The sequence below is a fragment of the Enterococcus sp. AZ128 genome, from assembly GCF_051714485.1.
Lineage (GTDB): Bacteria > Bacillota > Bacilli > Lactobacillales > Enterococcaceae > Enterococcus_A.
The window spans coordinates 919,608-975,797 of record NZ_JBIORZ010000002.1; the positions used below are offsets into that span (position 1 = coordinate 919,608).

The window sequence follows — 56,190 nt, forward strand, 5'->3', positions numbered from 1 at the left end:
AATTTGTCATTCGTCCAAATCATCAGTCATTCGCTTTACACAAAAACTAGGATTTACTGGTTTCAGCGAACTGCGTAATTTTTTGAAATGGCAAAACGACCCCAGCGATGCGGTAAAGGAAACAACCTTCAAGAAAAGAATTTTTTCTGACGCGGAACGAACAATAAACTATCTCGAAAATAATAATTGGGAAACTATTTATAATGCGCTTGAAAATAGCCGAAATGTCTATTTGCTGGGGACAGGTGTCACGCAGCAAAACCAAGCAGCAGAATTGCAACGACTGTTGCTGCTAATCGGAAAACCTGCGCAAATGATCCCGGCTTCTTCCCAATCCAATGAATTTAAACGAATCATGGAAAATATCACCGAAGATGATTTGATTTTTGTCTTGTCATTGTCTGGTGAAAATCAACATCTTTTTAACGTACTGAATGTCCTTTCTACCTATCGTTCCACCATCGTCTCAATCACAAACATGCAAAATAATCTGTTGTCTGGCAGATCGGATTACTCGCTCTATGCATCAAGCAGTCGCAGTCCTAACCCGACGGATTGGTGGCTGCAAACTTCGTCCTCTTTCTTCTTATTAATTGAAGCATTTGCCTTTGGATATGTCGATTATTGTCGGAGGAAGTAGTGAATCCATGTACGGAGATGACTAAATAAAGACAAAGCACTTAGCAGTCCCTAGATAAATCTGGGCTAGTCTAAGTGCTTATTTATTAGGTAATTGAGTCTAAGTAATTTAGTACTAGAGAACGGATTCTACCCACGTCAATGATAGTGGCATCCATGTTGCAACCGCTGGATTGATCTCTCCAACACGTTCTGTTGCTGAAATTGCTCGAGCGGTCGCCAGACCATGAACACCTGCTGGATAAACATGAACTTCGAAGGGAATCTGATGTCTATCTAATGTCTGTGCATAGTTTAAGGTGTTGGAAACAGGGACCAAGTGATCATTTGCTGTATGGAACAAAAATGTTGGAGGGGTTAACACTCCGACACCTAGGTTTGCATCTTGAAAGCTTGTCTCGGTAGGAATCCATTGTTGAAGTTCCGGTGGGTAAGTAGTTTGTAATGAAGCGAGTTCAAGCAAGGGGTAGCCTAGAATAGTCCCATTAATCTTCAATTTATTTGAATCAAGATCGTAATGTTTTAAAAAAACTTGATCGTTGATAGCTGAATTCATCATAGCGGCTACAGAACCGCCAGCTGAAAAGCCCGCAGTAATTATTTTTTCGGGGTTGATATCATATTTTTGAAAATTATTGCGAAAATGTTCGATTGCGCTAAACCCGCACAATGCAGCGTTCGGAAATAACGGTACTTGTTTTGTCAGTAAATTATAGTGTACAAGCGCGACATTAAAGCCTTCGCTCAAGTAGTATAAAGCGATGGGCTCTTGTTCTCTTTCGGAAAGGGACGTAAATCCTCCTCCTGCAAAAATCAACATGAGGGGATGTTGTTTTGCTTGATCTATAACGGTTCTTTGGTAAAACGTTGCTTCAAAAACCAAGCCATTTTTATTTTCCAAGGGTATCGTTAGTATGTTCATTATTAATTTCTCCAATCTTTTTAAATTTTAGAGCGAACGAATAGAAATCGCCATGTTTTTGTTGATTCACCCAAATGCCAAGATGCATCAATTCGGCACCAGAAGCGCTAATCTCTCCGCTTTCATTTTGATAGATTGTGTTTGGATCTAATCCGCGCAATTTTAATGGTTTGAAAGCAGGTTCTGGTTGCTGTAATGTTTGGAAATAATAGACGAGGCATTCTGTTTGATCCTTGGAAATGAATGACCAAGCGGCATCATTATTTTCAAAAGGGGAAAGGAGACGGATGAAATCCCCGAATTGAATCAACGTGCGATTTTCTTTGTAAAATCTTATTTTTTCTTTTAACATATTTAGGTCATGAATACTGAGTTTTGCTAGGTCTAGTTCTAGGCCTAATAATCCAGAGCTTGCGACATGACTTCTTGTCTCAATTGAGGTGTTTCTTCGAGTTTGATGACTTGGGACATCCGCGATATGTGCCCCCATGGTCGAAATCGGGTAGACAGTGCTTGTTCCATATTGGATTTTGATACGAGAGACAGGGTCTGTGTTATCGCTTGTCCAAACCTGAGGCATATAATACAACATTCCTGCATCAAAACGCCCGCCGCCGCCTGCACAGGATTCGAAGAGAATATTTGGGAATTCTTGTGTGAGCTTTTCAAGCAAAGCGTATAGACCTAGGATATATCGATGGGCAACTTCCCCTTGTTTAGAGGAGGTTAATCGTTGCGAGAAGATGTCTGTCATGTTCCGATTCATATCCCATTTTACATAATCTATTTCAATAGAAGAAAAAAGTTTCTTTAATTGATGGTATAAGTTGTCTTGAACCTCCTGTCGCGATAGATCCAAAACAAATTGATCTCTGCCAGGAGCAGCGGGCCTTTCCGGAACCTTTAAGATCCAATCAGGATGTTCTTGGAAAAGAATGCTATCTTCAGAAACCATTTCCGGCTCTACCCAGATTCCAAATTTGAGTCCTTTATCATGGACTTCCTGACTAAAATGGTTCAATCCGCCAGCGATTTTATTCGGGTATTCAAACCAATCACCGAGGGAAGAACGGTCATCATCGCGATGCCCGAACCAGCCATCATCTAGCACAAACATTTCAACACCGATCTCTTTTGCTCGATCCAGAATCCTAGCAAGTCGAGCGTGATCAAAATCAAAAAATGTCGCCTCCCAATTATTAATGAGCACTGGGCGTTCTTGCTTTTTATAGTTGCTGCGAACTAAATGATTCTCGATGATTTCGTAGAAAGTAGAAGAAAGCTCATGTAAACCGTGATTGCTGTAAGTTAGTAATACTTCTGGAGCTTGAAAGGAATTTCCAGGAGTCAATTCCCAACAAAAGTTCAACGAACTTATCCCGATTTGTGTTCGAATTTGGTCAAATGAATCTTTTTCAATAATGCTTTCATGGTTTCCAGAGTAAATCAATAAGAATCCAAAAGCATCACCAGTTGATTCTGTAGTGTGTGGGCGGGTCAATGCAAAAAATGGGTTTTGATGGTGACTTGATGCCCCTCGATTACTAGTGAGTTTGACTGATCCAGAAGGGATTTTTGTCGTTTCCATCATTCGTTCTCTGGAATAACCGCCTGGAAGATGTAATAGTTCAAAATCTTCTTTAGCAAAGTCTAACGAAACACTACTTACTTTTTCTAATTGAATCGTTTTTATTGAGTGATTATGGACTTGGACAGAACGAGCAATTCCGGATAGGTTTTGAAAAATCGTATAGTTTAATTGTACTTGAATATTGCTGAATGAATCTTTGAGAAAGATGATCAAGGTTTCAGAACTTTCACCAAAGGTTTGAGGAAGACCAGTTAAATCAGGTTTTCCATTCATTATTTTGTGATAATCGTAACGCAATGATAAGGCATAGGAACCGTCTTCATTACGAACTTGGATCGCCGGTGTACGAAAATCTCCAGAGCCAAAGGTCGGATATTCTTGAGGTAGGGTGTCTAGTGAAAATAATCTATTTTGAGCATCTGGCAAATTTGGGGAGAAGGAACGGTCCATTCGCGGATACTTTCTCAAATTTGAATAACTTGGTAAGGCAGGGCCGTAGTAGAGATGACTTAAAATATTGTCTTCTTCGACTTGCATAAGATAACTAACTTTGTTGTTGGATAGATGAAACACGTGTTTTTCTTGATCAAATGAAATCATGTTATTTCCTCACATTCTAACGAAAAAGCGGCTAATCGAAATCAGCCGCGTTATTCTATTTTATTAAGGTTTTTTGGGCTTAGCCATCGCTTGTTCTTCGGTCATATCATCATTGTATCCCCAGAAATAGGCAACAAGAAAACCGACAACGGTTGTTACGATGCTTGCCGCTAAGAAAATCCAAAAATTTTGATCAATTCCTTTATCGGGATTAATGAAAGAAGCAAAACCGATCCATGATCCGGCCCAGCCCCACATCTTCCCATGGAATAGCCCTGTAATGAGGCCACCAAAAGCAGATCCAATCAAGCCCGAAATAAACACTTTACGATATTTCAAGTTTATCCCATAAATAGCTGGTTCGGTTACCCCTGCAAAGGCAGAAATCGTTGCACCGATACCTAGTTCACGCAGAGAAGTTTTCTTGGTTTTCAAAGCGACTGCTAATACAGCAGCTCCTTGACCAATCATGGTTGTTGAGACGATTGCATTCCATAATGAATAGTGCAAAGTAGCAAAGTCGTTTAATGCAATTGGTGCTAAACCCCAGTGCAATCCGAAAATAACGAGCAGCTGGTAAATACCGCCAATGATAAAGCCAGAGATTGGTCCAGAAACTTCCAATAACCATTGGATACCGTGGGCTAAAACATTTGACACACCTAGAATGATTGGTCCAGTTACATAAAGGGTGATGCCGCTAATAACAAAGATTGTAATCAATGGAACGAAAATCAGTCGTAAGTAGTTTGGCAAAATGCGTTTCAAAAATTTTTCTAATTTTGCTGCTAAAAAGACCGCTAAGATCATTGGGAAAATCGAATACGTATAGCTTAATAAAGGAACATCCAAACCACCAATAGAAAGCAAAGAAGGGGTCTGACCAACAGCTTTTCCAGCAACTAGATTTAGTAGATTAGGGTGGACTAACACACCGCCGATGGTTGCGCCGATAATAATATCTGAACCAAGTTTACGGGCAGCGGTGACGCCAACCATGATTGGTAGAAAGACAAAAATCGCGTCGCCCATCGCATTGATTACAGTAAAAGTGATTGAATCTGAAGAGATTAATGGTAAAATATTAACACCCGGTACTTGCATTGTTAGTAATGCAAGCAAGCCTTTTGTGATACCGGCAGCTGCCAAAGCGCCTACAATTGGGCTCATGGAACCGGTAATAAAACCAATTAAATCATTAAAGCTATTTTTGACGGTAGTGAATAATGATTGGTGATCCTGTGGAATATCTGCAGTAGTTGCTGCAACAACTGCTGCAGTTGCTTCAGGATCAGCTTTATCTGATCCCAATTGTTTGATGGCTTCATCGTAGACATCTTCGACAGCTGAACCGATAACAACTTGATATTGACCTTGAGCCTTGCGGACATCAATAACACCGTCAAGGTTTTTTATTTTGTCTGTTTTTGCGATGTCTTCATCCTTCAGATAGAAACGAAGGCGGGTGATGCAATGTATTAGACTGCTGACGTTTTCATCGCCTCCAACACCATCAATAATTTCTTTTGCTAAAGCGGAATAATCTACTTTTTCAGCCATGTCAAACATGCTCCTTTTTCATTTGTAATGTTGTAATAATGTCACCAGCTTTTTTGAACCCAGTTTTCAATACGAAATCCATTTCGTTGGCAGGATTGTCTGTGAAAACAACGATTACATCGGTCGCTAATCCATGCTCATTTACCATAGATAAATCCATCGTTCCCAATAGTTGCCCACCCTCTAAAATATCACCAACGTGAATATGAAGATCAAAAGGCTTGCCATTCAACTCGACCGTGTCTACGCCCATATGAATAAGAACTTCATAGCCATTTTTCATCCTTAATCCAATAGCGTGTTTGGTGTTGGAAATGATAATGACTTCTCCAGCAACAGGACTTCTAACAGTATTTTTTGTAGGAAGTACAGCAAAGCCGTCCCCCATCGTTTTATTTGCGAAAACGCTATCAGAAGTTTCCTCGATTGGAATAACCTCACCATCAGCGGGTGCGTAGACATTTAGGTCATGGATCAGCACCGGTTTTTTCTTTCCAAAAATGTGGAACATTTCTATTCCTTCTCTCTACTTATTTATAAAATCGTTGTAACGAAAATTTTGAGCAGTGTATTTTGTTGCGGACACCATCAATAAATCAGAATTGTTTAGATAGGTTTTCTCTTTGATCACTCCTAATGGGTCCCCAGCTTGTATTTCTAAATATTGAGCATCTATAAAATCAGCCGATTCAATAATGATCTCACGTTTTATAAATCCTAAGGGCTGATCAAGTTTTGTTTCAAGAAAGCCATCTAGGTTGCCTGTAATATCTTCTTCTTTCAAATCGGGAACTAAATCAGAAACAATATACGTGTATTTAAGAAAATCCGGTGTTCGATTAATAAAAGACAACTGTCCTATTTTGGTGAAAGACAATAAATTCAATATTTCATTTGGATCATGGATAAATTGTTTTACAGAGAGTTGGACATGTGAAAATTCCACCACTTTATATTGTCTCTGGGGAAGTGCTGCAGCTTTTTTTAAGTCTAAAGCGTTCACTTCAGTTGAGATTGGTTGACCAAGAACTAGTGATCCTTTTCCGCGGATTTTCTGGATCATTCCTTCTTGGGTCAATAAATTTAAGGCTTTCCGAATGGTTTCCCGCGAAACTTTGTAGTACTCACTCAACTGAGGTTCGCTCGGAAGAAAGCTGCCAACTTCAAAATTTCCTGAAATGATCTCTCCCGCAAGATCATCATAGATTACGCGAAATTTTCGAGAAATCATAGATATTATCCTCCTTTCTGACAGAAAACGTTTTCGCTTCATGAAGAAAATTTAGCACATGTCTATACAAGTGTCAATTCGAAATTATAGTGCTTTGCTTTAAGGAGTATTTCTTGCTATTCAATTTAGAATAAATTTTTATTTTTAAAATAACTCTTTAAATAAATTTGAAAAACTCAATTGTTATCGAAATATATTAATAAGGAGACGGAATAGAGATCTATAAAATAATCCTTTTCTTGATGAATGAGAGAAAAAATATTGGTCGGATATTTTATTTTGTCAAATAAATGAAAATAAAAATATAATATTGGATATTTCACGATTGTTTAAAAAATGCATCGTGTCTCCATAGCTGTACTAGAGTGCTGATCGTAAAATTTAGATTGTAAAACCTGAATCATCATTAGGGATGTTAATGGATAAAAAAGACTTTATCCATTGTTGAAAAGCCAGTATAATAAAAGGAAAGGGAGGCGTTTTCAATGAAAAAAATTTCTTTAGTTGTCGGGCTCTTTTTCAGTTGTCTTTTACTATTCGGTTTTTCTCTCGAAGCTTCCGCAAGTGTAGGAATTTATCGTTTGTACAATCCAAACTCAGGTGAACATTTTTACACCGCTGAGTTGGAAGAATCTAGACATTTACGAAGAGTTGGCTGGAGGGAAGAACAAATAGGCTGGTTTGCGCCAAATCCACATACGGGTGCTCCTGTTTACCGTTTATACAATCCAAACGCTGGCGATCATCATTACACCATGAACAGCTATGAAGCTGCACATTTAGAAAAAGTGGGCTGGAGGGACGAGGGAACAGCGTTTGTATCTGCTTTTTCAAATCAGCCGAGAGTTCCTATCTATCGTCTGTACAATCCGAATGCCAAAGAAGGCGCTCATCACTATACACCGGATTCAAATGAACGTGATCACCTTGTTAGAGTTGGTTGGCGTTCAGAGGGGATTGGCTTCTACGCAGAGACTGCTGAGTAATAGTACTGAAATTTTTTCTGATAGTGAGAAACTTGTGTTTAATAATTCGAACATACAGAGCGAAATTCGTTCTGTATGTTTTTTTATAAGATAAGGCTTATTCAGTTTACTGACAATCGTTCGTGTTTAGTAAGATTATTGAAAGTAATATGGCGCCAACCCAGTTTGTTTTACTAGTTTGAAAGAAAAATAAATACAAGAGTTACGTCGAGTTATTAAGAAAAAGAAGTGAAACTTAATATTGTTGATAGATAAAACAGTGAATGTTCATGTTTTTTTGCTTTTTCCATTCATTCATGTTATGGTAACTAAGTAATACTTTGATATGTGACTAGGTGGTTATCTATGATTTTAAGATACTTTTTTATTACACATCATTTTTTATTACAAATAAACACAGTTGATGTGTAATTGGAGGTACTTTATATGAATAAAGGTACAGTAAAATGGTTTAATGCAGACAAAGGTTTCGGTTTTATCACTGGAGAAGATGGAAATGACGTTTTCGCTCATTTCTCAGCTATCCAAGGCGACGGATTCAAATCTTTGGACGAAGGTCAAGCAGTAACTTTCGATGTTGAAGAAGGCCAACGCGGCTTACAAGCTACAAACATTGTAAAAGACTAAAACTGTTGTATAGACGGATGACTAAGGAGATCGGAAACGGTCTTCTTTTTTTATAATATTTGAAGGAGGATATTCAATTGGCAAACACCTATGGATTTAAATCTCCAAAGCCCTCTTTTTTAGGAGAGCGCTTCTCGATAGGGCAAGAAGTATATTTCGAATATAAAGAAGAAACGCAGCTAGGAATAGTTAAGAGTAAATTGAACAATTCCGCGATCGTCAAAATTATTAAAAGTGAAACAGAAGATTTCATTGATTTTACGACGGTTATTAGTTATGGCGACCTAGTTGATCCCGATACCAGCTTTTAATAATACTTGATTATAAAAAAACGACCTTAGCGCTTTAAAATGGACCCTAGATAATAGACACCGATAAAAAAACCGTCGGTGAAACTATTATCTAGGGTATTTTTGTCGTACAATCAACTTAATCAAGCAGGTGATAAAAGATGAGCATAAACCATTTTTCGAAGGATCAGATGAAGGAATTTCAATACAATCCATATGTAGATAAAGTCTCGAGCAAAGCTGTGACTTATTCGGAGGAATTCAAAAACCTTTTTTTGGTGGAATACTCGAAAGGAAAATTACCAACCCAAATTTTTATTGAGGCTGGGTTTGATCCATCTGTTCTTGGCAGGGATCGTATTGCCAATTTTTCGAAGCGAATCCGCAAGATGGGGAATCGTCCAGAGGGGGTAACGGATCTTCGAGGTCAAAACTCTGGTCGTCCTCGTGAAAAAGACCGAACAAAAAACGAAGAAATTGCCTATCTCCGCCATCAAGTTGCTTTACAAAAGCAACAGATAGAAGCGTTAAAAAAAACGAATTCTATCAATCGCAAGGCGGCCAAAACTATAGCCAAGAGAAATTCCAACTAATTCAAACATTGATTTCACGTGACAATAATCTATTGAATATCTCGTGGGTATGCGAAATTGCGCAAGTTTCAAGATCGGGTTACTACGCATGGTTGAGTCGACAGGACAAGCGCGAGGAGCGAGAACTCAAAGATCGAGCTGAGTTTGAATGGATTCTTAAAGCATATAATAAGAGGGGCTATAAAAAGGGCTCCCGAGGAATCCATATGACATTGCTTCAGATGGGAATTCTGATGAACCGTAAGAAAGTTCAGCGGTTAATGCGAAAATTTAATTTGGTTTGCCCTATCCGCAAAGCGAATCCATATCTTAGAATGACTCAAGCGAAAAAGGAATCAGTCACGAAACCAAACATCGTGGATCGCAAATTCAAAGAGCTTGGACCACAGAGAATCTTATTAACTGACATCACCTACTTATTTTACGGTCGAGGCAAGAAAGCTTATTTATCAACGATAAAAGATGCTTATACAAATCAAATTCTTTCTTACGTATTGAGTGATTCTTTAGAGGTCGATTTTGTGTTGGAAACAATCCAACAGTTGTTTGAGAAGCATTCGATTCCCAAGAACAAAAATACCCTCATCCATTCAGATCAGGGTACCCACTACACGAGCATAAAATTTCAAACATTAATTGAAAATCATCAATTACGCCAGTCCATGTCTCGACGTGGGAACTGCTGGGATAACGCACCTCAAGAATCCTTCTTTGGACATATGAAGGACGAATTACCCATCCTAGGTGCCATTAATTCGTTTAGCGAGCTTTCCTCAGTCATCGATGACTATATGGACTACTATAACAATGAGCGCTACCAATGGGGACTAGTAAAGTTGTCACCTAATCAATATGCGGATTTTATCAAAACGGGAGAATATCCCCTGAAAAATCTGGTGAAGACGCCCAGTCTTTCTCAACTGGTTTGAGAGAATCGCCATAAGCTTGTTCAAAACGTTCGCGGTATCTCTCATCGAGCAACTCAAACTGTCCTGGTTTGAAAAGATCATCACTATCTGCATCCGGGTCGCACATCAGTTGGACATAGAATCCATCGAAATCATTCATACTATAATTGGATTAAGCAAACCTGCACTCTTAGTATTTGAGTGCGGGTTTGCTTAATCGCTCCTCCTATGACCTCATCATAGAAAGATTTTCAACACTTTTATACGGTTTTTTATTGATTGTCCTTGACTTGGGGTCCGCTTTACTTGTTCGCTAGGGTCGTTTTTATTCATCGAAAAATTCAAAAACACCGATGGTTCCATTTGCTCGAAAAAGAATACGATAATTTTTGTAAGAAAGTCCTTCCTCATACATACGAGCGTAAACCTTAACAGCATGCTCCAAAGACTCTTTGTTGATTCCTAAAAAATCAGCGCATTCCCAAACGGTAGAAAAGCGTTCTTTATGACAGTCGATAATATCTTGCGGGGTAACTATCAAAGTAGCACCGACGTCGCGGGCTTTCTGTTCTTGCTTACGCTGTTCGTTGGTGTCTTGCAGCGTGATATCTCCTGAGCTTGTTAAGTAATGGGCGATTTCCTCGGCAACTGTATCCGTCAATTCTTCAGAAGTTTGACGAGGATTCAAGTATACATGGTTATTGATATACAATCCTTTTTGTCCATCTGGCATAGAAGGATCAAAAATATAATTGATTCCTTGAAAATGAGCCATTAATTTCTCTGCTTTATCCATTCAATCAATCCTTTTTTGCGTGTTTCTGTTTAATAAAATCAATATAGTTTAGAATGTCTTCCATTTGTTCCTCGGTCACTTCTTCATCGATATGTGCTGCCACAGTCATTTGTTTGGTGGAAAAAGATTTTTTTGACTCTCGACCATGTAAATAATCCAAAGTGACATTGAAGAAATCAGCAATGCTATTTTGTGTTTCTATATCTGGTGTTCGTTTCCCTTGCTCATAGGAGGCGTAAGTAGTTTTAGCGATCCCGAGTTTTCTGGCCATGTCTAATTGTGTCAGGTGTGGAGTTCTTTTTCTTAACTCTTTTAGTTGTTGTGCAAACATAATAACACTCCCTTCTTTCCTATAGTAACACAAATCGTCTAACTTTTTCGATAAAAATCAGCCGTTTTGTGGACAAAACGATTTACAGAGTACGCGAAATGTATTACCATTGATTTATAAAAAAGATTATGAAGAGTTATTAAAGGAATTTAGTATTAAAAATAATACGGAATTTTTTGTTTCAAACAAGAGCTACTTAAAGGAGGAGAGCCTGTGGAAAAATGGAAGAAGGACTATTTGAAAGGAATTTTACAAGACTACCCTAAAATGGAAGATTACTACTTAGAAAGAAAAGAAAAATTACTGCTTCATAATAAATCAACTCAGCAACATATGCCTACAGATACCAAAAATAAAAAGTTATTGATTTCTATTTCTTTGGATCGGCAATTAATCAATTTGGAACGAAATCAAAAAATTATTTCAATGTGCTTGGACAACGCGACTTTCGAAACAAGAGAGATCATCGAATTACTTTACATGACGAATAAACAAAAGGTCAACCTTGACTTAGCTGCTGATCAAGTTTTTTTGAGTAAACGCCAAGTGATTCGTCTACGTGATGCTTTTTTTGAAGAATTGGCAGAACATCTAGGTATTTGATGTCTTTTTTTTGGCAACAAAACAAACATACGTTCGTATATAGTGTAGATAGATCAAACAGAAAGGAATGAAATGCATGAACAAACGAGCGTTTATTTTGAATTTGGGCGGGAAAACATAGAAGTATGTTTTGGAGGGAGGAAACAAGAACTTTAATAGTTTGGAAGAAGTTTTAAAAACGGTTTTTTCTATTTTTCAGATGGTTAATGGTTTGTTTTTCAGCGTGAAAGGAAAATTACGAAATCACTAATTGAATCAAATTGTTCTTCTGAATTACCTAGAAGACCAGTAAAAAAAATGAATAGATTCAGGAAAGCTGGTGAAGCATGGATAACTTTATTTCAACGTTTCTCAATAATCCTGAAAGCATCGGATTTCCAGTGCTTTTTGTATTTCTATTAGTGTGGGTGATGAAGCAGAACAATGCGCGAGAAGAACGCTATTTAAATACAATCGATGATTTGACAGAGTCACTCAAGAAAATAGAGAGAATTGAGACAGCGGTCAATCATATAAATGAAAGGATAGGAGAACATGGATGAGGTTTTGACGCATATTTTGGCAACTGGAGTAAGTTTTTCCCCAATCATGATGATTATCATAGAAGGGATCAAACAAACTCGATTAGTGGATACAAGATTCTTGCCTATCGTATCATTACTATTAGGAGCAATTTTTGGAATAGCAATGAGTTTTTTCTTTAATCAATCATTAGGAGAGTTAGCATTGGGCGGACTTGTTGCTGGCGGTATGGCATGTGGATTGTATGATGCCACTAATAAATATCGGTTGAGAAGTGAAATCTAAATAAATTAAATGACGTAAGAGAGGAGTTGAAGTATGAATGGGTGACATTAATAAGATGGTCCAATGGATGAAGGACCGAGAAGGAAAAGTGACGTACAGTCAAAGTAATCGATTAGGGCCAAATAGTTATGATTGTAGTTCCGCCGTTTATTCAGCATTGATTGCTGGCGGATTCATTCCATCAGGTAGTATGGGATGGACTGGCTCGTTACACGATGTAACACTACCATCAATTGCTACAAAAATTTCTCGTTCAGAGTGTAAAATAGGCGATATATTTTTATCGAAATATTGGGCAAATGATGGGCATACTGGGATTTTTATAGATAACAAAACAATTATTCATTGTTCGTATGGAAGAAATGGTATTTATGCGACTCCGGCAGATGGAGGCTATATGGGTTATGAACCTATTGAATACTATCGATTAAAAACTACAAGCAGCGAAACAGAAGAAAATACAGAAAACGAAGGAGAGAAAAAAATGTATATTTATTGGAAGCAACAAAAAATTAGTTCATCTACTTATGATGCATATTTATTAAATGGAAATAAAAGAATGTATATTAAAGATAATACACTGCTAAACGAATGTCGTGTATTAGTACGACTATACGGAGATGATACAAAAGAAGAACGATTTTACAATGATGCTTTTCGAGTTTTGGCCTTAGAGGCTACAACGGATCTTGTAGAATTTAAGTATTATGCAAATAAATAACAACGAAAACCCCAGGCGAAATTAATTCATCTGGGTTTTTTTCATTAAATTAACTTTTCTCCGCCTTCACTATCAGCATCATCGGACGACGCATTTCATCCTTCATACCTGGAAGGTCAATCATATTCTCTGGTGGCATTGGTTCGACGATCCGTTTGATCTGAAAGCCATTTATTAACAGATCATCTAGATAAGTAGTCAACGTGCGATGATATTTTGTGACATCGCTGCCGAGAAAGTGGGCAGTGCGTTTTCCTTCATAAAAATATTGGTCGACAGGGAAGTGAGCGATTTTTCCTTGTTCGTCATAGAACCAATCCTGCGAGCCTTCCGCAGTAAAAATTGGATGCTCCACTGAGAAGATTAGTTGGCCACCGGTAATTAACCATTCAGCGATATTTTTTGCTAATTTTTCAAAGTCTGCAATATAATGAATCGCTAAGGAACTGATCACGATGTCAAAACTATCCGGATCAAAGTTCACCTCATCAATACTATCACGCAGATAAGTAATGGTATCAAAGGTATTTTTTTGACGAGCAACCTCAAGCATTTTTTCAGATAGATCTACACCTAGGACTGATCTTGCACCGTGTTCAGCTGCATAAAGACAGTGCCAACCATACCCGCAGCCTAGATCGAGCACCCGTTTCCCCCTGAAATCTGGCAAAAGTCTTTCTAAAGTTTGCCATTCCCCGGCACCTTCTAAGCCTTGTTGGCTGCGATTCATCTGATTATATTTTTCAAAAAAGTTTTCGTTATCGTAAATAGTAGTCATTATTATTCCTCCATGTAATTTGTGTATTTATTAAACTACATGGAGCGTATCTCTTTTGTGAGCGATCATTTTAAAAATCCTCGCTTTCGTTAAATTTCGTTCATCCAATACGTACGGTCGATCGGTTCGACAAAAATTTCAAATTCAATGGACTCGTTTTCAATAATATGAGTAATCCCGTGTACCAGTAAAAACTTATCTGGCTGGCTCAATTGTAGGGTATCACCCACTTGTGGAATCAAAGAAAGGTCAATCGTACGTTCTTCCTTTCGGGTGAGGATATTTTTTAAGCTGGCTTTGTACATGTCTGTCCCTCCAATTGCACTACTGTGTAAACATGTCTAGTTTAACACACAAAAGAGGGAGAAAGAGGTACTTTTTTGTTTTGAGGAAGCCAGTTTTCTAAAAACAACGAAAGCTATTTATTTGTAGTACACGGATTATTCCTTTGTAAAAACTATCAGCCATCAGTCAATTTCAATCGTCTGCGAAAAGTTGGACGAACAAAAAAGACCGAGCCAAAAGGCAACGGTCTGCAAGTGAAAAACAAATTCTATAAAGGATGGGTAATACCCGCCTTTTACTATAAATGGAAAAGGCTTTCTTTGCAAATTTTTTGCTCAAAAAAAGCCGTCGCAGGGCAACGACGGCTGGAGTCCTGGGAAGGAACTCGGATAAACAAATGAACTACTGTAACCTTAACGGATTGACAAAAGAGATACAAGAAAAATGCTCAGGAAAAGCCAGAAAAATTTTAAAACGTGAACAGTGGACTATTTCTTTAGTAGATCATTTATATATTTGGCTAATAAATCCTGTATGCAGTAAATTACTCGAAAAAAATTTACGATTTGCTCGGTTTAACAATTAAATGAAAAGTTGATATCGTTTCACAGATCACTTATTTTCCTTTATAATTTAATTAAGGAGGCGGTTACAATGATTCGTAAATACAAAAATATTTTAGTAGCAATTGATGGGTCTGAGCATTCAGAGCATGCTTTTGAAGAAGCCGTTGAAGCAGCCAAGCGCCATGATGCCAAACTGAATGTTATTTCAATCATTAACGACAGTGAACTCTCCACCAGTGCTTTTTCTTTCAGCAAAATTTATGCGGCAGAAAAAGAGCAAGTTGAAAAAGAAATGTTGAAAAAAGTTCATGATGCGTCTCGAAAAGAATTAGAAAATATTGAGCCTTTTGTTGATTTAGGTAGTCCAAAAGAAAAAATCGTTGAGTTTGCTAAAGACAATGATATCGATATGATCTACCTAGGTGCTACAGGAAAAGGGGAGATCAGTTTATCACGAATCGGATCTACTGCGGCTTTTGTTGTCAATCATGCGCCATGCAGTGTAACGGTCATTCGCTAATTAAAATAGGAATAGGATGGGGATATTATGATCAGTAGATATAAGAATATCATGGTTGCTGTAGACGGATCCGATCAGTCAGAAGGCGCGTTTTTCGAAGCGATTGGAGCGGCTAGACGAAATGAAGCGAAATTATATGTCGTACAGGTGATCGATGATTCCAGTATTTTGATGAGCAGTGCCCAACCAATGGACGATATCTTAGCTGAAGAGTCGCAGCGAGCGAAACAATATTTAGAAAAACTGGCTGAACGTGGGCGTTACCAGAATATGGAACTCATTCAATTTATTGGGAATCCGAAAAAAGCTTTAACGGAAGAATTACCTAAACAATACGATATTGATTTGATTTATGTCGGGGCAACTGGAAAGGGACGTTTCCAACGTTTATTGGTAGGCTCCACGAGTGGTTATATTGTTAATCACGCGCCTTGTAATGTGATGGTTGTGCGATAAAAAGCGAGAGTTTGACGAGGAATTTAATCGTCAAACTCTTTTTTTCTGCAAAATTCAAGTTTTATCGGTTTTACTAAAGCACTGCGAAAGACAAAAAAAGGCACCTACCGTGGATTCACAGCAGGTGCTTTTAACGCAATATTGCGTCTTTCATTGAGGAGTCACTCCCATTTTCGTTTTAAGGATATTACTTCTAATGATCCCTATTTCGTTTTTTGCAATTCTTGTACCGCTTTTTCAATCGTTACGCCAGTTGCTACATGATTTTTATCATTTTTGTCGAAGACGATAAAAAGATTTAAATCAGTATTCAATGTGACACGGTATTGCATCTTTGTGTTATCGAATGTCATAATTATTCTCCTTTCTTATAGTGACGAAAGGCAACTATCACGATGATAACGAAATTCCAATCACTATTCTAGCATAAAAAACACACTATTACTAACAAAAAGTGTGTAAATTTCTCTGGGAATCTAAGAACTTATCTAAACCTTAACCATTGTTCTTTAAAGATATGGAAAACGTTAAAATAGCATAAAATTCCAATGTTTCGAGGGTTTTTCTTTGTTGTATTTATCAATAGACCGTATAATTTCCGATGGACTATTAATGTTAGGTGATGAAATGAAGAAAAAAAGAATTATTTTCTTGCTGATTATTTTTGCGTTAGCCAGCGGTGGTTTCTATTTTGCAAAAGGAAAAGATGAAATCACGGAATTAATTGAACAGCCGCAGCAAAAAGATAAAATCGTAATGGATGTTCCATTAGAGAGTCAATTCGATGGCGATGCGTTGGAAAATGGTTGTGAAGTGACTGCACTTTCGATGTTATTACAGTATTACGGTTATGATACGAATAAGAATGAACTGGCTGACGAATTAGACTATCAACCTTTGTATACAGAATCTGGAAATCATGGAAATCCCCATTTAGGTTTTGTTGGAGATATTACTGGCGGGGATGAAGCGATGGGCGTTGCTGTTGAACCGATCGCAAAGCTAGCAAATGAATATGTTGGTGATGATTATCGTGTCATTGCGAACGAAAAAACATCGTTTAATAAAATAATGAACATCGTTGCTAGTGGAAAACCCGTTTGGATCATTGCGACAGTTGACTTTCAAGTTCCGAAAGATTCTGACTGGCTGCTGTGGGAAACGGATCAAGGCAGTATGTATGTTACGCCGTTGATTCATTCTGCTGTCATTACGGGCTTTGATCGCGAGAAAAAGGTTGTTTATGTGAATGATCCCTATGGTTACAAAAATCGAGAAATTGATTGGTCAGATCTAAAAGAGATTTATCACGAATCAGATCAGCAGTCTTTATATCTAGAAAAAAATTAAGCTCTTTTGCCGCTTCGGTTTTCTCCGAGGTGTTTTTTTCTGTCTTGGAAAAAAGTATCACCCACTATAAAGCGTATTGCAACAAGTTTTTGAATTAAGGAAGGGCTTACAAAGGCCCTTTTACTTGCTATACTAAGATAAAAGGGGGACGGCTCAATGAAAGAACGCTATTATAATATTTTGGCAGCAGTAGATGGCTCTCCGCAGGCACATCAGGCTTTAATGGAAGCAGTTGAAGCCGCACAAAGGAACAATGCACGTTTATACATCGCACAAGTCATCAACAGCAGTGGGCTTTTAATTAATAGTGCAACACCTGTGTCCCAGATCATCGAGGAAGAAAAGCAGGCAGCGATCAAATTATTAGAAGAAGAGGTTGCAAGCATTAACTACTATAATAAACAGTTGGTGACTTGTGTAGGCAGTCCTAAAAAGGCCCTTTGTTTTGACTTGCCAGCAACATACAAAATTGATCTGATTTACATGGGAGCGACAGGAAAAGGTGCAGTTGAACGTATGCTAGTGGGATCTACTACTGATTATGTTGTTAACAATGCACCATGTAATGTAATGGTTGTTAAATAGAAGTAGAGAATTCGCCAGCAGAGAACTGCTGGTTTTTCCTTGACCTTCACGTTACGTAAAGGTGTAAGATGTTTTTTATCAGAGTGAGATCCTGAAAATAGACATATAAGATGTAAAAGATAGAAGGGATAAAAATGGTTTATACAATCAAGCAAGTGGCAGAACTTTCAGGGGTCAGCACTCGGACTCTGCGATTTTATGATGAACGCGCGTTATTGAAACCAGCCTTTTTAAGTGAATCGGGTTATCGGATGTACACTGAAAAAGAGATTGATCGACTGCAGCAAATCCTACTATACCGCTCGGTAGGGGTTCCCTTAAAAACCATTAGAGAATTAATCGATCGACCGGCGGAAAAAATTCAACAAACGCTGATGGATCAAAGAGTTGAAGTGGTAAGAAAACAGAAGGAGTTGGATCGTTTACTGAAAATTCTTGACGATACATTACTTTATTATAAAGGAGAAATAGAGATGACTAATAGAGAAAAATTTGAAGCTTTCAAACAGAAATCATTGCTTGAAAACGAAGAAAAATATGGTGAAGAAATCCGTGAAAAATATGGCAAAGAAGCTGTCGAAGATTCTAATCAAAAATGGATCGAAATGAGCGAGTTTGATTATCAAAAAATGGAAGAAGTTGAAACGACCTTATTCGGAAAACTGACTCAATATATGAAGGATGGAGACATTTCTAGGCCGTTAGCGGAGGAGATATTCGATCTACACAGGTTGTGGCTGCAATTCAGCTGGAAAAAATATACTAAAGAGGCGCATCGAGGGTTAAGCGAAATGTATTTAGCTGATGAGCGCTTTACCCAGTACTACAATGAGAAATGCGGCATCGGAGCTACAGAAGCGTTGTATCAAATCATTCAATATTATACAAAATGAAAAAAGGATTGAGTTTTTTCTCAGTCTTTTTTTGTTGCAATTATTCTCAAAGAACGCTGGGATTCTTCTACAAATTGCTCTTCTTTTAATAACAGCTCTTTACTTTGAGGAAAGGCAGAAAAACAGATCAAAAATTTCCATTGAATCAAAATTTCTGTAGCGTGTGCCTTCTTTATTTGTAAAAGTCGTTGATAATTCTCCAATGTGGCTAATGCTGGATCATAAAAAACCATGTAGCCGATCGCATCAATCAATTCACTGAGTTTTGAAATCGGTAGTTTTTCAGCAGAATCAAGCAAAGTAGGAAAAATCTCAGAATCCATTCGCCCTAATGAACGAGCAATTAAATCTCGCGGCAGAGGAAAGCCTTTCTTTTTGGAAGGGGAAACAGGAAATTGATGCTGATTTTTACCGATCACAGCGAGATAATCAATCATTTTCAGAGCAGTTGTTGGATTCCCGTTTTCCAGCTTATCGGTAATCGCCAATCGAGTATAAAGTGCAGGTTCCTTTTCCAAAGAGTTCAGAAGAATGTCTGTTACTTCACAATTAAGAGGCAAAAGTTTTGCGGCGATAGAGCGTTTACCAGCATTCTCATTAACGAGGAGGCTCAATAACTCATTGATAGTGGTATCTCTATACGCGATTAGGTCGCTATCTTCGATCCATCCTCGTTTTTTTCTTTGTACATATCTATCCATAAATTCTGCTCCTTTTTTTAAAGTATAACAGAAAGAATACTAAAAATACTTGTGTTTTATTTCACAAAATTATTGATTTATGATGCCCGCTATGCTATGATCAAAAAAAAGAAGAGGTGATGGGGATGAAAAAGGTAGTTGCGAACCCAATGGAGTTAAGAGATGCTATCCGTTGTGAGAAACAAAATATTTCAATCACAGGCGGTTTTGCTAAAATGATGCAGCCGATAGCGACAGAGCGAAAAGCAGATGTAGAAAAAATGGATCTGCCGACGTTTATGAAATTAGCGTTAGATCCTGCGACGATGGAAACATTAGCTACGGCATATCAAGTTGCTATGAAGAATGATGCCACTGGATTTGAATTAGAATATGTAAGAATCTAATTTTTTTAACTGTTTTTGTGAAAAATGTATCAAAGTAAAATGATGACTTCCTTGTAGTATTAAAACTGCAAGGATTTTTTCGGGAGAAATGAGTATTATACCTAAAAATAACAATTTTAGTAATTTAAGAACTCGGTAATTTTTAAAAACAGACATTTTTTCAAGTGGAAAATATTTAGTAACATTCAGAATAAATTTAAAAATGTTAAAAAAACAATTCGTAAAATCACCAAAATGGATTAAAAATCTGTTAAAATATGAATATGAGGAAGACCTCTCTCAATCTTTCTTAGCTAGTTTTATTTGACTAGCATCCCCTTTAAGCACCTTGGTGATCAAGGTGCTTTTTTTGTGGAGATATAGAGAGTCGAATGAAAGCGCTTGATATTAATGTGGAGGATGCTTTACAATTAAATAGAAGAAAGGGGGTCTTACTATGAAAGAGTCTTACAAGAGAATATTAGTCGCAGTAGATTCATCGGAGCAGGCACGACGAGCATTTCAAGAAGCTATTGAAGTCACACGAAGAAATGACGCACATTTGTATATTTTGATCGTATCAGACACCAATCATTTAGGGACCGAACCTTATGCAGTGGATCATATTGTCAAGGAAGCTCATAAAGCAGCAAGTGCTGTTGTGGAATCATTGGAGGAATCAATTCCTGACGATATTTTTTACTCGACAATCACTGATGATGGAAATCCGAAAACTAAAATTGTTGAATACGCCGAATTGGAAAAGATAGATTTGATTTTAATGGGCGCTACAGGAACTGGAACATTTTCACGTTTGCTATTGGGATCAACGACTGCCTATGTCGTAAATAATGCTCCTTGTAACGTGATGGTTGTACGTTAGACTAAAAAGCAAGCCAGCACATTTTTTGTGCTGGCTTTTAGCTTGCAGTTTGATAGGTTTGCTGAATGTCATTCATAAGTTTGGTTTTGCCTAATACAGCATATTTAGCGATAACTAACTGCCCTCGAGTATTTCGTTTGCCGAGAATAACAATCTTCATACCGTTCTCAACATCTGCTAGAAAATTCAGTGAATGCGCAGATATCAAGCAATTGGTATTTGCCAATTGAAAATAGACGAGCGGTTGTTGCGAAAACTGAATGATTTTTAGTTTTGTAACGGTTCCTTTAAGAGTTTCCATCGCCAGTCCTCCTTGTATGGATACCTTTAAAAACGAGTTCATTGTCTTTACGTTCAAATTGAAAATAAATATCCTTCTTGCGACCGGTCTTTTTGGCAGGGATAACGAAATAATCACGATTTTCAGCATCCATCTTTGCGGTAATTTGGTTTAAATACAATGCTAATGGCAATGGCTCCTTCACTAAGGAGTCATAAGTTCGATAAAACAGTTCAATTGAATCTGGACTAATCATAGACATGGTCATCACCTCAAATTCATTATACGAACATTTGTTCGTAAAGTAAAGTAGTAAGTTGAAAACTTTCTAAATAAAATACGCAAAAAGAGAAGAACGATCTATATAAAAAATAGTCTCGCTATAAAGCTGGTCAATGAGAGTGAATTCAGACAATAGTGTTTGCGATATATAGGAATATAGAACAAAATCATTGAAAATATCTCGAAGTGTCAGATGTTTTAGACGAAAAGAAACGGTGTAGTTTTACGCTACACCGTTCCTTTAAAACAATCACTTCAAAATAAAATAAATAATGAGCCAAAAAAGAAGGCAGAAAATAAAAATTAGTCGATAAATAATGTGTCTAGGTTGGCGGTAAAGCCAAGCATAAAATTTCTTCATAATAAAAAATCCTTTTTTCCAGTGTTTCTAACAGAAAATCTGTTACCAACAGGAATGCTACCCCATTATAGGAAAGAAGTAAAGGATAGGTGTGAAAATAAATACGTGGTATAAAGATAAGGTAATATCGATTATACATCTCAAAATCAGCGATATAAAGCCGTTATTGTTAGTGGGAATAACGCTTATAATTGAAATATGATGGATTGTTTTAAGTAAATAATAAAGAAATGTTACGATTTGTTTATAAATCAATGGTGATACACTGACAAAAAGTCTAGGTTTAAACTGTTAATTCAATAAGAATTTTTTTGTAAAAGAAAAAATTTGTGAAATAAATATCAAATTCAAAATAATAGTGGTATTATGATCCTCCAGAAAGGGGGCGTACCATGAAACTAAAGGAATTGGAATACTATATTCTGAATGAAATCGCAAATAAAAATTTTAGTAACCTGACCCATCATTTTTTTAAAACATCTAAAGGTGAATTTGAAAACAGTTTAGCTGTTCTAAAGAAAAATGGTTTTATTCAAGGAAATATATTTGATAGCAATGGGTCTATTAAAAATCAGTTTAAGTTCTTTTTCTTGTCTGAAAAAGGGGAGACTCTATTAAGCGACAATGCATTCTAGAAGTTTGTTCGGATCACTCATCAAGAGTGGTCCTTTTTAATTAGATGCAAAAAACACGCTTGCAAATTCCTGTAAGCGTGCGGGTAGTATTAAAAAAATCTGTTTAGTGTCTCCGTTTTGTTCTTTTTCTAAAATGATTGATAATAAAAGCACCTGCAACGACAATTGCACCGCTTAAAACAAACCATAGACTGTAATTGCTATTTTTTTTAGAAGAAGCGAGCTGATTATTCGTATCAGTACTAGATTTAATTTCAGCAGAGGCTTCATCAGTATTACTGCTAGTTTTCGTATTTTCTGTCGCAGCGGACTTGTTGGTAAAAGCCGTTGATAATTGGAAATGCTGATCAAAAGTTGTTCGATCGATCGAAGGATCACTCAGTTTATTGTTTTCGTCTAAAGCCATTTCAGTTGAATATGTTCCTGTAACGGTAAGAGTAGTTGAGCCATCTCCTTCTACAACTGTTTCTCCACCAGCTTTAATAGTGACAGTTTTTCCATCCTCATCTACAATCTTCCCACCAGATTCCAAATTTAGATTTGTCACTTGTGAATCATCAGTGACAGTCCACTTAGAAGTATTATCGACATTGACCGTGATCGGTGCATTACTAGCAGCTGTATTTACATCGTTTGTAGTGATTTCTGTATTACCGCTGAAGGTCGTTCCTTCAGTCAAGGATAAGTTAAGGCTGCTGATTGAGTCGACACTGATTTTTCCAGCTAACTTCTGCTTGATCCCAGTGAAATTGACAGTTCCGCCATTACTGCCAGCAGTCCCCCAATTATTGGAGTTATTTCCTTGAATCGTTAATAAAGCGGCTTTGTCGTTATCAAAGTCTAATTTGGTATCCTGTAAAATTACATTCGCTTCCGTGTTCGTTATATAAAACATGGTTCCTTCGGTCGCACTTTTTAAAGTCGAATTGACAGCTTCGAAGGTTGCTGTTTCACCAGTAGAAGCCTCTGCATCGCCTGAAGTAGACTGATAAATAATCACGCCGTTTGCGATAGGGTCACTGCCAGTTGTTCCTGTTAACTTGATGGTTAATTTAGAATTGTAAATTTGAATCGAATTAAAGCCTTCCATGCCGGCAATTTGACTGCCAGTAGAGGTTCCTTCAACATCATTCACCTCGATATCACCGGTGGAATAGAGCAGAGGAGAGCCTGAACCCTGTGTTGTAAATTGACTGTCTGTTACGGAAACATTTCCGCCGCCGCGATCCGTAGCTAAAGCAGCGCTATGATCGCCTTTTGTGCTAATCGTCGTTTTATTCGCAATAATTGTTCCGCCGTATGTTGCATCCATCCCGCGGGAATTGTCAGCCTCAGTCGTGATTGTATTATCATTAGCATAAATTGTTCCGTTATCCGTTGCAAACAATCCATTGCTACCTTTACCTGTAGCAGTCAATTTACTGTTTGAAAGGTAGGCGAAAGAGTTTTCGTTGACTGCTAATAAAACAGAATTTAAGCCATAAAAATTACTATTATCGTCATTGGCACTGTCACCAGATTTTTCTAACGTACTCTTTGTTAGATTCAGTTTACCCGCATTTTTTGCTAATGCTGTATTTTCATCGCTTCCTGTTGAAGTATGACTTTCAGAAGCGGAGCTGGCTTCTTGATTGTCAGCAACTAAGCTTCCTTTTAACTCGCCGCTATAGTCATAGGTCATTGTATCGGCACCGCCCATTCCGCCGCCATCTGGCGGAGCCGATGGCACACCGCCTTGATCAGTAGCCAATCCTGCAATTGGAAAAGTAGTAGTGCCTAGTAATAAAGTGCTCATAAGAATAATCGTTGTTACCCGTTTGATTTTCAATAGAATCCTCCTCTTTTTTGATGCCTTCTAGATATAGCGTAGAGGATAAACCTTAAATCAGCCTAAAAAGACGAATATTTTTTCTAAAAGCCAAAAAAAGGAAGCTTCTCAGCTTCCTTACTCCTGTTTCCTTAAAAAAAGTCTTATTATTTATGTGGATGACAGGAATCGAACCTGCACCTCTATCTTAAATGCGGACTACATCATTGAACGAGTAAAACACCAAGTTCATCCACGCCTACAAGTATAGCGAAGTCAAAATAAATTTGAAAGTTGTTCATGAGTAATTAAAAAAATATTATACTTTGATTTTTTTCTGCTGTTCTTCAGAGAATTCTCTAGCAATCATCCAGCCATAGCTTTCAGTAATAGCAGCAGCGGTGGAACCATTGACAATATTACCGGCTACGGGGAGCTTTCCAGCTAAGAAGCGAGCAGTCATTTGACCAGCTTTTTGAGCTAAAAATTGAGTTGCTAAGGCTTTTGCAGCGCCTGCTTCTAATTTAATATGAAAAACCTTACCCAAAGCGATCACCATTGCAGTTTGGATCGGTAATAAGACAGTAGCATCGGGAAAAGGCAATTGCGCCATCCCAGCACCAACGCCAGCAGCAGCAGTAGATGCGCTGTGAATAATGAGATGGGCTTTTCTTCGTTGAATTTTGTTCATCTTTGAGTCTCCTTATGTTTGTGTCTGTTTTCTTAAAGAAAAATCGTTTGAACTACGTATCATTCAGGTGATGAAAGTTTAGCATCTTGAAAAGAAAAGAACAATTTATCTACTCGTCTTTAAAGCAGATTTAATCATTTTAAAAATTAAAAAAACGAGGAGAAATGGATAGTTTTGTTTTTCGAAACATTGGCAAAATGATAAACTAGGACTGAAAGGGGCGGTAAAAATGGTTGATGAATATAAAAATATTTTAGTTGCTGTGGATGGTTCAAAGCAATCCAAAAAAGCGTTTGACGAGGCGATCAACATCGCGAAGAGAAATAAGGGCAAATTAACCTTGGCGACAGTGATTGATACGGCTAGTTTTACCGGAACCACTGGAGGAAATTCGATTCCATTGATGCAGGAAGTCCATGAAAAAGCTCAAAATATTATCACTGAATTGGAACATCATCGCGTAACAGAGGAACAAGAAGTCCATTTGACCTCTCAAATCATCGCAGGTAATCCAAAAAGAGAAATCGTTGAATTAGCTGAGAAGTTGGAAACAGATTTGATCGTGATGGGGGCGACAGGTTTAGGCGCCTTGTCGTTGCTACTCGTTGGTTCAACAACTGCTTATGTAGTGAATCAAGCCCCATGCAATGTTATGGTCGTAAAATAAACCAAAAAAATCGTCTGACAAAAAGTCAGACGATTTTTTCATCTAGAGTCATAATTAGTTCTTGGCCATCATCATAGACATACATCGCTTTTGGAAAATCGATTTCTTCATAAGCATCCACGTAAGGTGCGGTGATGCCATCAGAAAAATAGGGATCACTTTGAGAATATACAACACTCAATGTACGAGCAATTTTATTTTTAAAAAAGTGAAATCGTTGTGGTGAAGTTAGCGGTAGCCCTTTTAATGGACGCATGAAAATCATATGCCAGATTTCCTGCTGCATGTGTTCAGGGATGACGTCAAAAGAGACATCACTTCGTCGCGGTTTTGTTGGTTCAAACATTTTTCTCAACCCTCTCTTTGCTTTATCATAGCAGGTTTTTTTAAGAAAAAAAGTAAAAGCAATCAATTTCTAAAAATTTAGTTCGTGTAAACAGTTTTTTTAGGTTAAAAATGATAAAGTGGAGTAGAAAAGATTGGAATAATTAGTACTTGAAATTAATTTTGAATGGATTTGAATGAAGGTGGAAAAGATGCGTTACGGAATATTTTTCAATCCTAATGCTGGGGATGGAGACGCGGAAAAATTAGCAAAAAGAATGAGAGAAAAATTTGAACAAGCTGGTCATTCAGCTGACTATTTAACAGCGCCAGATCCAGAAAAAGCAATAAAGACAGTAAAGGAAGCTGTTGATGAATTTGATGGGATCGTAGCAATCGGCGGAGATGGCTCATTAAATATTGTTGGTACGGCATTTGTTCAAGCAGGAAAAGCATTGCCGTTAGGAATCATTCCTGGCGGGACGATCAATAATTTTGCGAAACGCTGGCATTTACCGATGGATGAGGAAGAAGCAATGGATGTGATTATCGCTGGTAATCAGCGCAAAGTGGGCATCGCTGCTTGTCAAGATCGGCAGAAAGCGATTATCAGCTCCTTTACATTTGGCTCATTTGCGGACATTTCCAATGAAGTTCGGCAGAGTGAAAAGCAAAAATTCGGCTTGATTGTTTATCCGATGAAAGCTGTCAAACAAATTGGAAAAGATACGTCTTATCCAGTAGAAATCAAAGCTGACAATTTCCATGAGAAGCTGAAGGTCTGGTTTTCGTTAGCTACGACAACTCACTCTATCGGTGGGGTGGAGTATGTAGATTCAGATTATGACAAACTTCACGTTAGTATTCTGCATAATATGCGCTTTCGAAAATTATTACAGATGCTTCGCTTTATCTTCACCGGACGTCTAAAAGATTCCGATGCACTTACTTATTTAGAGACAGACAAATTGGAATTGAAACCATTGACTGACAAAACAATTTATTCTCGGATCGACGGTGATAAAGGACCTGCCTTACCGTTAACAGTGGAATTTTTGGCCGATTTTGTGCCGATTTATGTACCTGAAAAACAAGAGAATTAGAAAAGGGAGGTTTTAGGATTGGATAAGAACATGGAAACATTGTTAGCTAGCGCGGATACATTTACTTTGGTCACGATCGATAATCGCGGGTTTCCTCATGTCATTGCGGTTTCACCGCCGCTTGAGCGAAATGGCTTTTACTATTTCAAATTTTATATCAATGGTGATGGACGAACGGCAGAAAATATTCGACAAAACCGTTCGGGGAGTCTATTTTGTTTTGACAAAGAAAAACATGAAAGCATTGCTTTAAAGGGGTATTTTTTCGCGGAAGAGTTAGTTGAGTACAAGAAATTGGCCGCTCAGTTGAATGAATTCCAAAGAGAGCTGAATTATGAGCATCCCATGATTGCTGTTTTTGAGACGTTGAGTGTCAAGCATTATGAAAACATGCATGGTGAATTTTTGGATGTTCCCGAAAATTAAAAAGTTTCATCCCTTTATTATATTGAAGGGATGAAACTTTTTATATTTATTCAACTTCAGTAGAGACAGTTCCTGAAGCTTTGTCTTTTTTGATAATTGCAGTAAGAACCAATGAGAAGATGATACAACCGATACCCATTGCGATCGCGTACATAAACATCATATTGAAACCGGCTTTACCAGGGTTTGCATCTAACCATCCGCCGATCATAGTGTACATAAATACGTCTGGCAGGTAGCCTAGACAAGAAACGATTCCAGATACACGCCCCGTCATTTCAACTGGGAATCCAGCATCATCAATGATTGCGAAGTATTGACTACGGACTACGTAAATAAGGAATAGTCCAAAGATGAAGTTGGCGATTACAGTGACTAATAATCCCGCACTAGCTGGCAATACCAAGAACCCAGCAAAACAAACTGTCAACAGTCCTGCACCACCGATGATAACCCGGATACGAGAGCCCAGTTTATCCGCGATGATCCCACCGATGATCCCGCCGGCTGCTTGAACTAAATAACGCACACCACCAAGTGTTGTTCCACCTGCAACTGATAATCCGTAAACATTTATTGCGTAAGTATTGATATAGCCTAGAATTCCATAAATACTATAAGCAAAGAATACAATGGCTACAAGTACCCATGTACGGGGCAATTTCAAAGTTTTGAACATACCGATCGCAACTTTAGAGATCGGTTCAGTGTGTGATTCTGCTGCGGTGTCTTCAATGACAAACCAATTTAAAATACCAATAATAATAACAGCAATTGCACATACACGAATCGCCCAAGCGGTACCTAATACTTCGTTTGAAAAACGGCTGTAAACAGCTGTCATTCCAAATACAAGTAATGCATTCAACAGTCCACGCAAACCTTCTTGCCAACCAAACAAACGCCCTTGCTCTGAACTGTCACCCAACATCCGAGTTGCTTTGATCGCCGCGGACCAATAGGTAATGATAGTTGAGATTCCCATTAAAACGAAAATCAACCGACTGATTTGAAAACCAGGGAAGGTAGAGAACCAAAAGCCTAAGATACCGGTAATCAAGAATGAAAAGGTCAGCAACTTCCGAGCTGAGAATTTATCTGCTACGATCCCACCGACAAAATAAGAAAATGTCGCCATCGTAGCGTAACCGGAAGAAAGCATTCCCATCTGCGCATTTGTCAGATCCATTGCTTTTTGGATCGGTACATAAAACGTCTCCCGAATGTAAGGAAGCTGAAAGATAATTCCAGCGCCGGCTGAAAGTAGTAACAACGTTCCCCATTTTTTAACTGCTTGCTTGTTCATATAACGCCCTCCTGATTGTGAATTCTTTTACAAAAAAACAAAAAAGAAGCAACGCTTAAGTAAGCGTTACTTCTCTCTGGTCTCTAGTAACACCCAAAGTATAGAATCTTATGAAAGCGATGTCAACCTCTTTTTATACTCAAAATTTTTAGAGAAATCTTTTTCAACGAAATTTTCACGTTTAAAAGGCATGGAAAACCTTGATATTACAACAGATTTCCGCAAGTCTTTTTTCTCTGAACAATTGACGAAAAAGCTGTAATCCATTAAACTGAGGAAACACAAGTGTTTCTAATTGCGCTTGATTGAGAAATCAAAAGGATATTCCAAGAAAAAGAATTCGAGGGATCATGTTTTCTCATGTAAGTGTTTGTGAGGTATGCTAGAATGAAAGCGTATTAAATTACTTAGTAGGGATAAGGATAAAAATGAAAAGAAAAATTATTCAAATGATGGAGGACAATCCGCTGATTGCAGCCATCAATAGCAAGCGCAGTTTTGAGAAGGCCTTGACCTGCGAAAGTGATATCATCTTCGTTTTGTATGGAGATGTTTGCAGTATTGTGGATATCGTTGATCGTTTAAAAGAAGCTGGCAAGATTGTGATGGTGGATGTGGACTTGATCGATGGTCTGGCCACAAAGGAGACGGCGGTCGATTATTTGAAGCGAGCCACTAAAGCGGATGGCATTATCAGTTCGAAATCAATCTTGCTGCGGGCGGCGAATGCTAGAGGATTATTTACCGTTCATCGTTTCTTTTTGATCGATTCAAAGTCGTATCATAATTTGCCAAAACAATTAGGAACCTCGAAAGCGGATGTCGTAGAAGTTTTACCTGGAGCGATGCCAAAGGTTCTATCTTGGGTACAGGATGTGGTGGATGTTCCGATTATCGCCAGTGGCTTGGTTTGTGACAAGGAATTGGTAATGACGGCATTGCAGGCAGGAGCAGTAGCCATTTCAACAACAAACATGGATGTTTGGGAAATATAAAAAGTAAAAACGGTAGTTGTTGCTAAGAGGACAGAGAAAAGCGGACACCAGCTTATTTGGTGTTCGCTTTTTTGTTTTGAATTTATCTATTTTTGGTCGAACACATCAATCTTTAAACGGATAGAATGAAAGCTGAACGATTTCGTGAGGCTCTATCACACAAACGGGGGGAAGATAAATGGAAATCACGGAATTCAGTATGGAATTTTTTTCACTGGATGGAAAAGTCGCTATCGTAACTGGAGGAAATACAGGTATTGGGCGAGCGTTTTCGCTGGCATTGGCGAAGAGCGGAGCAAATATTCTTGTGCCCAGCTTAATCGATGATGATGGAACAACGCAGAAAATTATTGAAGAGACGGGCTCTTGTTATGTTTTTATGGAAGTTGATCTGACGGAGGATGGTGTTCCGCAACAGGTTGTCGAGCATTGCGTTGAAGTCTTTGGTACGGTGGATGTGCTGGTGAATTGTGCCGGGATGCATCTCTCAGCAGATGTGCTGCAGTTTGATCGTTCAAAATGGGACCCGATGATCCAACTTAATTTATCGGCGGCCTTTGAAATGTCTCACGAGGCGGCGAAAGTGATGATTCCGCAAAAGAGCGGAAAGATTATCAATATCTGCTCATTGTTTTCATTTTTGGGTGGCCAACAGTCCCCGGCAAATGCGGCAGCAAAACATGGGCTGGTTGGTTTGACTAAAGCGTATTGTGATGAATTGGCCGCATACAATATCCAAGTGAACGGAATAGCTCCAGGCTATTTAGCGACCGATATGACTAAAAGAGATCGGGAAAATCCAGAGATCAATCAAAAAGTTTTAGCACATGTGCCTGCCAATTATTGGGGAGAAGTAGCAGATTTGATGGGGGCATTGGTTTATTTAGCAAGTCCGGCTTCAAATTTTGTTAATGGACATATTTTACCAATCGATGGCGGCTATTTAGTAAGATAATCGCTAATTATTGTTCGTCGTGACAGCGGAAATGAGTCACGGCAATTACATAAAAATGGAGGGATCATTGCTATGATCGAGTTTGAACAGGTAGAAAAAAGGTATGGAGAAAAAGCGATCGCCGTCCATCCCTTTGATTTGACGATTGAAGACAATCAATTTATTTGTGTTATCGGGACTAGCGGGAGCGGGAAAACGACTCTAGTACGAATGATTAATCGAATGATCGAACCGTCAAAGGGCAGTATTAAAATCAATGGACAAGATGTTACCAAATTGAACGAGGATGAGTTGCGGAGACAAATCGGCTACGTGATTCAAAACATTGGTTTGTTTCCTCATATGACCATCCGAGAAAATATCATGATCGTGCCTAAATTGTTAAAGTGGAGCAACGAAAAGAAATCTGGGATCGCAGAACGATTGATCCAACGAGTCGATTTGCCTTTAGACTATTTAGAACGGAAATCGAAAAATCTTTCTGGTGGTCAGCAACAGCGAATCGGTGTCATTCGGGCATTGGCGGCCAGTCAAGATATTATTTTGATGGATGAACCTTTTGGCGCTTTAGACCCAATCACGCGGGACGCGTTGCAAGAAATGATCAAAGGTTTGCAGCGGGAGATGAAGAAAACGATTGTTTTTGTTACTCATGACATGGATGAGGCAATCAAGCTGGCAGATAAAATCATTATTATGGATCATGGTGAGATCGTTCAATACGATACGGTAGAAACGATCTTGGAACATCCAGCGAATGATTTTGTTGAAGAACTGATTGGAAAACGCAAACGTAATGTCTATTACAACAATGAAATGACTGTGGCTGATTTGATGGTGGAGCGGGTCGAATCGATCTCGCTGAGCAAATCGATCACTGATGCGATTCGTCAAATGTCAGAGAAAAAAGTTGATACCTTGTTGGTGGTGGATGACGAGAACTGCTTGAAGGGTTTTGTTGATATTAACTTTGTTGAACGTAACATTTCTAAGCTTAAACCAAAATCGTCTATTTTTGATGTGATGGGAACCGACACAGCAAGTGTAAATCAAAATGATCGGGTGGCGGACGTGATCGAACCGCTGATTAATCATGTCTTCAAATATTTGCCAGTGGTGGATGATGAGAATCATCTGGTAGGCATCGTGACTCGTTCAGCGTTAGTGTCGCTTGTCCAGGAACAATTGCAGTAGGAGGTGCTAGCATGAATTTTTGGTCCGAATATGGTAGTGAGATTTTATTGAAATTCTGGGAACATTTTTATTTATCCTTTTTGGCGATTTTTCTTGGTATCCTCATAGCGGTTCCTTTAGGGGCGCTTTTGACGCGGGTAGAAAAAGGCTCTGAGACAGTAATCAAAGTCGTAGGGTTTTTTCAAACGATCCCTTCATTAGCGTTGCTGTCGATCATGATTCCTTTCTTTGGAATCGGGAAAATTCCAGCAGTGATCGCGCTTTTTTTGTATTCGCTATTGCCGATATTACGAAATACTTATGTTGGTATCAAATCAGTTGACGCCACGTATTTAGATGCCGCCAAGGGGATGGGGATGTCACAAATGCAACGATTATTACAGATCGAATTGCCGTTAGCGATGGGAGTCATTATGGCAGGTATTCGTGTATCGACTGTTTATGTCATTTCGTGGACGACTTTAGCTTCGTATATCGGTGCAGGTGGTTTAGGCGATTTTATTTTTAACGGATTGAATTTATATCGTCTGGATCTTGTGATGATGGGGACGATCCCAATCACTTTGTTAGCTTTGCTATCAGATGCATTGCTTAAACGTTCGGAATTAAAATTAACGATGGATAGAGGGTGAGTCGATGAAAAAGCGAATTTTTCTATTAGCGGCGATGATCCTGCTATTTGGAAGTTTTATCGTACGGAATTTTTCCGCCAAGGATGATACGATCACGGTGGCTGGCGGAGTGACCTCGGAATCACAGATTCTAGGGAATATCGTCGTTGAGCTACTCCAGCACGCCACGGATAAAAACATTGTCTATCTTAATAATTTGGGGTCAGCTAATTTGATGCATGAAGCAATGGTGCGAGGAGATTTAGACATTGCGCCAACACGTTATACGGGAACCGACTTGATCGGTACTTTAGGATTGCCGACGGAAAAAGATCCCGCTAAAGCATTAAAGATTGTCCAGCAAGAATTTGATCAGCGTTTTGGGTTCGAATGGTTTCCGAGTTATGGCTTTTCTAACCAATTTACTTTTATGGTGACGCAAGAAACTGCAAAAAAATATGATTTAAAAAAGGTCAGCGATTTAAAAAAATGTGCGGGGAAAATGCGTCTTGGCTCCGATCAGACGTGGTATAAACGAGAAGGTGACGGCTATAAGGGATATACAGAAGCCTATAATACCAAATTCCAACGGGTCTATCCGATGCAGGTGGGATTGCTTTATGACGCGTTAGTCGCCAAGGAGCTAGATGTGATTTTGGGCTATTCCACTGATGGACGGGTCGGCAGCTATGATCTTGTAATGTTGGAAGATGACTTGAAGTTCTTTCCGCCGTACACTGCTAGCGTCGTTGTTTCAGGAGAGACGCTGAAACAATATCCGGAGTTAAAACCGATTTTGTTGAAATTACAAAATACGATTGATACTGAAACGATGCAGCGCTTGAATTATGAATCGGATAATGAATTGTTGGAGCCGAAAATTATTGCTCGCCGATTTTTGGAAAAGCATAACTTTTTTGAGGAGGGAAGCTGATGGTTGAAAATTTGCTGCAATATCTAAGTGAAAACTCTTCGTATTTGATCACACAATTTGGCGTGCATGTTTATATCTCAGTGATTGGTGTGGTGCTGACCTTCTTGATCGGTTTTCCACTGGGAATTTTTTTATCCGAGAAGCCAAAGCTGTCTGATGTGGTGATTGGGGTCATTAATATCATTCAAACGATTCCGTCGATTGCGATGCTGACGGTACTGTTAATCTTAATGGGATTGGGGCAGAATACTGTGGTGGCAACCGTTGTCCTGTATTCCTTGTTGCCGATCGTTAAAAACACATATGTTGGGCTAGTCAATGTCGATCCGATGTATATCGATAGCGCTAAAGGGATCGGGATGAATCGGTATCAAATTCTTTACATGATCAAGATTCCGCTGGCATTGCCGGTGATTTTAGCAGGCGTTCGCAATGCCTTAGTGATCTCGGTTGGTATTACGACGATCGGTTCATTCGTCGGAGCTGGTGGTGTCGGCGATGTGATCTTACGAGGAATTGCGATTACGGACGGCGGTCCGATCATTATTGTCGGGGCGGTTTTATGTGCTTTTATTGCGATGATGATGGATTGGCTGTTTGATTGGATTATGAAATAATTTACGGATATTAAAAAAGGACCTCCGCGATTTATTCGCGGGGGTCTTCTTCAGTCAACTTTCGAACAACCTCTTCGATGAACATCAACAAAATGGTTCGAGTCTTTTCGTGAGATTTCAAGGTTTCATTTTGATGCGATTTTGTTAAGAAAATTATTTCACTGGCATCAAGAGATAAGTTTGTATTCATTTCCTCCATCACCAGCAAAGATTTGGCTTGATGCTTCTTCGCTTCTTCGAATAATGGATCAAAGTTGGCGAATTTCCCAGCAACGGAGAAAATCAGCAGCAAGGAATCCTTCGTTAACAAATCAGGGATCAAGGATGGCTGACTGACACGAATCACATTTTTGTTCAAAGTGAAATTCAGTTTGTATTCAAAATACTCCATGCAAAAATTTGTAGGTCCATAGCCAAAAAGCAAAATCTTTCCCGATTGCTGAATCAAATCAGCTAGGTAGTCTACCGCCGACTCGTCAAAATTCTCTATGAAGTCCTTGATACGGGCAAACTCGCTGTTCAATTTTTTTTGCTTGACTAATTCTTTGCCGGTCAAAAAACGGAAATACTCTTTGTAGCCGGAGAAGCCCATTTTTTTGACCAGCTTGGAAATCTTTGAAGGAGAAACGTCCGTAAGTTTGGCGGCTTCAGTAATTGTCAGGTTGGGTTTGTCTTGGCTTTCCGCCAGCAAACGGTTATGGATTTTTATTTCTAGATCGTTTAACCGATCCAACTGTATTTTCATGGGAAACCTCCTTAAAGGCAATGATTTATCTTGAATTCAGAATAGCATAATCAGAATCAGAAAAGCAAACAAAAAATGGAAAATTTTCCAAAATAGAATAAAAAAATGAAATCAAATAGAAAATTTAATCAAATTTTAATGTAAAACGAGAGATGACCATTTATACTGAACTCAGGAAAAGCGCTTTCGAAAAAAAGATGAATGGAGCTAATTGAATGAACTCTGAAACATTGGTGAAAGAAGCAATCATTAAGGACGTAAAAAATATCGTCTCTGAAGAACAGGTGGTAACGGATCACAAAACATTATATGATGCGGCATCTGACCGCTATCGCAAATATATGAAGGCTAAAGGAGTACTGGATAATCCATTGCCGACTGCCGTAGTTTATCCTAATAATCCAGAAGAAGTTAAAGAACTTTTGATGTATTGTAACGAAAATGATATCAATGTCATTCCCCGCAGTGGGCAAACTGCAACAGAAGGCGGTTTGGAAAACTGGAAAGATCTAGCATTAGTGATCGACGGTTCTCATATGAATAAGATTTTGAAAATCGATCCTTATAACATGCAAGCTACCGTTCAAGCCGGAGTACCCTTGCAAGCGTTAGAAGATGAATTGAGAAAAATCGGCTACACTACAGGCCATTCACCACAATCAAAACCAATTGCCCAATATGGCGGATTGGTTGCAACCCGCTCAATCGGACAATTCTCAACTCTTTATGGCGGAATCGAAGACATGGTCGTAGGATTGGAATGTGTTTTCCCGAACGGTCATATTTCACGGATTAAGAATATTTCTCGTCGTGCAGGCGGCCCAGACATTCGCCACATTGTGATCGGAAATGAAGGAACGCTTTGCTATATCACGGAAGTGACAGTGAAAATCTTTAAATACTATCCAGACAATAATAAATTCTTTGGTTACTTAGTAAACGATGTTGAAGATGGTGTGAAGGTTCTTCGCGAAGTGATGGTAAACGGTTACCGCCCATCGGTTGCTCGGACATATTCACCGGAGGATGCGCGCCAGCATTTCTATCATTTCTACGAAGGGAAATGCGTCTTGATTTTCATGGCAGAAGGCCCAGAAGGAATTGTTGAAGCAACGGGTAAAGGGATTGAGGAAGCAGTCGAGAAATTCAAAGACGGCATCGTGAAGCAAGTAGATTCCCAATTAATCGAAAACTGGTTCAACCAATTGAACTGGACACAACAAACGATCGATGATGAAATTCAAGGTATGATCGACAATGACAAACACGATGGCTATACAACAGAAGTATCGGCTGACTGGGAAACGATCACTAAGATTTATAACAATGTTATCGATAGAATTCGTAACGAGTTCCCTCGTGCTGATGATTTAACGATGTTAGGCGGGCATTCTTCCCATAGTTATCTGAACGGAACGAACATGTACTTCGTTTACAACTACGACATCAATTGTGAGCCAGAGGATGAAATGAAAATCTATCATCATCCGATCCAAGCGATCATCGTAGAAGAAACACTGAAATTAGGCGGTTCAATGTGTCACCATCACGGTATCGGCAAGTATCGTAACGAATGGACAAAAGATGAACATCAATCTGCGTACTATATGTTAGAAAGCTTGAAAGAAGTTTTCGATCCGAAGGGCATCATGAGTTTCGGAAATATCTACCCAGTACAAGAAGGGTTGAAGTACCAAAAATAAACACACGATTCATTCAAGGACGTCTGATCGTCCTTGAATGAAATACATAGTTGAAGGAGGGGAATCATGAAAATCATTTGTTTAGTCAAATTTGTTCCGGATACAGAAAAGTTTGTCTATGATTATGAGACGGATAAGATTGATCGTGATAGTTCGCGTCTTATTTTGAATCCAGATGATAAGAACGCTTTGGCTTTTGCCATGATGCGAAAAAAACAAGACCCTTCTACCTATGTTGAAGTTATTACAATGGGACCGCTGAAGTTGGAAGAGGCGATGAAGGATTTCGTCCGATTGGGTGCAGATCGAGCAGTTTTGATCAGTGATCGTCACTTAGCTGGCAGTGATTCGCTGGTAACGAGCCGAATCATTTCCAGTTATCTTTCTTCACAAGAATATGATTTGTTGCTTACTGGTACCCATACTTTGGATGGCGGGACCGGACATGTTGGTCCACAAATCGCGGAAATCATGGGAATCAATCAATTTTCCAATATTGTCGCGATCAAGGAAGTGACAAAGGAATATTCGATCGTTGAAGCCTTGCAAGAGGAAAAAACATATCGCTTAAAAATCGAAAATCCCAGTGTGCTGAGCGTCACACATCAAATGAATTTGCGTTTAGGGTTTGTAAGATATGAAAATATCGGGAGAAATGTGGATGACCAATTTGAAGTGGTAACCAATGAACGATTACAGTTGCCAGCAGAAATAATTGGAGGCAAGGGCTCCCCGACAAAGGTAAGAAAAAATGTGGTTGTAAAAAGGGAGCAAGTGGAACACAAAGTAGTGAAAGTCGATGATGAAGGTATCGATGAAGTGGTTCATTTTCTAAAAGAAAAGGGGTACTTATAATGTTTAAAGGACTCATTCTGATAGATAACGATCAGGTCGATTATTCATTGGATTTGACTGAAGTGGTTCACCGCTTAGCTGGTGAAGAAGAAACTTTTGTTTATGGATTAGGTATCAATTTGCCTGAAGAAGTTACAGGACTTGATGAGGTGATTAATGTCGAAATGTCGACGACCCAATTAAAGGATAGTCGAATAATAACGGATATCATTGAACAAGTTCATAGAGAGTATCAATTTGACAGCATCATCATTTTAGCAACGGAATTTGGTCGGATGGTGGCGCCGCGATTGGCGATGCGGCTTGAGGTAGGATTAGTGGCTGATATTACCGATATTCACGTTGACAAACGCGGAAAAAAATTGGTGCGACCGGCTTTTTCAGGCAATATTATGGCAAGTATCGTGTGTGATTCATCACCGATCATGGCAAGTGTTCATCCGAATGTTTTTCATGCAGCGGACTTAAGTAAGGAATCAAAATATACCAGGTTTGTGTCAGCTGAATTGAAAGCGTCAACAATCGAGGTTTTGGAGATTGTGGAAAGTGAACAAACAGTTGCGGATATTCGCGAGGCAGACGTGATTGTTTCAGCAGGCGGCGGTTATACTCAGCCAATTGATCAATTGCAGGATTTGGCAGAAGAACTAACGGGTGTCGTGGCGGTATCGAAACAATTAGTCGATCGTAAAAAAGCGCCCCGTGAAATTCAAGTCGGCCAATCGGGCAAGACAGTTAGCCCAGACTTGTATATCGCTTTAGGAATCTATGGTTCAACGCAGCATATCGAAGGGTTAAAAAATGCAAAAGAGATTATTTCGGTGAATACGGATCTTGGTGCACCGATGAATTATTTAGCCAGTATCGTCGTTCATGGCGATGCGGCAGAATTTGCAAGGAAGCTAAGTACTAGACTCAAGGGATAATCCCCAAGCGGGTGAAAACAAAAAATAAAGGAAAAGAAGGTAGAAAAATGGAAATCAAAGACTTTAAAATGGATATGTTTCATATCAAAGGCAAAAACGCGATCGTAACTGGCGGAAATACTGGGCTAGGACAAGCATTTTCATTAGCTTTAGCAGAAGCAGGCGCGAATATTTTCATGCCATCAATTATGCCGGATGATCCAGAATTTAACGCTGTTTTAGCAGAACGTGGTGCGAAAACGGCATATATGGAAGCTGATATCACGAAAGACGGTGTGTGCCAAGAAGTGGTTGAAAAATGTATTGCTGAATTGGGTTCGGTAGATATTTTAGTAAACTGTGCCGGCATTTGCCCGTGCGACGATGTTGTAAGCTATGGTCGTGACAAATGGGACCCGACGATTAACATCAATTTAACAGCAGCATTTGATATGAGTCATGAAGCCGCTAAAGTGATGATTCCTCAAAAGAGCGGAAAAATCATCAATATCTGTTCAATGTTCTCTTTCTTAGGCGGACAATGGGCGCCAGCATATGCTGCATCTAAACATGGTTTAGCTGGTTTGACAAAAGCTTATTGTGATGAATTAGCCCAATACAATATCCAAGTGAACGGCATTGCGCCAGGATATTTCAAAACCCATGCAGCGAAAGCATCGATCGAAGACCCAGAACGCAGCAAGTGGATTGTAGATCATACACCAGAAGGACGTTGGGGCGATGTTGCTGACTTGATGGGAGCAACGGCATTCTTAGCATCAGAAGCTTCACATTTTGTTAATGGACATATCTTGGCAGTTGATGGTGGTTTCTTAGTACGATAGTCCATCTATATAATAGAAGAAAAAATCAAAAGGAGAGACTATGGAAAAGAAATATATCGTCGGTATTGATGGCGGAAGCCAAAGTACCAAGATCGTCATTTTTGATTTAGAAGGAAATATCGTAGGTGAAGGCAAAGAAGCATTACGCCCTATGCACCTAGGAACAGATGTCGTAGTTGAGCATCCTGGTGATGACTTATGGGATGCCTTATGTGTCGCAGCAAACAAAGCGATGGATGAGTTCGGTGTACGTAAAGAGAATATTGTCGGAATCGGGCTAGGTTTTATCCGTTGCTGCCGAGTTTTGCTGAAAAAGGACGGAACATTAGCACAGCCGGTAATTAGCTGGATGGATAAACGTACGTCAACGCCCTATGTTCATGACAATCCAGAAGTTCAATATGTGACCTCGACAAGCGGATACATTACCCATCGTTTGACAGGTGAATTTAAAGATAATATTGGAAATAACTTTGGTCAATGGCCGGTTGATTATGAAACGTGGGATTGGTCAACGAATGAAGAAGTTTTAAAACAATACAATCTCCCAGAAGATATGCTGTTTGAAGCAGTTAAACCCGGAGAAAAGCTAGGCGAAATAACGAAAGAGGCAAGTGGAAAAACCGGATTACCTGAAGGCTTGCCAGTCTTTGCGACAACGAGTGATAAGGCAGTGGAGGCCTTAGGTGCCGGACTGATTCAAGATACGAGTGCGGTTGTATCGTTAGGAACGTATATTTGCAGCATGATGATGGGCAAACAAATGCCGCCTAGTGATGCCGTTAATTATTGGGGCATCTTGTCATCAATGCCTAGCCGCTATATCTATGAAGGTTATGGTATTCGCCGCGGGATGTGGACCGTATCTTGGTTTAAAGATCTTTTAGGTGAAAAAATCAGTATTCGTTCAAACTATCAAGGGATTAGTGAAGAAGAATACCTAAACGAACAAGCCGCTAATATTCCAGCAGGCAGTGACGGTTTGATGACGAAATTAGATTGGTTAGCCAATCCTTGGGAACCCTTCAAACGGGGAGTGATGATTGGTTTTAATGCTCACCACGATTATCGTTATCTGTATCGCTCGATTCTAGAAGGCATCGCTTATACCATGAAGAACAACGTGACGAATATGACCGATGAAATGGGACATCCAATTGATGAAGTGATTGTTACCGGGGGCGGTTCAAACAGTGATCTATTGATGCAAATTTTCGCGGATGTCTTTAATTTGCCGATCAAGCGCAATGTAGTGAACGGCAGTGCCAGTGTTGGAGCTGCGATCAACGCAGCAGTTGGTTTAGGCATCTATGAAACATATGAAGAGGCTGTTGAGAAAATGGTCAAAGTGAAGGATGTCTTCACACCAAAACCTGAAAATGTGGCGATTTATAAACGTTTGAATGAAGAAGTGTATCAAAGTTTAACCGATTATACAGATGAAGTACTGAAGAAAACATATGATGTGCTGCATCCAGAAGGATAAAGCTCAATAATAATATCTCAGTTTTTGAAAGAAGCAGTTCCATTGGTTTGGAACTGCTTCTTTTTCATATTTCAAAAAATAATGTGTGCTGTAGAAAAATTGTTTGCAGTGACATTTTTACTTGTGAATGTCAGGCGAGGGAGAAAATGTTTGCTTAAGGTTGATGTCTGCTTATCTTTGATGGCTCTATCTATTGAAACACAATGGAAGCTATCCATTCTTATCGTTCGGATTTAGCAGGCTGTTTCAACTAAATAGAGCGGATTTTTTGTGAGTTTTTTTCTTTTTTAGAATTATTTCAAGGATTCTAAGCGAATTATTAGTGATTCGCGGGTTCAACCCTGCTATAATAGAAAAAATATTTAAAAAAGGGGCGAAAAAAGTGGATAAAGCAACATTAAAGCGACTGATCGATGTAGCAGCGGGACGTGTGCCGGCTGATGTAGTTTTAAGAAATGCTCAGGTGGTGGATGTTTATCAGGCGGAAATCATTCAAGGAGATATAGCGATTGTTGATGGTCAGATTGCTGGAGTTGGTGAGGATTATCAAGGAAACAAAATAATCGATTTAGAAGGGAAATTTGTGGCTCCGGGATTTATCGATCCTCATATCCATGTGGAATCGTCCTATGTGACACCGGAAGAATTTGGCCGGTTGTTAGTTCCTCATGGTACGACGACGGTACTAGCTGATCCCCATGAAATCGTCAATGTTCTTGGTTTACCGGGATTAGAGTATATGATAGAGGCCGCGAAGAAAACAGCATTGGATATTCGTTACATGATGCCCTCATGTGTACCGGCGACCAACATGGAGAATGCTGGGGCGGTGGTGGAAGCTGCGGATATGCTTCCATCGTTTGCTAAGAACCAAGTCGACGGGTTAGCTGAATTTATGAATTTTCCTGGTGTGATCAATGCTCAAGATGAGGTGCTGGATAAGTTATTAGCTGCTAAAGAACGCAACTTACGGATCGACGGCCATTCGCCGATGGTATTCGATAAAGAATTGAATGCTTATGCGGCTGCGGGTATCGCCAATGACCATGAATGTTCGACCGTCGAAGAACTGAAGGACCGGATCGCACGCGGGATGTATGTTTTCTTACGTGAAGGGTCGGTTACTCAAAATTTACGAACATTGTTAAAAGGTGTGACGGAAAATAATTATCAGCGTTGTGTGCTATCGGCAGATGACTTGCAGGCGAAAACGATGTTAGAAAAGGGTCATTTGGATAACAGTATTCGAATTTGCATCGAAGAGGGTGTCTCACCGATTCGAGCGATTCAAATGGCAACGATCAATGCGGCTCAATGCTGCCAATTGACCGATCGTGGCGCGATTGCGCCGGGCTTGAGAGCGGATTTGGTCGTTTTCTCTGATTTGGCACAATTGAAGATCGAAGCGACTTATATTGCTGGAAAATTGATCGCAGAAAATGGTGAATATCTACCCGCAATCAAACGTGTACCGACTGAAAAGGTTCAATCAAGTGTGCATATCGACAATTTCCGCAAGGAACAATTGACGCTGACCCTAACGAGCAGCAAGGCACGTGCGATTGAAGTTATTCCACAGGAAGCGTTGACCAATGAGGCGATCGTTTCTGTTCAACGAGATGCATTGAATCACTTTATCTTTGATCCGCGGCAAGATGTTGCGAAAATCGCAGTCATCGAGCGCCATCACAATACCGGAAATGTCTTTGTCGGATTGTTAAAGGATTATGGTTTGAAAAAAGGGGCAATCGGTTTGTCGATCGCTCATGATTCCCATAATTTGATCGTGACAGGGACGAACGATGAAGATATGGCTGCAGCTGTGCTCGCATTAAAGGAGCAAGAGGGCGGTGTAGTAGTGATCGAATCTGGAAAAGTGATCGGCAGCATGGCTCTGCCAATTGCGGGATTAATGAGCGATCTTTCAGGAGAAGCAGTTGCGGAACAAGAGGCGGAGATTAATCGTTTGGCTCATGAGGTTTTAGATGTCTCAGAAAAAGTTGATCCGATCATGACGCTAGGTTTTATGTCATTAGCGGTCATTCCTAATTTGAAAATTACGGACATTGGTTTGGTAGATGTTACGAAGTTTGAGGTTGTACCGATTTCAGTAGAAGAATAAGAAAAACGAGGAGAAGATTCGTAGAGAATCTTTTCCTCGTTTATTTTTTCGCTCTAAAAATAGCTGGTAGAAACAGGAAGAATGCAAGAATAACTACACTTGCTCCGATTGTCAGGACTAATTTTGATACTCCTAACTGCGAAGCACTGGCAAAATTGCCAAAGACATTCGACAAAATAATCACAAGACTGACAAGTACTGTCGCAATAATTGCTTTTCCACGTTCACCGCGTTTTTCAAAATAATTAATCACTGAATAAAGTCCCCAACCCAATAAAGTAACTGTAATTGTATCCATTTCTTCAACTCCCTTTCTTTGATGTATTCATCATAACAAGGAAACGAAGGAGAAAATACTTACGAAAGAGTTTGGAAACTTACGATTGTGAAAGGTTGCCATTTAATCAGTTATTCTTATCATCGTGATCATTGATAGTTGACGAAACACTTGAAATGAGATGACTGCTATAAAGGAATAAAAATGGAAGGCTGCTAAGAGAACTTTCTTTGCTGCACCCCATAATATCAATGAAATATATGAGCACAAAATGGATAGTTTGGAGAAGCTTATTGTTACTTCGCTGAAAGGAATTGAGCTATAGTATAAAAAAAGCTACCTACAACTCTTTAAAAGAGCAGCAGGTAGCTTTTTTTAGTCTAACACTTCACCAGCATCGCCCAACGAATCTTCTGCTGATTCTTCTGGTCGCTCATAGTGGAAGTTCGACGTATCGTATTTGAAGTTATATTTATTCCCCAAGAAATATTTCGCGATATGGAGCGTACGATCGCTTGAGCGTTCCAAGTTGGAGCTGATATCGATCAGCAGCACTCCGTCAGCAGCACGTCCTTCGCCTTTTGTCATGAGTTTAATATATTTTTTACGTAGCAATTCAACCAATTGATTGATTTCTTCTTCACGGTCTAACATCTTTTGCGCAAGCTCGACATCATCGTTCTCTAAAACCTGCATCGCATCGCGGATATTTTTTAAGACTTTATCGAAAAGACGTTCAAGGTCTTCATCGTGGAGCAAGAAAGTTTGTCGGTTATTTGTTGATTTCGTTTTATTCCGCTTATCTTTTGCTCGTTGTTTCTCTTCTAGAGCGATGGATTCTTCGACATAGCGGATGATATTCATGGAATGATCGCCCATACGCTCGAAGTCCTTCGTGAATTCTAGTAGCATCGCTTGCTCCTGACTTTCTAAAGGAGTCAATTCCGTCGCTGAGATTTTTACGAGATATTCCGTCAATTCGATATCGCATTGATTGATTGCATCTTCATACTGCAAAACATCATCGCGCCATTCTTCTTTCGTATCATTATAATACTTGCGCGCGGCCGTCACAGAAGACAGGACATAATTCCCCATCTGAACCACTTCACCTTTAGCTTGTTCGATCGCCATAACAGAAGAGGTATGAATGATCGGCTCGCTCAAAGTCACTGAACGGATATTCAAATTCTTCTCGCTGCCAGGTACGATCTTCTTCACGAGCATTTCGATCTGCGGAATGAACCAGAATTGGATCGCCAGATTGGAAACGTTGAAGAGTCCATGGGCAAAGGCCAGCTGCATCGCGGGATTCAAGCCCAGCGAGTCGGCGAAAAATACGACAACACTCGTAAATGGTGTTAACAAGATCGTAAAGATCAGAGCGCCAACTAGGTTGAAGATGACGTGAGACGCAGCAGTTCGTTTAGCAGCGACACTGGCACCTAGACAAGCGATGATCGCAGTGATCGTCGTACCGATATTGTCCCCAAATAGGATAGGTAGAGCAGCTCCTAATGTCACGCTTCCTTGCATATACAATTGCTGCAAGATGCCGATCGTGGCACTTGAACTCTGCAAGACCATGGTTAACAAAGTACCGATACCGACACCTAAAACGGGATGATCAGCTACACTAAGCATTAATTGATTAAATTGCGGCAAGTCCTTTAAGGGGTCCATGGCCATTCCCATTAATTTTAGTCCATAAAATAAGGCCCCAAATCCGAAAAGAATCTGTCCAATTGATTGGAGTGAGTTTCGTTTTGCGAAAAAGAGCAGAATCGCTCCGATACCGATGATCGGCAGGGCGTATTCACTCAAATTGAATCCGATAATAAAAGCGGTTACGGTCGTACCGACGTTCGCCCCCATGATAACCCCGATTGCTTGTTTCAAGGTCATAAATCCAGCGCTTACGAGACCAACAGCCAAAACAGTGGTACCCGAACTGCTTTGGATAAGACCGGTGACGATGATACCGGCTAGTACAGCTCGAAAGGGTGTTGAGGTAAAACGATTTAGAATTTCTCTCAATCGATTTCCGGCAGCTTTTTGCAAACCGTCACCTAAATATTTGATCCCGAAAAGGAAAATTCCTAATCCACCTAAGAATGTAAAAAGCATTTCCTGATAAGACATTATGCGTCCTCCGCTAATTTTTTTTGCATGCTACTACCAAAATAATAGATTCACAAGTAAAAAGAAAGTCTTTTATTTGCTGAATTGTAATATTAATCGCAACAAAGAACCCATCAAAAATTTCTAGTAAAATGAGTTTAGGATAACAAACTACTAGGAGTGATTTTGATGGGTTCACACAAAAAGCTTACACGAGATAATCGAAAATGTATAGAGACGATGATTTATGATGCCAAGAGTATTCAAGAAATAGCGGACAGAATTGGTGTTAGCCGAACAACGATTGATCGTGAGTTGAAACGAGTACCCGAAGATTTGATCTATAATGCCGACAATGCGCAATTAGATGCGGAAATGAAGCGCAGTGCCTGTGGTGCGAAGTCCAAATGGACTTCTGAATTCGCTTATCAGATTGAATGTGATCTTGAAGACAGCTGGTCCCCTGAACAAATTGCGAATGATCGTCAAATAGTTTCATTCAAAACCATTTACAATTGGCTCTATGCCGGTATTCTTAATGTGTCTAAACAGTGTCTGAGACATAAAGGCAGAAGACAAGAAAAACAAGAAGAGGCACGAGGCAAAATGACTGTAGGGCATACCATTGATGAACGCCCAGCTTCTGTGTCAACTCGAGAAGAATTTGGACATTGGGAGTTGGACACAGTTGTTTCTAGCAGAGGGGAAAGCAAAGCCTGCGAAGCAACGTTTATTGAACGGAAAACACGCTTTTATTGGGCGATCTCAATGAGGGATCGTACCGCGAAGTCAATGGCACAAGCGATTAAAGCTTTTGTGCAAGACCTAGGGAGTCACAAGGCATTTTTAAGCTTTACGGTCGACCGTGGGAAAGAGTTTTCTTGCTGGAAAGAAATTGAGAAAGATTTAGACGTACCTATGTATTTTTGTGATCCATACTCCCCATGGCAACGCGGATCTAACGAAAATGGGAATGGTTTATTTAGAGAATTCTTCCCTAAGGGAACTGATTTTTCAAAGGTACCCCCTACGGAGAAACAGGAAGCATTACGCAAGATAAATATGCGTCCTAAAAAAACATTGAACTGGAAAAATTGTTGGGAAGTCTTTCAAGAAGAAATGTTGCAATTAATTTGACAATTCAGCATTTAAAAAAGCGCTGATTTTTTTGAAATAAACGAATTATTTTAGCTTAAATCGAAAAAACTGCCCAAACTAGGAAAGAAACGGAAGGAATTCTTTTGTATTTTTTAGCGCTTTCAGCTACTCTTAAAGTAGTAGGAAGTTTTATTCAATCGGATAAATTTGGGCATTCTAATGATAGAGGAGACATAGCGTATGCTGTATGGAAAGAAAGATCGACGTGAAGCGAGTTATTTGGAACCGATTTTTGGATCGAGCAATGAAGAGGAAGTCTTACCGTCTTATCATTTAGGGGAAAAATCGATCGAACCGCGGATCGCCTACCAAATGATCAAAGATGATCTATTAGATGAAGGAAACGCTCGTTTGAATTTGGCGACGTTTTGTCAGACGTTTATGGAACCTGAAGCGGTCAAGCTGATGAGTGAGACGCTGGATAAAAATATGATCGATAAATCTGAGTATCCGCGGACGGCTGAAATGGAGAACCGCTGTGTGAATATCATTGCAGATCTTTGGCATGCGCAGGGACCAGAAAAATATATCGGAACTTCAACGATCGGATCTTCTGAGGCGTGTATGCTGGGCGGCATGGCGATGAAATTCGCTTGGCGCAAGCGCGCAGAGAGATTAGGCGTGGACATCCAAGCGAAGAAGCCGAATTTGATTATTTCTTCAGGTTATCAAGTATGTTGGGAAAAATTTTGTGTATATTGGGATATCGAGCTCCGTGAGATTCCTATGTCGGGGGATCAGTTGTCCTTAGATGTTGAAAAAGCAGTGGAGGCAGTCGATGACTACACGATCGGGATCGTCGGAATATTAGGAATTACGTATACTGGACAATATGACGATATCAAGAAACTGGATCAATTAGTTGAAGAGTACAATCAGCAGACCGAACATAAGGTATATATACATGTGGATGGCGCCTCGGGCGGGCTGTATGCGCCATTTGTTGAACCAGAGCTAGTTTGGGATTTTCAACTAAAGAATGTCATCTCGATTAACACCTCAGGACATAAATACGGATTGGTATACCCTGGTGTCGGGTGGGTCGTCTGGCGGGATGAAAAATACCTGCCGGAAGAATTGATCTTCAAGGTCAGCTATCTCGGTGGGGAAATGCCGACGATGGCGATCAATTTCTCACATAGTGCGTCTCAGATGATCGGTCAATATTATAACTTTGTGCGGTTTGGATTTGAAGGCTACCAAAGCATCCATCAGCGAACGCATGATGTGGCGGTTTATTTGGCTAAGGAAATTGATCAATCCCGTCATTTTGAACTCATCAACGACGGCAGTCAGCTGCCATTGGTTTGCTATCGATTGGCCGATGATAGTGAACGTAAATGGACCCTTTATGATTTGTCAGATCGCTTATTAATGAAAGGCTGGCAGGTTCCGTCTTATCCGTTGCCGAATAATTTAGCAGATCAGGTTATTCAGCGAATCGTGGTAAGAAGTGATTTTGGGATGAATATGGCCCATGATTTTATTGAAGACTTGAAAGCGGCAATTAAAGAGTTGGAAAATAGTCACTTAGTCTTTCATGAGGAGACTGAAATAAAAAATTATGGTTTTACCCATTAATAGAAACTAAGGAGGCGTTTTAGATGAAAGTTGTTTTTCATGTCGATGAGTTAGGAATGATCAGAGAGGCCCGTCATGATATCGAGCATATATTGTTGTCAGAGCCAGATGCGGACATCGTGCTGTTAATGAATGGCGAAGCGATCCAAGGCTACTTATTGCCGCGAGTGATCAAGTTTATGAAGGAGTATCCGCATGTAACTTATCAGGCGTGTCATCATTCGATGCGAAACTTCCATGTTCGTTCCAAACAAATGCATGAGCAGGTGGAGATCATCGAGTCAGGCGTAATTGGTTTAGTAGAACTGCAGGAACAAGGGTATTCATATATCAAATGCTAAAAAACGATAAGTCCTTCAATTAAAGAAGGGCTTATTTTTTCAACAAAAGGCCCACTAAATAATGGAGAAATCAGATTTTTAAAATTTCTTTAGTATACCTAACAATTGTTGCCATACTGTTGTCAACAATTGTTAGGTATACTAAAGGTACAATCAAATCGATTCACTAACTACGTATAAAATGGAGGAAAATGATGAATACAATCTATGTTTATGTTCTTGATACTTTGGCTGACTGGGAATTAGGGTATGTTACAGCAGAACTGAATTCTGGACGCTTTTTCAAAGATGGTGCGCAACGTGTTTCGCTGAAAACGGTCAGCGGATCTAAAGATCCAATCACTACAATGGGCGGAATGACAATAATCCCTGATTGCTTGATTGATGATCTTGTTGTGAATGAAACGAACGTACTGCTTTTACCTGGCGCGGATACATGGAGCGATCCAAAACATGTCGCTATCATTGAAAAAGCGAATGAATTTCTTGCTGTAGGCGCTGCAGTGGGGGCAATTTGCGGAGCCACTGTTGCACTTGCCAATGCTGGGGTATTAGATACGCGTCCACATACTAGCAATGGGGCAGGCTTCCTCGACATGTTTTCTCCTAGTTACAAGGGGCAAAACTTCTATTTTGATCAGCCATCTGTAGCGGACAGCAACTTGTTTACTGCCAGTTCAACAGGAGGATTGCTGTGGGCGAAACAAATTATTGACTATTTGGATGTTTTTCAAGCTGATACGTTGGAAGCTTGGTATAACTATTTTAGTACTGGCGAGGCAAATCACTTCTTTGCTTTGATGCAATCGTTGCCTAATAAGGATAAAGACTAAATTATCTGTCACAGACGTTTTAATGAAGCGCAATGTCCCAAAGGCTCTCTAACTTGGTGAGGGCCTTTTTTGGCGTGTCTGGAAAGGCTGGCTAATAAGCTCAGAAGGTAATCAGAAATCTAGCGTCATTGATGATTTGTATCAGGTTTTTTCTTGCTGCTAATTTAAGTGAAAGTTTTTTTGATTGCTTTAGTAGGAGTGATCGCTATGCTTTAATAATGAAGATCTCTTTCAGTTTATTTTTGCATTTATTATTGGAAAATCTTGCCATTTTAAGTAAAGGGCTTACATTGTATAGTTTACATGTAAGCGGGAGGTAGTTATGAGACAAGAAAAAATTGTTGAATACTTATATATGAAGAAGCAGGCGATTGCTCCCAAAGCATTGGCGGCCGCGTTTCAAATATCTGAACGAACGCTTGCGAATGATATCAAGTGGTTAAAGGAAATTGGTGTAACGGAAGGCTTTACGATCAACCGTATACGAGCGGCCGGTTATCAGCTGGAAATTACGGACCTAACAACTTTTCGAAGGTACCTGACGCGTTTGACACGGCAGGAACAGGTTGATAGCTCCAGTCCACAGGAGCGGATCAAAAATGTCGAACTGCTGCTTCTATTTCATGAGGAATATATCACGATGCAGCAGATTGCTGAATGGCTGGATGTGAGTTTATCTACAGTCAAGGCGGACATCAAACAGGTGGAGCAGTTTTGTGAAAGATATGGACTGACCCTTTTCAGCAAAGCCCACTATGGTTTAAGGATTATTGGGTCGGAAAGTAAAAAGCGCAGAGCGATTCTGTATCTGATCCGCAATACCATCCGCACGCCCGTATTGACAGAAAAATACAAGGAGTTCAACTTCGTCTTTAATGAAGAAGGATTGCGGCAGTTTTTAAAAAGACAGCTGTTGGCTAATCAACTGAAGATCGGAGACATTGTTTTTGAAAATGTGGTTCAGCACATTCGGCTGCTTTGTTTCCGGATTCTGCAAAACAATACCTTGAGTGGCGAAGAGGCGGAGGAAAGTAAAACGAGTGATGATTTTGATCGCTTAACAGAAAAATTAGTGGCTTACTTAGAAGCTACTTATCAGCTGACATTCTCCAGTGCTGAAAAAAAATACTTGGAAGAACAGCTTCGCGGGAAATTTACTGTTTTGGATGATCCAGCCAGTAATCAGCAATTGAAACTGGCGATCGAAAAAGCATTGGAGCAGGTTGACCGACGCTACCATACACATTTTCGGGAGGATCAAGACCTAGCCAATGCCTTATTGATGCATGTGGCGCCGCTGCTTCAGCGGTTGTATACAGGCCATCAATTAGAGAATCCGATCATTGAAGACATATACACACAATATGCCAATGTTTTTAATGTCGCGATGGTTTTCATCAATGAGCTGAATGAAGACCTCGATGCAGACATTAGTAAAGACGAGATTGGTTACGTGGCGATTTACTTTGCGGCTAGTTTGGAAAAACAATCCAATCAGCTGATCGAGGATTATCAAAAGATTGCGGTGATTTGTTCGACAGGTGGCGGAGCCGCATATTTATTAAAAGTCAATTTGGAACGACTATTTAGTAATGCTGAGGTGGCGACCTTCGCGTTAAATGAGATCGATCAAATCGATTCAAGCTTTGATCTGCTGATCTCAACAGTTCCACTTGAACAGGCCAATTTTGAGATTCCGATCATTTTTACGAAGACGATTTTGAGCCAGGCGGAAATCAGTAAAATCGAAAAAGATCTGAATTTGCTACGGGAGTCGCAAAACAAGGTGCATGACGTTAACCAATTTATTCTTAGTTTGTTTGATCCCAACTGGTTTCAGATCTTGGAGACGGCGCCAGATTATCTGCACGTTTTAGAAAATGAAGGGACTCGTTTGGAAGAACAGAATTGGGTCGAGTCAGGGTTTAAGCAAAGTGTTTTAGAACGAGAAAAGATGATCGATACGATTTATCAACATGGAATCGCTGGTCCCCATCCTATGGAGCAGGCGGCACTCAAAGAGGTTATCGACGTGGTTTTGTTGAAAAAACCGTTGATATATCGTGAAAAGCAGGTCAGGGTCATTTTTCTGATCAACATCAAGAAAGACCATTTGAATCTGCATAAGGAAATCAGTCGTCTAATGATCAAAATGATGGATGATCCGATGTTAGATAATCAACTACAAAAAATCACACATTTTCAAGACTTCACGTCTTATATGAAAAGTTTAATGAAAGAAGGATAAAAAGAATGAGCGATCAAGAAATGGATATTTTCAAAATTATTTCTGCAGCAGGAGATTCGCGAGGCTCTGCGTTTGAAGCGTTACGACTCGCACGAAAAGGCAAGTTTGCTGAGGCTGAGGCTAAGATGCAAGAGGCCAAAGAGAAAAGTATCGATGCTCATGATGTGCAGACAAAATTGATCACGGGAGAAATCAATGGGGATAAAACGGAAACGAGCTTATTGATGGTTCATGCCCAGGATCATTTGATGACCAGCATTTTAGCTCGTGATTTGATCGAAGAAATGATCGGTATGTTAAAGGAACAAAGCGAAGCTAAAGCTTTGCATTAAGATAAAAATTTTTAGGGGGATATCACATGAAAACATTACTAGTTTGTGCTGGGGGCTTCTCAACAACCATGATGATGGAGTCAATGAAGAAAATTGTCAAAGAATCAAAAAATTTGGATGAAAAGGATTATCCAATGGAAGCGATCGGTGTCGATAAATTGGAACGCTACATCAATGACTATGATGTAATTTTGGTTGGCCCGCAATTGAGTCACAAATATGATTTTATTAAAGGTGAAGCGGAGAAAGCAGAGAAACCGACTGTTCTATTGACTTCAGATATTTATGGATCAATGGATGGCGCGACCGTGATGAAACAAGCATTAGTGGCTTATCGCAAAAATCAAGCATTGAAAAATCAATAGTTAGGAGCGAAAAAAATGGAAAATCCAAAGAAACAGGGTGCCTTTGAAAAGGTAGAAGCATTCATTCGTAAAACATTGGTTCCAATTGCCAACAAAGTTGACAGTAATCCGTACTTAACTGCTATTAAAAAAGGGATGGTCGTGATGACCCCGGTACTATTATTGGGTTCTATCGCAGCGATCTTCCCGTCTATCCCAGAGTTTATCAAGACACAGGCAGTTGCAAATTGGTTTGAGAATTATGGGTATATTTTTGGGATTATTTCGAAGGTCTCACTAGGTTTGGTTGGGTTATATGCTGTTTTAGCAATCTCGTATTTTCTGAGTGAACACTATAAATTGTATACCGTCGGCTCTATGATGCTTTCAGCGATTGCTTTTTTGATCGTCGCGATGGATGTCGATGACAATGGGAATATCGTTGCTTCATATCTAGATTCAAAGGGGTTATTCACGGCAATCTTTGTTGCTATTATTTCAGTAAAAATTTATCAGTTCTTTACGAAGCATAAATTGGTCATTAAAATGCCTGAAGGGGTGCCGGATTTTGTTTCTAGTTCCTTTGAGTTGATTACACCAACTGCCGCGATCGGAATTTTGTTCATCGTGATCCGGGCAGTGACGGATAGTTTGTCTGGCGGTGTGCTGCTGCCGCAAGTGATTATGAATGTTTTAGCACCAGCAATCGGCAGTCTTGATTCATTATGGATCATTTACTTTGTCTTAGTTTTACGTCTAGTTTTTTGGTTCTTCGGAATTCATTCAGCTGTATTGTCTCCGATCCTTTCACCGATTGCGGTACAGTATTTGTCAGAAAACATTGCCGCTCATGAAGCTGGGGAACCTTTACAGCACGTGATTACAAATGGAACCTTGTCAGCTTTTGCAAATTTCTCTGGTTCAGGAGTTACGATTGGTCTAGTTTTAGCGATGCTGATCAGTAAGTCGTTACGCTATAAAAAAGTCGGAGCAGTAGCCTTGCTGCCGTCGCTATTTGGTATCAATGAACCCGTACTTTTCGGTGTGCCGATTATTTTGAATCCAGTCTTGATGATTCCATTTATCTTCGGCGGTGCCCTAGTGGGTATGTTCCCAATGATTTGTATGAAATTAGGATTGTTGAACTTCCCGATTTTTGATCCGCCGTACGTACCAGTATTTATGGAAGGCTTTCTGACCGGCTTTGACTGGCGGGCAATCATTATCCAAGTGATTCAAGTCGCGATGTCTTTTGGTTTATACTTGCCGTTCTTTAAAGTGTTAGAAAAACAAGAATTAGAACGAGAAGCATTATTAGAAGCAGAAAAAGCCAACTCTGTCATTTCAGATGACGACGAACAATATTTAACAGATATTGATTTCTAGCCAAAAAGGACAGTTGCGACTGTCCTTTTTGTTTTAAGGATGCCAGATGAATTTCTTTCGATGTAAAAAATAAATACCTTAATAGGGATTGGGAGTGCAACGAATGAAAATAGCTGAATTACGGAAAAAATTAGCTGAAGAAAAATTAGCAGGACTTTTGGTAACGGATAAAATCAATCGCCGCTATTTATGCGGCTTTACAGGATCGAATGGATTATTGCTAGTCACAGAAAAAGAGTTGCGTCTATTTGTTGATGGCCGTTATACACAGCAGGCTCAGCAGCAAACTCGAGGGGTCGAAATTTGTGATATACCTGTTGGCGGAAGTTTAATTGAAACATTACGTCCTTTTGTTGAAGGCACAACGCTGGGAATTGAAGCAGGAACGATTGCTTATCAGACTTTTAAAAGCTTCCAGGTTTTAATGGAAGAAGTTAATGGAGGTCTTGTCGCAACGGAGAATATTATTGAAGAATTGCGAATGATCAAAACGCCAGAGGAAATCCGTCTGATCAAACAAGCGGCGCTGATCGCTGATCAGACGCTGGAAGTGATCCTGCCGCTGATTCGTATTGGCATGACAGAATTGGAACTAGCGAATGAAATCGACTATCGCAGCAAAAAATTAGGCAGCGAGGGCCCCGCTTTCGAAACGATCGTAGCTTCAGGTGTACGGACTGCTTTGCCTCATGCTCATGCAAGTCAGAAAAAAATTGAAGCCGATGAGCTGATTATGATCGATTTTGGTTCGATCTATCAGGGGTATTATTCAGATATCACTCGAACGTTTGCTTTTGGTGAAGTAGCTGAAGCAATCAAAGCAACCTATCGAAAAGTTCTCACTGCCCAAGAACAAGCAATCACGGCGGTGGCTGTCGGGAAAGCGTTAGGGACGATTGACCAAACGGCGCGACAGGCTTTGGAAAAAGAAAATCTTGCTCAGTATTTCAGTCATAATCTGGGGCATGGGATCGGACTTTCTTGCCATGAATATCCTGCCTTGGCACCCAAAGAGTTCTTGACCATCGAAAAGAATATGAGCTTTACGATCGAACCGGGCGTGTATCTGCCAGATAGGTTCGGAATTCGCATCGAGGATGATGTGTTTGTGAATGAAGTCGGGAACGCCGAGATTTTGACTCAGTTTAGCAAGGAGTGGATGACAATTGACTGCAACCGATAAATTATTGATGAAATTATCCAATTTAGACGCACTGCCGGGACAAGAAGCACAAGTCCAAGCCGCTATGCAAGAAACGATTCAAGCACCAGTAACAAAGGATACTTTCGGTAATCTTTATTTTGGTGACTTGAAAACAACGAAGAAAAAAATCGCGTTGTATGCTCATATGGACGAGGTGGGTTTTTTCGTCCATCGCATAACGGAAGATGGTTTTGTCTATTTTTATCCAATTGGCGGCTGGTGGGGTCATGTGGTTTTGGGACAGCAGGTAAGGGCGACTTGTCGCAAAAATGGAGCCATTTTAGAAGGAATTGTGGGAACGCTGCCCAAAACAAGTCATAAAATGTCCGAAGTTGTTCCAATCAACGAAATGTACATTGATTTTGGCGTTCATTCAAACGTCGAATTAGAAGAAGCAGGGTTACAGATCGGTGACATGATTTTACCCAATACGCAGGCGAAGAAAAGCTTCAATCAGGAAAAAGTCATTGGAAAAGCATTGGATGATCGAGTAGCCTGTACCGTAATGGCACAAGTTAAAAATCAAGTAAAAACAAAAACTATTGAAGTTATCGGTGTTGGAACGGTTCAAGAGGAGGCAGGAACACGCGGCTCGAAAGTTGCGGCGGCACAGGTTGATGCCGAGATTAATATCGTGATTGATGTCGCCAATGGGAAAGATACGCCCAAAGCAGCAGAATTTGAAAATCGTGTTCAAGGGCATGGACCAGGTCTGGTTTTAGCAGATAAAACTGCGCTAGGGAATATAAAATTATTAGACTACTGTAAAGAAGTCGCCGATAAAAATCAACTTCCGTGGCAGTATGATCTGCTGGGCGGGGGTGGTACGGATGCCGGATCGGTTCAACTATTTGCTGGAAAACCGACTTTAGTCTTGTGCGTACCGGTTCGCTATTGCCATTCATGGAATTCGATTGTGGAAATTGCTGATGTGGAAGCAACGATCGATTTGTTATCTGCGGTTATTCGGTCATTAGATGAAGGAGGTATCGATCTTGAGCAATTTTAACGAGCCGCGTTCACGATACGGCACTTATTCGACCCAATGGGATTATGTTCAAGACCGCTTCGGCGAAAAGGATTTGTTGCCTTTTTCCATTTCAGATACAGATTTTATGATTCCTGATGGAACGATCAAAGTGTTGGATGAGGCAGTTACCCGTGGTTTCTTTGGCTACACTCGCTGGAATCATTTGGACTACAAGAAAAGTATCAGCTGCTGGTTCCAACAGGAATTTGCTTGCGCCATTGATCCTGAATGGTGTGTTTACTCTCCTAGTGTGATCTACAGCTTATCGGTTTGTATCCAATTATTAAGCCAACAAGGGGATAAGGTTGTGACCTTCACTCCGTGTTATGATGCTTTTTTCAATTGTATTGGCGGCAATGATCGGAAATTAGTCGGTTTTTCCCTGACAAATCAGAATGAAGCCTTCACCGTTGATTTTACAGCGTTAGAAAAAGTTTTTGCTGCCGAGAAACCAGCAATTTTTCTGTTATGCAATCCTCATAACCCGACTGGGCGAGTATTAACAGAAACAGAATTAGCCCAATTAATCGAGTTATGTAATCAATATCACGTCGCGATTATCAGCGATGAGATTCATATGGATGTTCGCCGACCTGGACAGCAGCATTTGCCGATTTTGAAATTTATTGATCACATTGAGGTTCCTGTTGTCTTAATCTCATCAGCCTCAAAAACCTTTAATTCTCCAGGGCTGGGCGGTTCTTATGCATTATTCTCAGATGCTGACTTTCGAGAAAAATTTCTGAGTATTTTAAAAGGACGGGATGGCTTATCTTCGATTCCATATCCTGCATTATTGGCCACCATGGATTGCTACAACAATCAAAAAAAATGGGTGGAAGAATTAAATCAGACAGTTGATGAAAATTTTGCTGAATTAAAAAAAATAATCGATAGTG

The 56,190-nt window shown here is 39.6% G+C and carries 64 protein-coding genes and 1 tRNA gene (2 of these 65 running past the window's edge); 44 read left to right on the plus strand and 21 right to left on the minus strand.

The features are described 5' to 3' along the window. On the plus strand, nucleotides 1–640 hold the 3' portion of the coding sequence (locus IGI38_RS16200) for a MurR/RpiR family transcriptional regulator (protein ID WP_438732473.1). It extends 125 nt beyond the left edge of the window; 640 of the gene's 765 nt are visible here — the last part of the coding sequence; its start codon lies off the left edge, out of view; its stop codon occupies nucleotides 638–640. 114 nt (nucleotides 641–754) lie between these two features. Here the strand turns inward: IGI38_RS16200 and IGI38_RS16205 are convergent, their stop codons facing one another. From IGI38_RS16205 to IGI38_RS16225, 5 genes are all read right to left on the minus strand, one after another. Further along, a complete protein-coding gene (locus IGI38_RS16205) occupies nucleotides 755–1,561 on the minus strand; it encodes an alpha/beta hydrolase (RefSeq protein ID WP_438732475.1) in 807 nt (268 codons plus the stop codon). Then, nucleotides 1,530–3,752: an alpha-galactosidase gene (locus IGI38_RS16210; RefSeq protein ID WP_438732477.1), complete on the minus strand. Its 2,223-nt coding sequence runs from the start codon at nucleotides 3,750–3,752 to the stop codon at nucleotides 1,530–1,532. The genes IGI38_RS16205 and IGI38_RS16210 overlap by 32 nt, the downstream gene beginning before the upstream one ends. 63 nt (nucleotides 3,753–3,815) lie before the next feature. Further along, nucleotides 3,816–5,312: a PTS transporter subunit EIIC gene (locus tag IGI38_RS16215; protein ID WP_438732479.1), complete on the minus strand. Its 1,497-nt coding sequence runs from the start codon at nucleotides 5,310–5,312 to the stop codon at nucleotides 3,816–3,818. Nucleotide 5,313: 1 nt separating this feature from the next. Continuing rightward, nucleotides 5,314–5,823 carry a PTS sugar transporter subunit IIA gene (locus IGI38_RS16220; protein WP_438732481.1) on the minus strand — a complete coding sequence of 170 codons (510 nt, stop codon included), beginning with the start codon at nucleotides 5,821–5,823 and terminating at the stop codon, nucleotides 5,314–5,316. Between the two features lie 15 nt (nucleotides 5,824–5,838). Next, nucleotides 5,839–6,543 (minus strand): GntR family transcriptional regulator, encoded by a 705-nt coding sequence (locus tag IGI38_RS16225; RefSeq protein WP_438732483.1) that lies wholly within the window; start codon nucleotides 6,541–6,543, stop codon nucleotides 5,839–5,841. Nucleotides 6,544–7,028: 485 nt separating this feature from the next. On the opposite strand from IGI38_RS16225, the gene IGI38_RS16230 reads away from it, so the two are divergent. The 5 genes from IGI38_RS16230 (at nucleotide 7,029) to IGI38_RS16250 (ending at nucleotide 9,968) form a co-directional block, all read left to right on the plus strand. Further along, the gene (locus IGI38_RS16230) at nucleotides 7,029–7,529 is read left to right on the plus strand and encodes a hypothetical protein (RefSeq protein ID WP_438732485.1); all 501 of its coding nucleotides are present in this window, start codon (nucleotides 7,029–7,031) and stop codon (nucleotides 7,527–7,529) included. A 426-nt stretch (nucleotides 7,530–7,955) separates the two neighbouring features. Then, nucleotides 7,956–8,156, plus strand: a complete 201-nt coding sequence (locus IGI38_RS16235) for a cold-shock protein (protein WP_438732487.1) — start codon at nucleotides 7,956–7,958, stop codon at nucleotides 8,154–8,156. 77 nt (nucleotides 8,157–8,233) lie between these two features. After that, nucleotides 8,234–8,467 (plus strand): hypothetical protein, encoded by a 234-nt coding sequence (locus IGI38_RS16240; RefSeq protein WP_438732488.1) that lies wholly within the window; start codon nucleotides 8,234–8,236, stop codon nucleotides 8,465–8,467. Nucleotides 8,468–8,607: 140 nt separating this feature from the next. Then, nucleotides 8,608–9,039 carry an HTH domain-containing protein gene (locus tag IGI38_RS16245; RefSeq protein ID WP_438732490.1) on the plus strand — a complete coding sequence of 144 codons (432 nt, stop codon included), beginning with the start codon at nucleotides 8,608–8,610 and terminating at the stop codon, nucleotides 9,037–9,039. Next, nucleotides 9,039–9,968: an IS3 family transposase gene (locus IGI38_RS16250; protein WP_438733392.1), complete on the plus strand. Its 930-nt coding sequence runs from the start codon at nucleotides 9,039–9,041 to the stop codon at nucleotides 9,966–9,968. The genes IGI38_RS16245 and IGI38_RS16250 overlap by 1 nt, the downstream gene beginning before the upstream one ends. Before the next feature lie 304 nt (nucleotides 9,969–10,272). On the opposite strand, the gene IGI38_RS16255 is transcribed toward IGI38_RS16250, so the two are convergent. After that, complete coding sequence (locus IGI38_RS16255; protein ID WP_438732492.1) at nucleotides 10,273–10,743, minus strand: ImmA/IrrE family metallo-endopeptidase; 471 nt, start codon at nucleotides 10,741–10,743, stop codon at nucleotides 10,273–10,275. A 4-nt stretch (nucleotides 10,744–10,747) separates the two neighbouring features. Then, nucleotides 10,748–11,074: a helix-turn-helix domain-containing protein gene (locus IGI38_RS16260; protein WP_438732494.1), complete on the minus strand. Its 327-nt coding sequence runs from the start codon at nucleotides 11,072–11,074 to the stop codon at nucleotides 10,748–10,750. 213 nt (nucleotides 11,075–11,287) lie between these two features. Here IGI38_RS16260 and IGI38_RS16265 point away from each other — a divergent pair, with 213 nt between their 5' ends. From IGI38_RS16265 to IGI38_RS16280, 4 genes are all read left to right on the plus strand, one after another. Then, nucleotides 11,288–11,677: a transcriptional regulator gene (locus IGI38_RS16265; RefSeq protein WP_438732496.1), complete on the plus strand. Its 390-nt coding sequence runs from the start codon at nucleotides 11,288–11,290 to the stop codon at nucleotides 11,675–11,677. Between the two features lie 326 nt (nucleotides 11,678–12,003). After that, on the plus strand, nucleotides 12,004–12,219 hold the full coding sequence (locus tag IGI38_RS16270) for a BhlA/UviB family holin-like peptide (RefSeq protein ID WP_438732498.1): 216 nt from the start codon (nucleotides 12,004–12,006) through the stop codon (nucleotides 12,217–12,219). Further along, nucleotides 12,212–12,484 carry a holin gene (locus IGI38_RS16275; protein WP_438732500.1) on the plus strand — a complete coding sequence of 91 codons (273 nt, stop codon included), beginning with the start codon at nucleotides 12,212–12,214 and terminating at the stop codon, nucleotides 12,482–12,484. The genes IGI38_RS16270 and IGI38_RS16275 overlap by 8 nt, the downstream gene beginning before the upstream one ends. Before the next feature lie 37 nt (nucleotides 12,485–12,521). Then, the gene (locus IGI38_RS16280; RefSeq protein ID WP_438732502.1) at nucleotides 12,522–13,205 is read left to right on the plus strand and encodes a peptidoglycan amidohydrolase family protein; all 684 of its coding nucleotides are present in this window, start codon (nucleotides 12,522–12,524) and stop codon (nucleotides 13,203–13,205) included. A 49-nt stretch (nucleotides 13,206–13,254) separates the two neighbouring features. Here the strand turns inward: IGI38_RS16280 and IGI38_RS16285 are convergent, their stop codons facing one another. Next, a complete protein-coding gene (locus IGI38_RS16285) occupies nucleotides 13,255–13,983 on the minus strand; it encodes a class I SAM-dependent methyltransferase (protein ID WP_438732504.1) in 729 nt (242 codons plus the stop codon). Between the two features lie 89 nt (nucleotides 13,984–14,072). After that, a complete protein-coding gene (locus tag IGI38_RS16290) occupies nucleotides 14,073–14,288 on the minus strand; it encodes a hypothetical protein (protein WP_438732506.1) in 216 nt (71 codons plus the stop codon). Nucleotides 14,289–14,922: 634 nt separating this feature from the next. Between IGI38_RS16290 and IGI38_RS16295 the strand changes: the two genes are divergently transcribed. Together IGI38_RS16295 and IGI38_RS16300 are read left to right on the plus strand one after the other, a co-directional pair. Beyond that, the gene (locus IGI38_RS16295) at nucleotides 14,923–15,354 is read left to right on the plus strand and encodes a universal stress protein (protein WP_438732508.1); all 432 of its coding nucleotides are present in this window, start codon (nucleotides 14,923–14,925) and stop codon (nucleotides 15,352–15,354) included. Nucleotides 15,355–15,381: 27 nt separating this feature from the next. Beyond that, complete coding sequence (locus tag IGI38_RS16300) at nucleotides 15,382–15,810, plus strand: universal stress protein (RefSeq protein WP_438732509.1); 429 nt, start codon at nucleotides 15,382–15,384, stop codon at nucleotides 15,808–15,810. A gap of 203 nt (nucleotides 15,811–16,013) precedes the next feature. On the opposite strand, the gene IGI38_RS16305 is transcribed toward IGI38_RS16300, so the two are convergent. Continuing rightward, nucleotides 16,014–16,163 (minus strand): hypothetical protein, encoded by a 150-nt coding sequence (locus IGI38_RS16305; RefSeq protein ID WP_438732511.1) that lies wholly within the window; start codon nucleotides 16,161–16,163, stop codon nucleotides 16,014–16,016. Between the two features lie 274 nt (nucleotides 16,164–16,437). On the opposite strand from IGI38_RS16305, the gene IGI38_RS16310 reads away from it, so the two are divergent. From IGI38_RS16310 to IGI38_RS16320, 3 genes are all read left to right on the plus strand, one after another. Continuing rightward, nucleotides 16,438–17,160: a C39 family peptidase gene (locus tag IGI38_RS16310; protein WP_438732513.1), complete on the plus strand. Its 723-nt coding sequence runs from the start codon at nucleotides 16,438–16,440 to the stop codon at nucleotides 17,158–17,160. Nucleotides 17,161–17,316: 156 nt separating this feature from the next. Continuing rightward, nucleotides 17,317–17,745: a universal stress protein gene (locus IGI38_RS16315; RefSeq protein ID WP_438732515.1), complete on the plus strand. Its 429-nt coding sequence runs from the start codon at nucleotides 17,317–17,319 to the stop codon at nucleotides 17,743–17,745. Nucleotides 17,746–17,879: 134 nt separating this feature from the next. Then, entirely contained in the window at nucleotides 17,880–18,638 is a 759-nt protein-coding gene (locus tag IGI38_RS16320) for a MerR family transcriptional regulator (protein WP_438732517.1), read from the plus strand. Between the two features lie 20 nt (nucleotides 18,639–18,658). On the opposite strand, the gene IGI38_RS16325 is transcribed toward IGI38_RS16320, so the two are convergent. Further along, entirely contained in the window at nucleotides 18,659–19,339 is a 681-nt protein-coding gene (locus IGI38_RS16325) for a hypothetical protein (RefSeq protein WP_438732519.1), read from the minus strand. 125 nt (nucleotides 19,340–19,464) lie between these two features. Between IGI38_RS16325 and IGI38_RS16330 the strand changes: the two genes are divergently transcribed. Next, a complete protein-coding gene (locus IGI38_RS16330) occupies nucleotides 19,465–19,725 on the plus strand; it encodes a hypothetical protein (RefSeq protein ID WP_438732521.1) in 261 nt (86 codons plus the stop codon). A gap of 436 nt (nucleotides 19,726–20,161) precedes the next feature. Then, nucleotides 20,162–20,587: a universal stress protein gene (locus IGI38_RS16335; protein WP_438732523.1), complete on the plus strand. Its 426-nt coding sequence runs from the start codon at nucleotides 20,162–20,164 to the stop codon at nucleotides 20,585–20,587. Nucleotides 20,588–20,624: 37 nt separating this feature from the next. Here IGI38_RS16335 and IGI38_RS16340 read toward each other — a convergent pair whose 3' ends face one another. Then, the gene (locus IGI38_RS16340; protein WP_438732525.1) at nucleotides 20,625–20,888 is read right to left on the minus strand and encodes a hypothetical protein; all 264 of its coding nucleotides are present in this window, start codon (nucleotides 20,886–20,888) and stop codon (nucleotides 20,625–20,627) included. After that, on the minus strand, nucleotides 20,875–21,129 hold the full coding sequence (locus IGI38_RS16345; protein ID WP_438732527.1) for a DUF5960 family protein: 255 nt from the start codon (nucleotides 21,127–21,129) through the stop codon (nucleotides 20,875–20,877). Before IGI38_RS16345 ends, IGI38_RS16340 begins: the two co-directional genes overlap by 14 nt. A 773-nt stretch (nucleotides 21,130–21,902) precedes the next feature. Here IGI38_RS16345 and IGI38_RS16350 point away from each other — a divergent pair. Next, a complete protein-coding gene (locus tag IGI38_RS16350; RefSeq protein WP_438732529.1) occupies nucleotides 21,903–22,145 on the plus strand; it encodes a YjcQ family protein in 243 nt (80 codons plus the stop codon). A 103-nt stretch (nucleotides 22,146–22,248) separates the two neighbouring features. Here IGI38_RS16350 and IGI38_RS16355 read toward each other — a convergent pair whose 3' ends face one another. The 3 genes from IGI38_RS16355 to IGI38_RS16365 form a co-directional block, all read right to left on the minus strand. After that, complete coding sequence (locus IGI38_RS16355) at nucleotides 22,249–23,940, minus strand: adhesin (RefSeq protein WP_438733393.1); 1,692 nt, start codon at nucleotides 23,938–23,940, stop codon at nucleotides 22,249–22,251. Nucleotides 23,941–24,126: 186 nt separating this feature from the next. After that, a tRNA-OTHER gene (locus IGI38_RS16360) sits at nucleotides 24,127–24,209 on the minus strand. 62 nt (nucleotides 24,210–24,271) lie between these two features. Beyond that, a complete protein-coding gene (locus tag IGI38_RS16365; RefSeq protein ID WP_438732531.1) occupies nucleotides 24,272–24,643 on the minus strand; it encodes a hypothetical protein in 372 nt (123 codons plus the stop codon). A 229-nt stretch (nucleotides 24,644–24,872) separates the two neighbouring features. On the opposite strand from IGI38_RS16365, the gene IGI38_RS16370 reads away from it, so the two are divergent. Further along, on the plus strand, nucleotides 24,873–25,310 hold the full coding sequence (locus IGI38_RS16370) for a universal stress protein (protein WP_438732533.1): 438 nt from the start codon (nucleotides 24,873–24,875) through the stop codon (nucleotides 25,308–25,310). 25 nt (nucleotides 25,311–25,335) lie between these two features. Here IGI38_RS16370 and IGI38_RS16375 read toward each other — a convergent pair whose 3' ends face one another. After that, the gene (locus tag IGI38_RS16375; protein ID WP_438732535.1) at nucleotides 25,336–25,656 is read right to left on the minus strand and encodes a DUF960 family protein; all 321 of its coding nucleotides are present in this window, start codon (nucleotides 25,654–25,656) and stop codon (nucleotides 25,336–25,338) included. Between the two features lie 190 nt (nucleotides 25,657–25,846). On the opposite strand from IGI38_RS16375, the gene IGI38_RS16380 reads away from it, so the two are divergent. Together IGI38_RS16380 and IGI38_RS16385 are read left to right on the plus strand one after the other, a co-directional pair. After that, entirely contained in the window at nucleotides 25,847–26,737 is an 891-nt protein-coding gene (locus IGI38_RS16380) for a diacylglycerol/lipid kinase family protein (RefSeq protein WP_438732536.1), read from the plus strand. 18 nt (nucleotides 26,738–26,755) lie between these two features. Next, nucleotides 26,756–27,163 carry a pyridoxamine 5'-phosphate oxidase family protein gene (locus IGI38_RS16385; protein WP_438732538.1) on the plus strand — a complete coding sequence of 136 codons (408 nt, stop codon included), beginning with the start codon at nucleotides 26,756–26,758 and terminating at the stop codon, nucleotides 27,161–27,163. 46 nt (nucleotides 27,164–27,209) lie between these two features. Here IGI38_RS16385 and IGI38_RS16390 read toward each other — a convergent pair whose 3' ends face one another. After that, nucleotides 27,210–28,469, minus strand: coding sequence for an MFS transporter (locus IGI38_RS16390; protein WP_438732540.1), 1,260 nt, complete (start codon nucleotides 28,467–28,469; stop codon nucleotides 27,210–27,212). A gap of 428 nt (nucleotides 28,470–28,897) precedes the next feature. On the opposite strand from IGI38_RS16390, the gene IGI38_RS16395 reads away from it, so the two are divergent. The 6 genes from IGI38_RS16395 (at nucleotide 28,898) to IGI38_RS16420 (ending at nucleotide 33,775) form a co-directional block, all read left to right on the plus strand. Continuing rightward, a complete protein-coding gene (locus IGI38_RS16395; protein WP_438732542.1) occupies nucleotides 28,898–29,464 on the plus strand; it encodes a glycerol-3-phosphate responsive antiterminator in 567 nt (188 codons plus the stop codon). 178 nt (nucleotides 29,465–29,642) lie between these two features. Next, nucleotides 29,643–30,419, plus strand: a complete 777-nt coding sequence (locus IGI38_RS16400) for an SDR family oxidoreductase (RefSeq protein ID WP_438732544.1) — start codon at nucleotides 29,643–29,645, stop codon at nucleotides 30,417–30,419. 72 nt (nucleotides 30,420–30,491) lie between these two features. After that, the gene (locus IGI38_RS16405; RefSeq protein WP_438732545.1) at nucleotides 30,492–31,613 is read left to right on the plus strand and encodes an ABC transporter ATP-binding protein; all 1,122 of its coding nucleotides are present in this window, start codon (nucleotides 30,492–30,494) and stop codon (nucleotides 31,611–31,613) included. 11 nt (nucleotides 31,614–31,624) lie between these two features. Then, a complete protein-coding gene (locus IGI38_RS16410) occupies nucleotides 31,625–32,245 on the plus strand; it encodes an ABC transporter permease (protein WP_438732547.1) in 621 nt (206 codons plus the stop codon). A 4-nt stretch (nucleotides 32,246–32,249) separates the two neighbouring features. Continuing rightward, nucleotides 32,250–33,158: an osmoprotectant ABC transporter substrate-binding protein gene (locus IGI38_RS16415; RefSeq protein WP_438732549.1), complete on the plus strand. Its 909-nt coding sequence runs from the start codon at nucleotides 32,250–32,252 to the stop codon at nucleotides 33,156–33,158. Next, nucleotides 33,158–33,775 (plus strand): ABC transporter permease, encoded by a 618-nt coding sequence (locus IGI38_RS16420; RefSeq protein WP_438732551.1) that lies wholly within the window; start codon nucleotides 33,158–33,160, stop codon nucleotides 33,773–33,775. The genes IGI38_RS16415 and IGI38_RS16420 overlap by 1 nt, the downstream gene beginning before the upstream one ends. A gap of 31 nt (nucleotides 33,776–33,806) precedes the next feature. On the opposite strand, the gene IGI38_RS16425 is transcribed toward IGI38_RS16420, so the two are convergent. Beyond that, on the minus strand, nucleotides 33,807–34,520 hold the full coding sequence (locus tag IGI38_RS16425) for a MurR/RpiR family transcriptional regulator (RefSeq protein ID WP_438732552.1): 714 nt from the start codon (nucleotides 34,518–34,520) through the stop codon (nucleotides 33,807–33,809). Between the two features lie 215 nt (nucleotides 34,521–34,735). On the opposite strand from IGI38_RS16425, the gene IGI38_RS16430 reads away from it, so the two are divergent. The 6 genes from IGI38_RS16430 (at nucleotide 34,736) to ade (ending at nucleotide 42,436) form a co-directional block, all read left to right on the plus strand. Further along, on the plus strand, nucleotides 34,736–36,223 hold the full coding sequence (locus IGI38_RS16430; protein ID WP_438732554.1) for an FAD-binding oxidoreductase: 1,488 nt from the start codon (nucleotides 34,736–34,738) through the stop codon (nucleotides 36,221–36,223). A gap of 66 nt (nucleotides 36,224–36,289) precedes the next feature. Beyond that, a complete protein-coding gene (locus IGI38_RS16435) occupies nucleotides 36,290–37,078 on the plus strand; it encodes an electron transfer flavoprotein subunit beta/FixA family protein (RefSeq protein ID WP_438732555.1) in 789 nt (262 codons plus the stop codon). Then, on the plus strand, nucleotides 37,078–38,004 hold the full coding sequence (locus IGI38_RS16440; RefSeq protein ID WP_438732557.1) for an electron transfer flavoprotein subunit alpha/FixB family protein: 927 nt from the start codon (nucleotides 37,078–37,080) through the stop codon (nucleotides 38,002–38,004). Before IGI38_RS16435 ends, IGI38_RS16440 begins: the two co-directional genes overlap by 1 nt. 47 nt (nucleotides 38,005–38,051) lie before the next feature. After that, nucleotides 38,052–38,828 (plus strand): SDR family oxidoreductase, encoded by a 777-nt coding sequence (locus IGI38_RS16445; protein ID WP_438732559.1) that lies wholly within the window; start codon nucleotides 38,052–38,054, stop codon nucleotides 38,826–38,828. 40 nt (nucleotides 38,829–38,868) lie between these two features. Continuing rightward, complete coding sequence (locus tag IGI38_RS16450; protein WP_438732560.1) at nucleotides 38,869–40,314, plus strand: FGGY-family carbohydrate kinase; 1,446 nt, start codon at nucleotides 38,869–38,871, stop codon at nucleotides 40,312–40,314. A 382-nt stretch (nucleotides 40,315–40,696) separates the two neighbouring features. Continuing rightward, on the plus strand, nucleotides 40,697–42,436 hold the full coding sequence (gene ade, locus IGI38_RS16455) for an adenine deaminase (protein WP_438732562.1): 1,740 nt from the start codon (nucleotides 40,697–40,699) through the stop codon (nucleotides 42,434–42,436). A gap of 40 nt (nucleotides 42,437–42,476) precedes the next feature. Here the strand turns inward: ade and IGI38_RS16460 are convergent, their stop codons facing one another. After that, nucleotides 42,477–42,734 (minus strand): hypothetical protein, encoded by a 258-nt coding sequence (locus tag IGI38_RS16460; RefSeq protein ID WP_438732564.1) that lies wholly within the window; start codon nucleotides 42,732–42,734, stop codon nucleotides 42,477–42,479. A 354-nt stretch (nucleotides 42,735–43,088) separates the two neighbouring features. Beyond that, nucleotides 43,089–44,855, minus strand: a complete 1,767-nt coding sequence (locus tag IGI38_RS16465) for a Na/Pi cotransporter family protein (protein ID WP_438732566.1) — start codon at nucleotides 44,853–44,855, stop codon at nucleotides 43,089–43,091. 168 nt (nucleotides 44,856–45,023) lie between these two features. On the opposite strand from IGI38_RS16465, the gene IGI38_RS16470 reads away from it, so the two are divergent. The 11 genes from IGI38_RS16470 to IGI38_RS16520 all read left to right on the plus strand — a co-directional run. Then, nucleotides 45,024–45,971, plus strand: coding sequence for an IS30 family transposase (locus tag IGI38_RS16470; RefSeq protein ID WP_438725454.1), 948 nt, complete (start codon nucleotides 45,024–45,026; stop codon nucleotides 45,969–45,971). Between the two features lie 201 nt (nucleotides 45,972–46,172). After that, entirely contained in the window at nucleotides 46,173–47,573 is a 1,401-nt protein-coding gene (locus tag IGI38_RS16475) for a glutamate decarboxylase (RefSeq protein WP_438732567.1), read from the plus strand. Nucleotides 47,574–47,596: 23 nt separating this feature from the next. Then, the gene (locus IGI38_RS16480) at nucleotides 47,597–47,914 is read left to right on the plus strand and encodes a DsrE family protein (RefSeq protein WP_438732568.1); all 318 of its coding nucleotides are present in this window, start codon (nucleotides 47,597–47,599) and stop codon (nucleotides 47,912–47,914) included. A gap of 194 nt (nucleotides 47,915–48,108) precedes the next feature. Next, the gene (locus tag IGI38_RS16485; RefSeq protein WP_438732569.1) at nucleotides 48,109–48,747 is read left to right on the plus strand and encodes a type 1 glutamine amidotransferase family protein; all 639 of its coding nucleotides are present in this window, start codon (nucleotides 48,109–48,111) and stop codon (nucleotides 48,745–48,747) included. 322 nt (nucleotides 48,748–49,069) lie between these two features. Beyond that, nucleotides 49,070–50,995: a BglG family transcription antiterminator gene (locus tag IGI38_RS16490; RefSeq protein WP_438732571.1), complete on the plus strand. Its 1,926-nt coding sequence runs from the start codon at nucleotides 49,070–49,072 to the stop codon at nucleotides 50,993–50,995. Between the two features lie 5 nt (nucleotides 50,996–51,000). Further along, nucleotides 51,001–51,327 carry a PTS lactose/cellobiose transporter subunit IIA gene (locus IGI38_RS16495; protein ID WP_438732572.1) on the plus strand — a complete coding sequence of 109 codons (327 nt, stop codon included), beginning with the start codon at nucleotides 51,001–51,003 and terminating at the stop codon, nucleotides 51,325–51,327. 26 nt (nucleotides 51,328–51,353) lie between these two features. Further along, a complete protein-coding gene (locus IGI38_RS16500) occupies nucleotides 51,354–51,692 on the plus strand; it encodes a PTS sugar transporter subunit IIB (RefSeq protein ID WP_438732573.1) in 339 nt (112 codons plus the stop codon). A 15-nt stretch (nucleotides 51,693–51,707) separates the two neighbouring features. After that, nucleotides 51,708–53,057, plus strand: a complete 1,350-nt coding sequence (locus tag IGI38_RS16505; RefSeq protein WP_438732575.1) for a PTS sugar transporter subunit IIC — start codon at nucleotides 51,708–51,710, stop codon at nucleotides 53,055–53,057. A gap of 103 nt (nucleotides 53,058–53,160) precedes the next feature. Continuing rightward, nucleotides 53,161–54,240, plus strand: a complete 1,080-nt coding sequence (locus IGI38_RS16510) for a M24 family metallopeptidase (protein ID WP_438732577.1) — start codon at nucleotides 53,161–53,163, stop codon at nucleotides 54,238–54,240. Next, complete coding sequence (locus IGI38_RS16515) at nucleotides 54,224–55,270, plus strand: M42 family metallopeptidase (protein ID WP_438732579.1); 1,047 nt, start codon at nucleotides 54,224–54,226, stop codon at nucleotides 55,268–55,270. The genes IGI38_RS16510 and IGI38_RS16515 overlap by 17 nt, the downstream gene beginning before the upstream one ends. Then, nucleotides 55,257–56,190, plus strand: partial view of a MalY/PatB family protein gene (locus tag IGI38_RS16520; RefSeq protein ID WP_438732581.1) — the 5' portion only. Its footprint extends 257 nt past the window's final position; only the first 934 of its 1,191 coding nucleotides appear in the window; its start codon is at nucleotides 55,257–55,259; the stop codon falls past the right edge of the window. The genes IGI38_RS16515 and IGI38_RS16520 overlap by 14 nt, the downstream gene beginning before the upstream one ends.

Coding starts and splice junctions, on each gene's coding strand:
- IGI38_RS16205 (WP_438732475.1), bottom strand. CDS start 1,561: ATGAACATACTAACGATACCCTTGGAAAATAAAAATGGCTTGGTTTTT.
- IGI38_RS16210 (WP_438732477.1), bottom strand. CDS start 3,752: ATGATTTCATTTGATCAAGAAAAACACGTGTTTCATCTATCCAACAAC.
- IGI38_RS16215 (WP_438732479.1), bottom strand. CDS start 5,312: ATGGCTGAAAAAGTAGATTATTCCGCTTTAGCAAAAGAAATTATTGAT.
- IGI38_RS16220 (WP_438732481.1), bottom strand. CDS start 5,823: ATGTTCCACATTTTTGGAAAGAAAAAACCGGTGCTGATCCATGACCTA.
- IGI38_RS16225 (WP_438732483.1), bottom strand. CDS start 6,543: ATGATTTCTCGAAAATTTCGCGTAATCTATGATGATCTTGCGGGAGAG.
- IGI38_RS16230 (WP_438732485.1), top strand. CDS start 7,029: ATGAAAAAAATTTCTTTAGTTGTCGGGCTCTTTTTCAGTTGTCTTTTA.
- IGI38_RS16235 (WP_438732487.1), top strand. CDS start 7,956: ATGAATAAAGGTACAGTAAAATGGTTTAATGCAGACAAAGGTTTCGGT.
- IGI38_RS16245 (WP_438732490.1), top strand. CDS start 8,608: ATGAGCATAAACCATTTTTCGAAGGATCAGATGAAGGAATTTCAATAC.
- IGI38_RS16255 (WP_438732492.1), bottom strand. CDS start 10,743: ATGGATAAAGCAGAGAAATTAATGGCTCATTTTCAAGGAATCAATTAT.
- IGI38_RS16260 (WP_438732494.1), bottom strand. CDS start 11,074: ATGTTTGCACAACAACTAAAAGAGTTAAGAAAAAGAACTCCACACCTG.
- IGI38_RS16270 (WP_438732498.1), top strand. CDS start 12,004: ATGGATAACTTTATTTCAACGTTTCTCAATAATCCTGAAAGCATCGGA.
- IGI38_RS16275 (WP_438732500.1), top strand. CDS start 12,212: ATGGATGAGGTTTTGACGCATATTTTGGCAACTGGAGTAAGTTTTTCC.
- IGI38_RS16280 (WP_438732502.1), top strand. CDS start 12,522: ATGGGTGACATTAATAAGATGGTCCAATGGATGAAGGACCGAGAAGGA.
- IGI38_RS16285 (WP_438732504.1), bottom strand. CDS start 13,983: ATGACTACTATTTACGATAACGAAAACTTTTTTGAAAAATATAATCAG.
- IGI38_RS16290 (WP_438732506.1), bottom strand. CDS start 14,288: ATGTACAAAGCCAGCTTAAAAAATATCCTCACCCGAAAGGAAGAACGT.
- IGI38_RS16295 (WP_438732508.1), top strand. CDS start 14,923: ATGATTCGTAAATACAAAAATATTTTAGTAGCAATTGATGGGTCTGAG.
- IGI38_RS16300 (WP_438732509.1), top strand. CDS start 15,382: ATGATCAGTAGATATAAGAATATCATGGTTGCTGTAGACGGATCCGAT.
- IGI38_RS16305 (WP_438732511.1), bottom strand. CDS start 16,163: ATGACATTCGATAACACAAAGATGCAATACCGTGTCACATTGAATACT.
- IGI38_RS16310 (WP_438732513.1), top strand. CDS start 16,438: ATGAAGAAAAAAAGAATTATTTTCTTGCTGATTATTTTTGCGTTAGCC.
- IGI38_RS16315 (WP_438732515.1), top strand. CDS start 17,317: ATGAAAGAACGCTATTATAATATTTTGGCAGCAGTAGATGGCTCTCCG.
- IGI38_RS16320 (WP_438732517.1), top strand. CDS start 17,880: ATGGTTTATACAATCAAGCAAGTGGCAGAACTTTCAGGGGTCAGCACT.
- IGI38_RS16325 (WP_438732519.1), bottom strand. CDS start 19,339: ATGGATAGATATGTACAAAGAAAAAAACGAGGATGGATCGAAGATAGC.
- IGI38_RS16330 (WP_438732521.1), top strand. CDS start 19,465: ATGAAAAAGGTAGTTGCGAACCCAATGGAGTTAAGAGATGCTATCCGT.
- IGI38_RS16335 (WP_438732523.1), top strand. CDS start 20,162: ATGAAAGAGTCTTACAAGAGAATATTAGTCGCAGTAGATTCATCGGAG.
- IGI38_RS16340 (WP_438732525.1), bottom strand. CDS start 20,888: ATGGAAACTCTTAAAGGAACCGTTACAAAACTAAAAATCATTCAGTTT.
- IGI38_RS16345 (WP_438732527.1), bottom strand. CDS start 21,129: ATGTCTATGATTAGTCCAGATTCAATTGAACTGTTTTATCGAACTTAT.
- IGI38_RS16350 (WP_438732529.1), top strand. CDS start 21,903: ATGAAACTAAAGGAATTGGAATACTATATTCTGAATGAAATCGCAAAT.
- IGI38_RS16355 (WP_438733393.1), bottom strand. CDS start 23,940: ATGAGCACTTTATTACTAGGCACTACTACTTTTCCAATTGCAGGATTG.
- IGI38_RS16365 (WP_438732531.1), bottom strand. CDS start 24,643: ATGAACAAAATTCAACGAAGAAAAGCCCATCTCATTATTCACAGCGCA.
- IGI38_RS16370 (WP_438732533.1), top strand. CDS start 24,873: ATGGTTGATGAATATAAAAATATTTTAGTTGCTGTGGATGGTTCAAAG.
- IGI38_RS16375 (WP_438732535.1), bottom strand. CDS start 25,656: ATGTTTGAACCAACAAAACCGCGACGAAGTGATGTCTCTTTTGACGTC.
- IGI38_RS16380 (WP_438732536.1), top strand. CDS start 25,847: ATGCGTTACGGAATATTTTTCAATCCTAATGCTGGGGATGGAGACGCG.
- IGI38_RS16390 (WP_438732540.1), bottom strand. CDS start 28,469: ATGAACAAGCAAGCAGTTAAAAAATGGGGAACGTTGTTACTACTTTCA.
- IGI38_RS16395 (WP_438732542.1), top strand. CDS start 28,898: ATGAAAAGAAAAATTATTCAAATGATGGAGGACAATCCGCTGATTGCA.
- IGI38_RS16400 (WP_438732544.1), top strand. CDS start 29,643: ATGGAAATCACGGAATTCAGTATGGAATTTTTTTCACTGGATGGAAAA.
- IGI38_RS16405 (WP_438732545.1), top strand. CDS start 30,492: ATGATCGAGTTTGAACAGGTAGAAAAAAGGTATGGAGAAAAAGCGATC.
- IGI38_RS16410 (WP_438732547.1), top strand. CDS start 31,625: ATGAATTTTTGGTCCGAATATGGTAGTGAGATTTTATTGAAATTCTGG.
- IGI38_RS16415 (WP_438732549.1), top strand. CDS start 32,250: ATGAAAAAGCGAATTTTTCTATTAGCGGCGATGATCCTGCTATTTGGA.
- IGI38_RS16420 (WP_438732551.1), top strand. CDS start 33,158: ATGGTTGAAAATTTGCTGCAATATCTAAGTGAAAACTCTTCGTATTTG.
- IGI38_RS16425 (WP_438732552.1), bottom strand. CDS start 34,520: ATGAAAATACAGTTGGATCGGTTAAACGATCTAGAAATAAAAATCCAT.
- IGI38_RS16430 (WP_438732554.1), top strand. CDS start 34,736: ATGAACTCTGAAACATTGGTGAAAGAAGCAATCATTAAGGACGTAAAA.
- IGI38_RS16435 (WP_438732555.1), top strand. CDS start 36,290: ATGAAAATCATTTGTTTAGTCAAATTTGTTCCGGATACAGAAAAGTTT.
- IGI38_RS16440 (WP_438732557.1), top strand. CDS start 37,078: ATGTTTAAAGGACTCATTCTGATAGATAACGATCAGGTCGATTATTCA.
- IGI38_RS16445 (WP_438732559.1), top strand. CDS start 38,052: ATGGAAATCAAAGACTTTAAAATGGATATGTTTCATATCAAAGGCAAA.
- IGI38_RS16450 (WP_438732560.1), top strand. CDS start 38,869: ATGGAAAAGAAATATATCGTCGGTATTGATGGCGGAAGCCAAAGTACC.
- IGI38_RS16460 (WP_438732564.1), bottom strand. CDS start 42,734: ATGGATACAATTACAGTTACTTTATTGGGTTGGGGACTTTATTCAGTG.
- IGI38_RS16465 (WP_438732566.1), bottom strand. CDS start 44,855: ATGTCTTATCAGGAAATGCTTTTTACATTCTTAGGTGGATTAGGAATT.
- IGI38_RS16470 (WP_438725454.1), top strand. CDS start 45,024: ATGGGTTCACACAAAAAGCTTACACGAGATAATCGAAAATGTATAGAG.
- IGI38_RS16475 (WP_438732567.1), top strand. CDS start 46,173: ATGCTGTATGGAAAGAAAGATCGACGTGAAGCGAGTTATTTGGAACCG.
- IGI38_RS16480 (WP_438732568.1), top strand. CDS start 47,597: ATGAAAGTTGTTTTTCATGTCGATGAGTTAGGAATGATCAGAGAGGCC.
- IGI38_RS16485 (WP_438732569.1), top strand. CDS start 48,109: ATGAATACAATCTATGTTTATGTTCTTGATACTTTGGCTGACTGGGAA.
- IGI38_RS16490 (WP_438732571.1), top strand. CDS start 49,070: ATGAGACAAGAAAAAATTGTTGAATACTTATATATGAAGAAGCAGGCG.
- IGI38_RS16495 (WP_438732572.1), top strand. CDS start 51,001: ATGAGCGATCAAGAAATGGATATTTTCAAAATTATTTCTGCAGCAGGA.
- IGI38_RS16500 (WP_438732573.1), top strand. CDS start 51,354: ATGAAAACATTACTAGTTTGTGCTGGGGGCTTCTCAACAACCATGATG.
- IGI38_RS16505 (WP_438732575.1), top strand. CDS start 51,708: ATGGAAAATCCAAAGAAACAGGGTGCCTTTGAAAAGGTAGAAGCATTC.
- IGI38_RS16510 (WP_438732577.1), top strand. CDS start 53,161: ATGAAAATAGCTGAATTACGGAAAAAATTAGCTGAAGAAAAATTAGCA.